Below are 53,767 nucleotides of genomic sequence, written 5' to 3'. Positions count from 1 at the left end.
TCACCTCTCCTCAATCTTATAAAAAGCATTGTGCTTGCCGTAATCGACAGTAAATACATTGCCTTTTTGCCACATGCGATAATAAGGACTGGCAAATTTATCTCTGTCTTTGATGTGGACCTTAATTGAGTCATAGGCTGCTTTTAGAGTCTTATAGTCACCTACAACTTCAGCGATTTTGCCGTTAATTTCCCAAGATAATCTAAAACTCATTATTCCACGCTTTCTAGTAATTCTGGGTTTTCGTGTATGTTACCGATAACTTCGCAGTCCTCGTTTCTTAACCACAAATCTGATCCGCGTCGTCTATTGTCAATTCGCCACATCCCTCCTCTAAATTGACGTACTTCAAAAAGTTCAAAATCGCTAGCAATTGTGTATTGTAATTTTACAATATCCCCATCAAAAATCTTAACGCCGTTTTTATCAAATAGGCCTGTGGATTGCATTAACACAGCTTCCTCGAAAGGGATATATCTACGGACATATTTTCTATAAAATGGGTATATTTTATCGTTAACATAATCTATTGCTTCTACTGTGCTCATAGCTTGTTTTTCTTTATCCCACACTCTAAATTTTGGTTTCATTCTTCCATCTCTCTCATAAAATATTCTGTCACTCGCTTATCATTAGCTAACTCTAGTTTTCTGATAAACTGCATCGCTTCTCTTTTTGTTGCAAACTCATGCTCTGTAAACAGGTTTTTGTCATAAACCATGTAAGTGGCTGTAATACCTTTGTTGTAAACTCTCGCAACGTGTTTTTTAGTAGTAGTCATGTGTCTCCAATCCATCAAGATAGCCTTGATTGACATAGTATGAGCCAATCAAAATAGCATCCGCTTCATCATCTTTTACTGTTTTTCCGAAATATTCGAGAGCTTTTTCTTTCGATTGTGCTTTCATCGCTTTTTTTGAGCGATCCTTATAACTAAATTTCCAGTGCTTGCGCCACGTCGATACATTAACAAACACGACGTTATCAGCTATCAAGCGTCCTAAGATGATACCAGTTACAATACCGATTTTAAGCATGGATTGCTGGTTAGGTCCCATAACCGAGTTTTTTTCGACTGCGATTGTACTAAAGTGGCAATCGTATTTTTTTAGTGCTCGTGACTGGATCAACCTTAATTGGCTAGCCATATATCGACCACGTTCAAAATAAGAGTCACTTTTGTGTTTTAAGACACCGCTCTGGATAAAGTCTGAGCCTTTAAATAAGGCCCAACCTGTTCCAGAAGTTGAAATGTCTAGCGATAATACCAAATTACTCATTCAAGAACCCCACGAATACCAAGGGTTTCAAAGATATTCCTCTTATTATCTTCGATAAACGAGAATACTTTTATGATTTCATCTGTGTCTTTCTTATGCTCTTTAGCAAAATATGAAGATGTTAGATTGATTTTAGTTTTTGGTTTAGCTTCGAGCACAAGGTCGTAAGCTGTTTCGAATAGTTCTCCATCTTCATCTAGTGACGGCTCATCGTCAATCTTTTTGAAATCACTAATAAAATCCCATTGCATAGTCAAACCACCAGAGATGGCAAAGATTCGGTTTACTCTATCTAAAATTAGCGCTGTTCCTGTTCCTGTAATTTTGATTTGTTCCATATTTTTCACCTTTTTTAAAATCCACACTCGCCCTAAAATTGTGTGTGAGCATTGGCAAGGACGAGTGTAGCAATTCTTCATATCATCAATCCTGTTAATTTGACGATATTTCAACTTTCCTTTCTCGCTCGGAAAATTTAAACTTGCAAAGGCCGAGCTTCACTTTGCAATAGGTTGTTAAAAAATCTCTACTCTTACAGACAGTTGGTTCTGTCTGCAATACTCGCATTTTCCGCAAGGCTTAGGTTTTTCTAGGCCTTTTTTGACGTCATCTAGTCGCTTGATGTTTTGAGCCAAGTTGTCTAACTCAGTTTGCATAGCATCTATATTTTGGATTCTGATGGCTCTTGTATCTGGTGGCGTTTCCTTGGTTACCGCGTAAATAATCGGCTCGAACGGTTTATTATACTTAGCTTCTAGCATGGTTTTGTAAGCAGCCATCTGCAAGATGTATCCGTAAGCCTCAAACCATCTGACACGCTCTTCTCCATTCCAGATTGTGTCGTCAATCGGCCCTTTTGTTGTTTTGATGTCTACAAAATAGCCACATTCAACATTCAGGCAGTCGATTTTACCCTTGAATTCAACCTCGCCAAGAAATCCTGTGATTGATGCCTCCTTTTCTCCTTGGTAGATAGCCATAAAGTTACTATCGCTTTTAAGTGCTTCAATCATCTGCTCAGCAACTAAGTAATCCTTTTTTAATTGACCTTTTGTTGCTCCTCTTGTCGAAATCATTTCAGAGCCGTTTTGGGCTTTGAATTCTTCGTGAGCTTCTTTACTCTCAAAGTAAGAGTGGACATAGTTCCCGACGAGCAGCGCAGTGTTATCTCTGGTATCTGTCCAATCACCTCGTAATTCAGCAAGCGCCCTTGCTTCGCACTCTTTAAAGCGCTTGTACTGACTAATAGACCAGTACCTGATAGCCGATTCCTTGCCATAGTATTCCTTTCCAAGTAAGTCGAGTTCCGCCATTACATTAAATCTCCAAGGTTATCAAAGAGGTTGCCTTCGCTAGCTAATACTTCGCCAGTTTCTTCATCAAAATCGGGGATTTCATCAGCCGGATAAGACGTATCTTCTAAAACCGTCTTATTTTCGTCTGTGAGCGTTTTTTCTTCTTCGTCATGTAAATCTTCGGTTACGTCTTTTAAATTGTTAGGAGTATCCTTATTTTCGTTCTGGTGACCAATTAGGTCGTCTAGACTGTTTGTTTCTTGCGGGGTGACATCTTTAACTTGTCTGTCGTTGTCATATTCGTTTTCTGTGGTACGGTTTACTGCATCTACAAACAAATCGTTGTCATCACTCGTATTAAAAAATTGCTTAGCTGCCCGATTAATAACTGTCCGTTTTGCCATTTCTTGCGGGAAGTTCTTTTGTACGTTACCGTTTTTTGACTGTGCCCAAGATTTATCAATTTCTTTTTTTGTCATGACTGTCAAAATCTTTTCACCGTCTTCTTTTTCGATGATGCAATAAGCCCCGACAATTTCGTTGTCCGCATTCATCCAATCAGTATCATGACTAACAAATACCTTACGACCGTTTTCATTTTTGATTTTAAAGTCGTCACCTTTGTAAATCACTTCTGCATAAATGTCTTTTACTTCAGGAAGTTGCTTAACAACTTTCATAGTGCCAAAGTACGAACGCGTCAACTTGACAGTGTTCCCATAAGGCACAAAGTAACATTGATTCTTGGCCGGGCTTAGACCTTGCGTTACCATATCAAAAAGTGCATTGTAGATGCTATCCTGGTCTTTATTCAATAGACCCCCATTTTTCAAAGCGTGGTACGCTGAGCTAAGCGCATTGCTTACGCTGTATTTTGGCGCAATCATCAGTCCGTCAGAATCTTTCATTTGATTGATTCGTGTCGCAACGTTTGATGTCACTTGTCTTTGGGTTAATTCATTCGCCATCTCTATTCACCTCCAAAAACCTGCTCAAACATTCCGTTTACCATACTTTTAACTTTTTGCTCTTTTGTTAACTCTGGAACATCCTCACCATCAATAAATTTTAGGTCATAAGATGCTTCGACAACTACAACATCACATCCAAACGTTTCGGCTAAGTTATCAATTTCGTCTTTTTGCATGTTGTAACATTCTTCTGGTAGAAATGATGCCGCCTGAATGATATTTGTAAACTCCGCATTATAAGCAAGCACTGCATCTCTATTTTTAAAACTCTTTAAAAAACTTCCGTCTTTAGTTTTTCTTAGCACTACAATTTTTTCTTTGATGTTCATATCATTTCCTCTTTCTGTGTCTTAACTGCCAATTTTCGGCATTTAATCTTCTGTTTTCGTTTGCTAACTGGACAACCCTATTTTGTAACTTGTCTATCTCTTGTCCTAGCAAAGCTTGGACCTCAAAGTAGTTACTCTCCCAGTCTTCGCTAAATTTAAAATCATCGAACTTGCTCATACAATCCCTCAATGGCCGCATGTATGTCTGTTTGACATGCGCCAAGATAGGTAAAACCCGCTGCCAAAAAGATTTCTTGCGTAGTTAATATTCCACCGAGTTCATCAACTGCCTGATCAAGGTATATGCTGAACGTTTCAAGTTCTTGTTTAGCTCTTAATTTTGCTTTTTCCGCTTGTTCTGGTGTCATATTTCCTCCTAAATCGCATATTTCTTGCGCAATTGCCGCAATAGTGTCACGTACTGTGATTTATCAACTAGCCCAAAATCAAGTAGCTTCTCACGCTCTTGATGGCTTGCTCGGTACCAGATAAGCGTCTCTCTATATTGCTTTGTCATGTCAATTACCTCTCGCGATAAATTTTCATAGCTTCTATCGTTGGAATGCCAAGGCCAAATGCGTATAAATTGATAGGGTTTAATACAGGCTTAACACCGTTTACCTCTTTTCCTTTTTGGCAATACTCGACAAATTTGTTAAAGGTCTCTATGCTAGCTTGTTTACCATACATTTTTTTAAGCAGGACATTAAACCCGCTAAAAATCTCCTGATCCATCCAATACCTCGCTTGGTTTTACTTTTAAATCATCGTACGTCGGATCTCGATATTCTGGATTGGACCAGCTAGGGACGTTGGAATTCGTTACACTCCGTTGTTTTTTACTATCTTCAAACCGTTGCAACCTGTCTCTGACCTTTTCTACTGTCGTATCTCCAGATTTATACCAATCAACTAAAATTTTGTTGATATACTTCCAGCTGATTTTGTTGTTTTCTACCGCTTCTCTTAAGGCAAGGTTGACAACTTCAATTGGCATGTTATCTTCGTGAATCCACTTTTGAATATCTTCGATTTCAAATGGGGACACCATTCGTCCAAAAGTTAACTGGAAATTTTCAAAAAGCTTTTTTTCGTCCATAGCTCCTCCTGCTGTTGATGATGATGCTTATTGTCTGTTAGTATTTATTGTTATTTAGTATTTATTTATAAGTTAGTATTTATTAGTTGGCTAATTTGTTGATTAGCAAATTGCACATTAGCAAATTAGGTATTAGCAATTTTTTCTAGTTCTAAGTCTTGTTCTGCCTTCAAAGCATTGAACGCCTCGTCGCTTATTTTTCTGTCAGAACAGAATCTATAGGTTTCGGTACCATATCGCCCGCCAAATGATTTTCTATAAGTTCTGATATACTTGGCATTCTCTAACGCTTTCAACTGGCTTCTGATTGCAGATTCGCTATCCTTACAACGTCTAGCGAGTTCTTCAGGATAGACTCTCCATTCGTCTGCATTACTCAAAATGGTTAGCAGCAGTCCTTTTTCCTTATTGAAAAGTTCTTTGTCCTGAATAAATTCATTGCTAACAGCTGTGTAACTACCTGTTAATGTCTTGAAAAATGTACTGCATTAGCTGACAACCCCTCCTCTTGCACGCTTCTCACTCCATCCTTTGCTGTTTTTTAAAGCTACTTCCCTAAATATTTTCCGCTTATTCTCTGGCGAATTGTGTTTTTTAATGACTTCGTGTTGAATCCTAGTGATGATTGCTAAGATGATAGTTGATGTAAGTAGTAAAATCTCTAATTTGTTCATTTTGCACTCCCCAGCGCTTATTGTTTCATTAAGTGTTTAATGTCGTTAATATCAGCAAGACAGTACATTTTGTCTTTGCCGTTTTTAAAAGATTTAAGCCCATAGCTTTCCATGCGTTTTATAGTTTGCCATGAGTAGCCGTATTCAGTGACGAGCGTTGTTTGATTGACCCACTGATTCGCTAAATCTTTTTCCTGTATGAGTTTCTTAAACTCATCAAAAAGCTCTTCTGCTATCTGCTTTTTTAGTAAATCGTAAGTAAGTTGTGATTGCATAGATTTATCACCCCTTTCGTGGTATAATCTAAGTAAATAGTATTCTTTAGAGTCCGATTCCCGTCGGACTTTTTTGGCATTCTCCTACCGTGATATAATAAAGCTATCATTACAGAAAGGAGGATGAGTTATGAACTGGAATCAAATCATCGTGACTTTTTTAACTGCCTGTGTGCCTGCTTTGATTGCTTATTTAACCAGTTATTTTCAAACTAAGGCTAAGTTAAGAGAATTAAAAGTCCAACACGAACATGAAATTGAACTGTTAAAGCTTCAACAAGCTAACAAGCAAGACGATTTACAAAATAAATTGATGTTTGACGCTCTGGCCCAAATTAATCTTGCTGAAACTATGAAAGAACCTGTTCAGCAAATGATGGCAAGTCAGCTAAAACAAGCTTTCGAACAGCAGCGCAAAAATTAACTATCCTGACCGATATCTTCTTCTGAGGGTGTCGGTATTTGTTTGGCAATAATCTCAATGGCAATTTTTATGCCAGTTAAGAAACCTTTTCCATAGTCAGAGCCTAAAAATTCTAAGATATTTTCAGTAATCAATCGTTTGAGGTTTTCTTCCATATTTTCTCCCTTCGTTAAATCAGTTCCATTTCGGGAACATCTGTGTCAAAAAAAATTGTTATTTTTTCTATCGGTAATCCCAGAACCAAAGTAATTCGAGCTAATTCGTCAGCACCGATGGAAATAATGCCATTCTCACGTTTTGCATATGGCGTGCGGGTTTTCCAACCCAATCGATGTGCCATTTCATCTTGTGTCATGCCATTTGCAATGCGCTCGGCTTTCAATCGTTTCAGATTAATTGTCATTCTGTAACCTCCTTTACATTTTTTGTTCCCGTTTTGGAACGATTTTATTATAACTCTTGTTGTTCCAAACTGTCAACCCTTTTTACAAAAAAATATCGGAAAAAATATTTTTTGTGTTTCCGTTGTATATTTTTGGGAACGGTGTTATAATTAAAATAACAAATTAAAGGATAGACAAATATGAGAACTAATGACGAAATTATCTCACTTATTCAAGAAAAAGTAGATGAAAAGGGAATCTCGATGAGCGAGCTAGCTAGACGTGTTGGCATTGCAAAGTCAACTATGTCGAGGTACTTTAACAAAACTAGGGAATTTCCGCTTAATAGAGCCAATGACTTTTCTAGAGTATTAAACATCACTCCTGAATTTCTTTTAGGAATTCAAAAAGAAGCTGTTAAGGAAACTCCTGAAATCGTTTCTATCTACAACCAACTAGAACAACCTAGACAAGAAAAAGTCCTCAGCTTCGCTAACGAACAATTAGAAGAACAAAGTAAAGTTGTTTCTATGTTCGATAAAAAGCTTGAAGAAGAGGATTATATCAATGATTATGTCGAGGGTCTTGTTGCGGCAGGTAACGGTACTTTTCAAGAAGACAACCTACATATGGAAGTTAGATTGCGTGCTAGTGATGTTCCTGAAGAATATGATACTATTGCAAAAGTAGCCGGTGATTCAATGGAACCACTTATTCAAGACAACGATTTGCTATTCATCAAGGTATCTAGCCAAGTCGATATGAATAATATAGGGATATTCCAAGTCAATGGTAAAAACTTTGTAAAAAAACTCAAGCGTGATTATGATGGCGCTTGGTACTTGCAAAGTTTAAATAAAAGCTATGAGGAAATCTATCTTTCAAAGGATAACGACATCCGCACAATCGGTGAAGTTGTGGATATTTATAGGGAATATTAAAGGAGACTGTTATGGAAAAAGTCATATTCCAAGATAACTTTATCTTAATGGGAACAAATTATCATGAAAAAGAAGCTAATAAAGTTATGGCTGAAATTGGTAAGAAATCACCATACTGGGATAAGGATAAAGATTTTATTTCTGACTACATAAAATCAAACTTCAAGGATATCTACAAGTATTACGGGGTCTCAACAAAAGATGTAGAGATTGTCAGAGAACCTCTTAATCGTCACGATCCAAATGCCATAAAAGTCATGGTAAACAAAACTTTTGTTGGCTACTTTCCAGCAGACTTAGCTAAACGATTAACCCCTTATGTAAAAAAATCTAGTCATTACCAAATGGAAGCAACGCTTACTGGTCGTGGTGGACAATACAAAACACTCAAAAACGATTTAAAAACCGTGGTTACTAAAAAGAAAGATATAACTTATAAGTTACGATTGACTATTTTAAAAGTAGATAGAGTATCAAAAAGTAAAAATGCTGGATTATTAGAGTCGATAGCATCTTGGTTTCTCAACTAACAAAAAGCCCCACGCTCAAATTTGGCGAGGAGAGCGTGAGGCAATATGCAATCAATAAGAAGTAAGCTTTAAATAGCTCATTTTCTTATACTCTGAATTATATCACACAAAGGAGGTGATGCCAATATCCTATCTCAAAATCAGCACTCCCTAGCGCGAAGAGAGAGGAAAAAACAATGATTGAAAAATACACTAAAAAAGATGGCACAACTGCCTATCGTTTAAGAGCATATCTCGGGGTTGATCCCATGACTGGTAAACAAGTCAGGACAACTAGACAAGGTTTTAAAACAGAAAGAGAAGCTAAAAGAACAGAGTTAAAACTTATCGATGATTTTCAGCGTCAAGGCGCTTGGAAAAGTAATGATAAAACTACATTTAATGATGTAGCCAAACTGTGGTTTGAGCAGTACCAAAATACAGTCAAACCGTCAACATTTCTGGTTAACCAAAACTACTATAAAACAATTTTAAAGCCACATTTAGGACAACTGCAAATGACAAAGATAACTGTCATGATTTGTCAAAAATTTGTGAATTGCCTGTCTCGATATAGCGGTTATACGCTTTATCTAAGTTTAGCAAACAGAATTTTTAAATTTGCTGTCAACTTAGGTATTATTGAGAATAACCCTATGAGCAAGACATTGAGATCAAAGTGTACTTACAAAAACGTGGATACACTCACTAAAAAATATTACACAAAAGAGGAATTGAATACTTTCTTGAAGATTGTGGAAGCCGAAGAAAGTCTAGAGATGCGTCTGATTTATAGATTGCTGAGTTATGGCGGTTTTAGAATTGGTGAATTAATGGCTTTAAAAGATACCGACTTTGATTTTCGTAACAATATTATCAGCATTACAAAAACCATTGCTTATACAAAAGAAGGATGGGCTGTACAATCTCCTAAAACCAAAAAAAGCAATCGCACTATATCAATGGACGCTGAGACCATGTCGTTAGCCAAATTATATATTAAGCAAAGTATCAAACCTTTATACGGATCGTTTAAATTGTTTAATTTTGCTTGCGACACTGTGAGAAAAAGACTGGACAGATTTATATTGAAGCATGGATTAAAAAGGATTACTCCCCACGGGTTTAGGCATACCCACGCTTCGTTGTTGTTTGAGGCTGGGATTCCCGCTAAGATTGCACAAGAACGGTTAGGTCACGCTAAAATAGCAATCACGATGGATTTATATACTCACTTGTCCAAAAAATCAAAGGATAATGTTGCTGATAAATTGGCTGAACTTGTCGCTATTTAACACAAACGTAGCGGAAAACGTAGTAAGCCAGGTTTTAGACTTTAAAAAAGCCTTGATATCAATGGTTCTGAGAGGTAACCTTATATTATAACAGAAATTTCTGAGAACTAGTTGCCCCAAACTTTGCGAATTTTGGTATAATAGATAAGTATTGAGAATTTTTCAGAAAAACCTTGAGAAGGCTTTTATTATCAAGGTTTGATGCAACTCTCTACTCAGCTAATCATGAAAAAGGAGGGCTTGTCATGAAACAAATGTTTCTTTCATCGGCAATTGAATTCAAAGAAATAGAAACATTCGAGCCAGGGGCTTGGATTAAATTGGTCAACCCTTCCCAGGAAGAATCAATGGAAATTGCCGATCACTTTAACATTGATATTTCTGACTTGCGCGCCCCTTTGGACGTGGAAGAAACCTCACGTATTGCTGTAGAAGACGATTACACCTTGATTATCGTTGACGTTCCAATCTATGAAGAACGGAACAACAAGAGCTATTACATTACCATGCCTTTGGGCATTATTGTCACGGAAAATGCCGTTATCACAACCTGTCTGCATGACCTGACCCTTTTCGACCATTTTCATAATCGTCGGGTCAAGAACTTTTATACCTTCATGAAGACACGTTTTGTGTTTCAAATGTTGTATCGCAATGCCGAGCTCTTTCTAACCGCCTTGAGAACCATTGATCGTCAAAGCGAACGTTTGGAAGCTCAGCTTGAAGCAGCTACCCGAAACGAAGAACTCATCGACATGATGGAACTTGAAAAATCCATCGTCTATTTAAAGGCTTCCTTGAAATTCAACGAACGTATTGTTAAAAAATTATCCAGTTCAACCAGCTCCCTCAAAAAATACATTGAGGACGAGGATTTGCTAGAGGATACCCTCATCGAAACCCAACAGGCGATTGAAATGGCGGGTATTTATGAAAACGTCTTGAATGCCATGACCGAAACCACTGCTTCCATCATCAACAACAACCAGAACACCATTATGAAAACCTTGGCCTTAATGACTATGGCACTAGATATTCCAACTGTTATCTTCTCTGCTTACGGTATGAACTTCCAGAACAACTGGTTACCATTAAATGGCTTAGAACACGCTTTTTGGTATATCACCTTGATTGCCATGCTGCTAAGTTCCTGCGTTGTGATTTACTTTATTAGAAAAAAATGGTTCTGAGCCTGCTAACCTACAAGCCAATGCTACCAAGTACCTCATCACCCAAGCTCACTTGCCATCTAACCGATATTACTGACTGAGCTTAACCGCCTTATAAAAGAAGGGATTCCTATGGATTTACAACAACTGACTAAGAAAAACCAAGAATTTATCCACATTGCCACCAATAAACTCATTCAAGATGGCAAGTCTGATGAAGATATTAAACTGATTCTCGAAGAAGCCATTCCAACTATTCTCGAAAACCAGAAAAAAGGAGTCACCGCTCGAAATCTATTAGGCACTCCGACCGCTTGGGCAGCTTCCTTTAGCCAAGACCCTAACCAAAAACAAACTGCAGAAACTGACAAAAACACCAACCCTTGGTTGATGTGGCTCGATACCTCTTTATTGTTTATTGGGGTGGTTGCTCTGCTAAATGGCATTATGACCTTCTTCAACACAAACGCTACAGTTACAGGATTGATGTCGTTATTAGCACTAGGTTTTGGTGGAGGAGCGTCCATGTACGCTACCTATTATTTTATCTATCGCCATCTCGGGAAAGACAAGAGCCTTCGTCCAAGTTGGTTCAAAATCATTGCAGCCCTATCGCTAGCTATGTTAGTTTGGATTGCCTTGTACTCTGCAACTGCCTTTTTACCAACTTTCCTGAACCCACAGTTACCTCCTCTTGCCTTACTCATTATTGGTGGAGCTGCTTTAGCATTGCGCTATTACCTCCAACGCAAATACAATATTCAAAACGCAATGACACCCGTCAACAAATGATGTCATACTCATCCTTGCTTAGTTAGCAAGGATTTTTGTTTACATCTTATCACTATCGACTCTACCTAAAAACGAAATAAAACAGTCCTTTCTTTAGCGCTATGATTTTTTAATTAAGTCCCACAAAAACTAGTTCCACCAGATCGTTTTTCATTTTCAGACAAAGCCCAACCAGTACCTTTGACACTTATTTGTTACAGTCTCTGAGACGACGACAGTCTTCTACAGGCTTAAACTATTTTCAGCTGACTAAAAAACAGCCCAAAATAGACTGCTCAAAACCTAGACAAACTCTGTTTTTAGAAGCCACAATGAAAATAATTTAATGATCATGATGTCAACTAACACTTAAAGCGCTTATGTTATTGGATTTCAGGAGCTGTTCTTTTTTAGAAGAGAAAAAAAAGATTGAAGAAAATTGTCCTAACTGGACTTTTTCTTCAATCTGCAGCCCGAAATAGACTGCTTGTTTAGTCTTCGTTTACGTAAGGCATAAGTGCCATAACGCGAGCACGTTTGATTGCTGTTGTTACTTTACGTTGGTTTTTAGCTGAAGTTCCTGTTACACGACGAGGAAGAATTTTCCCACGTTCTGAAACGAAACGGCTAAGAAGCTCAGTATCTTTGTAATCAACATATTCAATTTTGTTAGCTGCGATGAAGTCAACTTTTTTACGGCGTTTGAATCCGCCACGACGTTGTTGAGCCATGTGTTTTCTCCTTTATATTTTTCAAGATATAAATTCGCCAGAGGTCACAGTAGGAAAGCTTACCCTAAAACCATCAGCAAATCCATTTAATTCAATGTATTCGTTCAACCCATTCTGACTAGAATGGAAGATCGTCATCTGAAATATCCATCGGGTTTGAATTACCAAATGGACTGTCATCTCTTCCAAAGTTAGGTGTTTGTTGTGCAGGTGCTGAGTAACTGTTTGATGATGGGGCATTGTTGTTAAAACCACCATTAAATGATCCAGTTGAGCCACCTTCACGTGTAGCACGACTTTCCAACATTTGGAAATTATCTGCAACAACTTCTGTCACATAGACACGTTGCCCTTGTTGGTTTTCGTAATTACGGGTCTGAATACGACCTGTAATTCCGATTAAGGCACCTTTTTTAGCCCAGTTTGCTAAGTTTTCAGCTGGCTGACGCCAGATAACACAGCTAATGAAATCTGCCTCGCGCTCACCATTTTGGCTTTTAAAGTTACGGTTAACAGCAAGTGTGAAGGTAGCCACAGCTACTTGACTTGGCGTGTAACGAAGTTCTGCATCCTTGGTCATGCGACCAACTAGTACTACATTGTTAATCATAAACTACCCTCTTAGTTGGAATTAAGCGTCAAGTTTAACGATCATGTGACGAAGAATGTCACCATTGATTTTTGAAAGACGGTCAAACTCGTTAAGAGCTACTGCGTCAGTCGCTTCAAGGTTAACGATGTGGTAAAGTCCTTCACGGAAATCGTTGATTTCGTATGCAAGACGACGTTTTTCCCAATCTTTTGATTCAACAACAGTCGCACCGTTGTCAGTCAAGATAGAATCAAAGCGTGCTACCAAAGCGTTTTTAGCTTCTTCTTCAATGTTTGGACGAATAATATAAAGAATTTCGTATTTAGCCATTGATGTTTTCCTCCTTTTGGTCTAATGACTCGCTACCCTTGTAACGAGTAAGTGAGGGATGCTCACAGATTACTAGTATACCTGAAACTGACTTTAAAATCAAGGAAAATTTATTTTTTCGTGCAAAAAAGATACCCACTGCACACCATGGGTATCTTATGATTATTTTTTTAGTGATAATCTCCCTTCTACAATCATTTCATAAGGAGTTGTATGAATCGTTCCTCTAAAGAGGAGATATAATTTTGATGTTTAATGCGCAATCTCCTTTCTATTAATTAAATGAAATGGTTTTTAAAAGGATGTCTTGTTCTTGATTTTCGTTCTTATGTTTGGTTTTTGTTTTCTAGTTATTTACGACTTTTACATTGGATTCACTCCTTAACCTATTTTCTGCAATAGGCTAAAATGTCTCCGTTTTTGTATCTTGCGATGTGCATAAGACCTCCCTATTTTGAAATGCAGTATTCCCTGAGTGACAATAATAACACATTAAAATAAGTACATCTTTCACACTGAGTGACAATAACAATATCAAGGATGACTAGTGACAAGTTAACTAGTCTCCATTTTTATAGCGTCCTTTATTGAATCTTAGCATGACATAGGTCCTTTCAATATTGGAGATTTTTCAAACTTATACTGTTTAGAGCGCTCCTTTGGCCAAATCGGAAATCTCGATAAGTTTTAGCATGTGATCACATTATCAATTCATTGTAAAATCGGTTTTGCCTACCGTTTGTTGGAGTTCTTAGTCTCCATTTTTATACCGTGCGACATGTCCGTTCATCATAAGAATACCTCCTATAATTAGTTGCCACTTGTCATCCTTCTTTATAGTTCTATTATAATGTAAGCGTTTGCTGAAGTCAAATTTTTAGTCTTTCCTTTTACTATTTTGAAACTAAAAGATAGGTTCATTTTGCTATTAATTATCCAAAAATGTGCTCATCAATTAAAAAAGACTTAGCACTTAATCAACAGCTAAATCCTAGTAGGAAAACTATGGTAAGGGGCACAGCCTTGCTGCTATTTTTGTTTAAACACCTAAGAAATATGTGAAGAAAGAAAAGGAGATAAACAATTTTATCCAGAGAGCAAAGTATAAGATAAAGGCGAGGATAAAAAGATTGAGTTTTCTAAAAAGAATAGCAATGAAGGCACAAAGAACACCCAAACTTGGGAAAACTTTTGTCATAATGAGCCACTCTAACTGAAGCCCGTCCAAAGAAGCATCAAAGGGATAAAGATAATTAAGAAACAGAACCAGAATCATAAAAGCAAAAAATAACCATGAATACTGATCGATAAAATTCTTCATCTTTATGAACATACACCCCCTTGCTTAAAGCTTATCCATACCTCTTTATTAACATCATTTGGTTTATATTGCTGTTTAAATGAGATAATCCTAATCTTATTATAATCCATTGATTCTTATTTTGCAAACCATTGAGAACATTTTCCCTTATTTTTTTGAAAGCCTATGTTACAATAACAACATGATTAATTTAAAGGACTACGGTATTGACATGTGGGACGACAAAACTATTGCTTCTTTTCGTCGTACCCTCTTGAACTGGTATGATCAGGAAAAGCGCGACCTGCCTTGGCGCCGCACTAAAAACCCTTATCATATTTGGGTTTCAGAAATTATGCTTCAACAAACCCAAGTGGTAACAGTCATCCCTTATTATGAACGCTTTTTAAAATGGTTTCCAACTATCGACAAATTAGCTAAAGCAGATGAAGAACGCTTGCTCAAAGCTTGGGAAGGATTAGGCTATTACTCGCGCGTACGTAACATGCAAAAAGCTGCTCAGCAAATCATGGTTGATTTTGATGGGGTCTTTCCGTCTTCTCACCAGGACATTTCTAAGTTAAAGGGAATTGGCCCTTACACTGCTGGAGCGATTGCTAGTATCGCCTTTGACCTGCCTGAACCTGCCGTTGACGGTAATGTTATGCGGGTTATGGCTCGTCTATTTGAAGTTAATTATGATATTGGTGATCCTAAGAACCGAAAAATTTTTCAAGCATTGATGGAAGTATTAATTGATCCTGACCGACCTGGGGATTTCAATCAGGCCTTGATGGATTTGGGGACAGATATCGAATCCGCTAAAAATCCTAGACCAGATGAGTCTCCTATTCGTTTTTTCTGCGCTGCTTATTTGCATGGCACCTATGACAAGTACCCCATCAAGGAACCCAAAAAGAAACCTCGCCCTATTGAGGTTCAAGCTTTTGTCATTGAAAATACCGAAGGGGCTTTGCTGCTAGAGAAAAATACCCAGGGGCGCTTACTTGGTGGTTTTTGGTCATTTCCAATTATGGAAACCAGCTTTATCAGCCAGCAGTTAGATCTTTTTGAAGACAAGGCTCAAGTCCTAGAAAGAGTGTCACAAATCAGTGAGTTCGAGAAAAGTTATGCACTCAAGCCCAAATGGACAGAGCGTGTCTTTCCTATGGTCAAACACACCTTTAGCCATCAAAAATGGACTATTGCTTTAACAGAAGGCCTTATTGCCCAACAACAGCTACCTAAAGAAAAAGAATTAGCTTGGGTCAAGCTAGAAGATATGACTAATTACCCTATGGCAACACCACAAAAGAAAATGCTAGATGCCTATTTAAAAGGAAAAGGGAGTGGTTATTCCAGTTAAAAACTATCGGCGAGCCCTTCCTTTTTAGCTTTTGTTCATCAAAAATAAAAAAGAACTGAAAAGTCAGAGTTAGGACTGCCCTTTCAGTTCTTTATTTTTAACTTAATTCAGCAACAATAGCTTTAATTTGGTCTTTGGTATGAACGCCTGCTACTTGCTTCACCACTTCACCATCTTTTTTAAAGAGCAGGGTTGGGATAGACATAATCCCAAATTGTTGCGCAGTATTAGGATTTTCATCCACATCCAATTTCACAATTTTAAGCTCATCTTCATCCAACTCCTGGGCTAATTGATCAAGAATTGGGGCTTGCATCAAACAAGGACCACACCAAGTTGCCCAAAAGTCAACCAAAACTAATCCTTCCTTTGTTTCTGATTCAAAGGTTGCATCTGTTACGATATGTGCCATACGTGTTTCTCCGTTCTTCTAGTTTATAAGTTTATTTTAGGGGAAATAAGGCTAGAATGCAAGAATCTGCTACGAATCAACTCTTTTTTAATTTAAAAAGTAATTAGTCTCCTTATTTTTTATCATTTTTCTTTAGAAAATGCTAAGCGTAGTCCATTTAAGACAAGGCTGCTTACTTTTGTTATAATGACACTAGTTAGTATTTCAATAAGCAAAGGAGCAAACGATGGAAAAGTATGATCTTATTGTGATCGGATTCGGTAAGGCAGGAAAAACGTTAGCAGGCAAGATGGCAGCACTTGGAAAACGAGTAGCCTTAATTGAGCAAAATGAGCGTATGTATGGCGGTACCTGCATTAATATTGGCTGTATTCCGACCAAATCCTTAATTATGGCCGCTGAAAGTAATTCGACTTTCGAGCAAGCAATGGAGCATAAGGATACCGTTGTTAGTCGGCTTCGTCAGAAAAACGCTAAAGCCCTAACAAGTTCTGGTGCGGTCCTTTATAATGGTAAAGGCAGTTTTTTATCCAATAAAAGGGTTCAGGTTGAGGCAGGCAACGACCGTATTGTATTAGAAGGTGAGACCATTGTCATCAATACAGGTGCGGTATCCAATCAATTCCCTATTCCTGGTTTAGCTGATAGTCGTCATGTGGTGGACAGCACCGCTATTCTTTCCCTTAAAGAACAGCCCAAGAGGTTAGCTATTATCGGTGGGGGCAATATTGGCTTAGAATTTGCCAGTCTTTATGCGAAACTTGGTAGTCAAGTCGTCGTCTATGAAGCTGCCCCAGCCATTTTAGGACGGTATGAGCCCACCGTGGCGCAACTGGCAAAAAGTTATCTTGAAGAAGATGGTGTCACCTTCCACCTCTCTGCATCCGTTGAAGAAATTAGCAATGATGAGGCTGGTCAAGTTCTTGTTAAAGCTAATGGAGAAACCAAGGCCTTTGATGTATTGCTCTATGCTATGGGACGCAAGCCCGCTACCGAAAAACTTGGGTTAGAACATACAGATATTGACATAACAGAGCGGGGAGCTATTAAGGTTAACGACTACTGTCAAACAAGTGTTGACGGGGTTTATGCTGTGGGTGACGTGACTGGCGGTCCTCAATTTACCTATACATCTCTTGATGATTTCCGAATTGTCTTTGGGCAACTGACAGGAAGCAGTACCTACAACCATCAAGAACGCGGATTTCTGCCAACAACGACCTTTATCGAACCGCCGTTATCTCAAATCGGCTTGACTGAACAAGAAGTCCAAGAAAAAGGACTTCCTTACAAGGCCAATGAACTCTTGGTAGCTAATATGCCGCGGGCTCATGTCAATAACGATCTTCGAGGAATCTTTAAAGTCCTTATTAATACAGACACCAAAGAGATTCTAGGAGCCACCTTACTAGGGGCACAATCCCAAGAATACATCAATCTTATCAAGATGGCTATGGACAACCATATCCCTTATACTTACTTGAAAAATCAGATTTTCACTCATCCATCAATGGCAGAAAATCTTAATGATGTCTTTAACATCTAACTCACTACACCTCACGATGTCATAAGAAAAACAAGTTTGTCTTTGCTGAGAATATCAGTCGGGACAAACTTGTTTTTGATGGAGTATGTTAAAAATAGTATTAACCTAAATTGGCAATAGTACACCCTGATCCACCTGCATTTTGTGGAGCATAGCCAAAGCTTTTGACATGCTTGTTTCGTCTGAGGTATTTGGTAACGGCTTCACGAATCACACCAGTCCCAATACCGTGAATAATATCTACTTGGCTCATATTGTTTAATAGTGCTTGATCGATAAAGCTGTCAAGTTCTTGCATAGCCTCCTCATAACGTTTCCCACGCAAATCCAGACGAGCACGTGGTCCAGTGCCGGCAGTCGCTTTTTTAACCACCTTGACTGGCTTTTTCTTAGGCTTTTGTGCTTCTTCAACAACCTTAACAAGGCTGAATTCGTCTTCACTGAGAGTCATTTTAATGAGACCGATTTGGGATTCCCATCTCTTGTCCTTGAGTTCTTTAACCAAGGTTCCGCGTTGCCCGTAGGCCGTTACAATAATGTCATCTCCTACACGAGGAGCTCGTAATTGTTTGGCTTTTTTCAAAACCTTGTTTTGCGCTAAATCTCTTTCTGGGACGAGTTGTTTGAGTTGTCCCTTGGCTTCAATAACTTCATGAGGTTTGAGCGCAGCCTTATCATGCAATCGGCTTAGGATACTGTCACTTTCTGCCAAGGCCATATCAACAATTTCCCGAGCTTCAAGCCTTGCTTTTTCAATTTCCTTGTCTTTGGCCTGTGAAAAATCATGGTACAGCTTTTTAACCGCACGGTTGAATTTGAGGTTGTCTTGCTCTACTTCTTTGATGTGGTCCAGACGCTTACGACTTTCCAAGGTTTGTTTTTCCAGCTGTTCAATAATGCGGTTGACATCACTATCAGTATCTGTCATGCTTTGAGCTTCATTGACGATGTGTTCTGCTAAACCAAGTCGTCTAGCAATTTCAAAAGCGTTTGATCGGCCAGGTACCCCTTGCATAAAGCGGTAAGTTGGTTTTAAGCTGATGCTGTCAAACTCCATGCTGGCATTTTCCACGTAGGGTGTTTCAATACCATAAGCCTTTAATTCTGGATAATGCGTGGTTGCCATGGTTTTAATATTGGTCAAACGTAATTGTTCCAGAATGGCCATAGCTAAACTAGCCCCTTCTTGGGGATCCGTGCCTGCCCCCAATTCGTCAAAGAGCACCAAACTTTCTGTGTCAGCCTGATTCAAAATAGCCACAATATGCGTCATGTGACTGGAGAAGGTTGACAAGCTCTGCTCAATCGACTGCTCATCTCCGATGTCCGCAAAAATACCATTAAAAACAGCCACCTTGGAACCTTTGTCAGCCAAAATAGGAAGTCCAGATTGTGCCATTAACTGTGCTAAACCAAGTGTTTTCAACATAATGGTCTTCCCACCTGTATTAGGACCTGTAATGACAATAACAGCTAAGTCTTTAGAAAAATGCAAATCGTTGGCAACAGGATTTTGCAAAAGAGGGTGGCGCACATTTAACAACTGTAAACTTTTGTCATCTGAAATGGTTGGAACCGTTGCCTTTTTGTCTTGCAGATAAAGGTACTTAGCCCGAACAAAATCCAAATGCCCCAACAACCAAGCATTATTTGCAAGAGCCCGACTGTGAGGACGAAGCATGTCTGATAATTCTTGAAGGACACGCGCCACCTCATAGCGCTCAGCTGCCTGCAACTGTGTCAATTCTTCATTCAGCTGCACAAGGGCTCTTGGTTCAATATAGACTGTATTACCAGAAGCTGACATATCGTGAACCACTCCAGCCACCTTATTACGAAAAGTGTTTTTGACAGGTAAGACGCTGCGTCCATTTCGACTAGCAATCAAACTTTCTGACAAATAGTCAGCCTGTTTTTTGAGGATCTCCTGTAACACTTGACGACTGGCATGCTCTTTATCTGAAATACTGCGGCGAATCTTTTCTAATTCTGGGCTAGCAAAACTTTCCACAAAACCGCTATCATTAATCGCCTGAAGGCCGCCTTGGAGGTTAGGAAAGAGCTCTAACTTCTCAAATAAAAGCTTTAGAGCCCTGAGTTCAACATTTTCTAACTCAGTGTAAAAACGGCTAGCTTCAGCTGATACCTGCAGCAATTTTTTGACCGCCAACAATTCAGTAATGTTTAAATCGGCTTCTAATTCCAGACGTCGCATGCTAACCGAAATATCTGATAGGCTTCCTAAAGCAAAGCTATGCTGCTCCACAAAAATAGCAGCCATCTCCTCGATCTCTAAGAAAGAATGTTTGATTTTGTCATGATTGGTTAAGGGCTCCAGTTGGTCCAACTCACGGCTACCTTGCTCTGTTTGCAAGTAAGTCCGAAAGTGTTCCTTAACCTTGTCAAAGTCTAACTGTTCTAAAATCTTTTTATCCATAACAGTATTATACCTAAAATTGCTTAAAATGGGGTAAGAAAGTCATCTTCTAACAGCTGGCTTATCCAGCTCAGCCATTCTGCCAAACCCCTAGCCCTAGCCCAACAAAAAAAGAACCTGTGGGCTATCCCCTTACAGATTCTATTCGGTCATAATGAGCAACTTTCTTTTAGACGATTGCTTGAACCCAAAGTTTGTGAATAACCGTCGTAAACGGAGGAAGCTGTTCAATCAGTAAACGACTGAGCGAACTAGCATGCAAGTGATTTTGAATAAAGGGCATAGGTACCGTTGCCAAAATAGATAACACCATACTCATAAAAAGAAGAGATACCAAAAGAGCACCCCCCCCACTGATAACCTTTGTCCACTGGTTGTCAAAATAATCAATAGGGAAAAGGTGAACCAAAACCCCAATGAGACGAATCAAGGCATAGGTCACTAAAAAGAGAGCAAAAAAGGCAATACCTGCATAATAAACCTTGCTGAGGTCAAATATATCAACCCCTTTAAAGAAGAAAGTCGTAGCCCCTTCGGCTGGATTAGAATAAGGCACCCAGAGGGTAATCTTGTGGGCCAATCCTACATAGAAATGGTGAGCCACAAGCAGCGAAAACAAGGCGCCAAGGGTATAAAAAGATTGCAGAATAATGCCTCTATTGTAACCAATATAGACATTCCAAACCAAAACAAGCATAATCAGTAATGATAACATGGCTAAACCTCATTCACATCTACTTGATTAGCCTTTTCTTGAAGGCCTGCTAAGGCTTTTTGGCGTAGTTCTAAGATTTCAGCCTCAATTTTTTCAATTTCAATTTCTCGACTTAACTGTGTGGATAAGGTATTAATGGCCATTAAAATAGCGACCGTCTCATCATCTGCTTCTGGCAGGTGTTCTCTGATGGTTTCATATTTTTCCTTAGCCACACGTTCCACTTCCTCCATAAAAAGGTTGTCTTTGTCCGTGGTCAATGTTAGTGTTTTTTCACCAAAGGTGAATTTGTAACGATTAATACTTTTCATAGGGTCACCTCTTTAGCATTATACCGTAAAATCAGGCATTCGTAAAATGTTGATAAGGCTTTTTGATAAAGCAAGACCACCATTTCACCCAAAAAATAAACTTGTAAATTAACCATAGTTAATGTTTTTATGTTAAAATAATCTCTATGAACACCTTAGTTTTGAAAATAGATGCTCAGTTGAGCCAGACTTTGAAAGCGCAGCTAGGTGCTGACCAGATCAGCAATAAAAATCCCTATGTGGCTTTTGCTGCCAAAAAAAATGGGGTTACCGTCCTCTTATACACGTCGGGCAAATTAGTCTTGCAAGGTTCGTCAGCTGATGCTCTGGCTCAGGAACTTGGTTTGCCAATAGCTGATTCAAGCCCTGAAAAACCAACCTCGGAGCAAAACATACCCATGATTGGTAGTGATGAGGTTGGCAACGGCTCTTACTTTGGGGGTATTGCCGTAGTGGCCAGTTTTGTTCGTCCTGAAGATCATGCTTTTTTGAAGAAGCTTGGTGTTGATGATTCCAAAACCTTAACAGATCAAACCATTCGGAAAATTGCACCTCTTTTAGAAGAAAAGATACCGCACAAATCTCTTCTTTTATCTCCTAAAAAATACAACGATAGGGTTGGGAAAGGCAAGGCTTATAATGCCGTTTCTGTTAAGGTAGCCCTCCATAATCAGGCCATCTTTTTACTTCTACAAACAGGTGTAAGCCCTGAAAAGATTGTTATTGATGCTTTTACCAGTCAAACCAACTACGAAAAACACCTTCAGAAGGAAAAAAATCATTTTTCCAATCCCCTAACCTTTCAAGAAAAGGCCGAAAGTCTCTATTTGGCGGTGGCTGTTAGCTCTATTATCGCTAGGAACCTTTTTTTAGAAAATCTTGATCAGCTCAGTCAAGAATTGGGTTATCGCCTACCTAGTGGGGCTGGTCAAGCCTCCGATAAGGTGGCTAGTCAACTCTTAGCTGCTTACGGCATGTCTAGCCTAGCATACAGTGCCAAACTCCATTTTGCCAATACTCAAAAAGCCCAAGCGCTTCTCACTAAACAGAAATAAAAGGAATCACATGAAACAGTTTATTAAAGAATGGGGACCCTTTACCCTTTTTCTAATCCTCTTTGGTTTATCTCGTCTCTTTTTATGGCAGGCTGTCAAAGTTGATGGGCATTCTATGGATCCAACCTTAGCCCATGGGGAACGCCTCATTGTTTTTAATCAAGCCCATATTGATCGCTTTGATATTGTTGTTGCCCGTGAAGAAGAAAATGGTCAGAAAAAAGAGATTGTCAAACGAGTTGTTGGTCTCCCTGGTGACACCATTGCTTACAGTGACGATACCCTCTTTATTAACGGTAAAAAAACAGACGAGCCTTACTTAGTCACTTATCTAAAACAGTTTAAAAAAGATAAACTCCAAAAGACCTATGCCTACAATAACCTCTTCCAACAATTAGCAGAGACTTCCGATGCCTTTACCACTAATGCAGAAGGGCAAACACGCTTTGAAATTAGTGTGCCAAAGGGAGAATACCTCCTACTTGGGGACGACCGTATTGTTTCACGCGATAGCCGCGAAGTTGGTAGTTTTAAAAAAGATAAACTTATTGGCGAAGTCAAAGCTCGCTTTTGGCCACTCAATAAATTAACCATTTTTAAGTAAAGAACAAACCTGCCTTCGAGCAGGTTTTCGACTATTCTTGCATAGACAGAAAGGTCCGTTATGGAATACTTTTTCACAGGTACTGTTGACCGTATTATCTTTGAAAACCAAGCTAATTTTTTCAAAATTCTTCTCCTTACAATCGAGGATACTGACAGTGATGTGGATGATATAGACATCATTATCACTGGAACCATGGCTGACATTGTGGAAGGGGAAGATTATACCTTTTGGGGAGAATTAACCCAGCATCCTAAGTATGGTCAACAAGTCAAGCTGAGCCGTTATCAAAAAATGAAACCCAATTCCTCTGGTTTAGTGACTTATTTTTCTAGTGACCATTTCAAGGGGATTGGGAAAAAAACAGCTGAAAAGATTATTGCTCTCTATGGCAATAACACCATTGACCATATTTTAGAAGACCCCAGTAAACTGGAAAGCATTTCTAGCCTGTCCAAGGTCAACCGCCAAGCCTTTGTAGCCAAACTCAAATTAAATTATGGTACCGAACAAATTATTGCTGGCTTAGCAGAGTTAGGCTTAAGCAACCGTTTTGCCTTTCAAGCCTTTGACCAATACAAGGAAGAAGCCATTGAGCTGATTAAGGAAAATCCTTACCGGCTAGTCGAAGACCTTCAAGGTTTTGGGTTTAAAATGGCTGATGCCCTAGCTGAAAACTTAGGAATTGAAAGCGACTCTCCTAAACGTTTTCGGGCAGCTCTTTTGCATTGTCTCTTGGAAGAATCAATCAACCAAGGAGATACTTACGTTCAAGCACGCCAATTACTATCTGTTACCATTAATCTCTTAGAAGATGCCCGTCAAGTAGAATGTCAGCCAGCTGCTGTTGCCCAACAATTAACCTCCTTGATTGAAGAGGGCAATATTAAAAATATTGACACCAAGCTTTTTGATACCAGCCTTTACTTTGCTGAGGAAGGAATTGCCAAAAATATCAGAAGACTTTTAGACCAACCTCTGGACAGTCACCTTAACTCTGAGGCTATCCAGAAAGAAATTCAAGCCCTTCAAGATAAATTCGGCATCACCTATGATCAAGTCCAACAAGAAGCTCTTGAGAAGGCTTTGACCAGCAAAGTATTTCTACTAACAGGGGGACCAGGTACTGGAAAAACCACTGTTATTCGAGGAATCTTGCAAGCCTATGCCAAGCTTCACCAGCTTGACCTTGACAAAAAAGATCTTCCTATTTTATTAGCAGCCCCAACAGGACGAGCAGCTCGGCGGATGAATGAGCTGACCGGACTTCCTAGTGCTACTATCCATAGACACCTCGGTTTAACTGGCGATAGTGACTATCAAACCATAGAAGACTATTTGGATTGTGATTTGCTGATTGTGGATGAATTCTCCATGGTTGATACTTGGCTTGCCAATCAACTGCTATCTGCTGTCAGCTCGACCACTCAGGTCATTATTGTGGGCGATAGTGACCAGCTGCCTTCTGTCGGCCCTGGGCAAGTGTTGGCAGATCTTTTAAAGGTCAAAAATCTCCCACAAATTGCCCTAAGGAAAATCTTTCGCCAATCTCAAGAATCAACCATTGTAGCGTTGGCAGATCAGATGCGTCGTGGTATTTTAGCTCCAGATTTTAGAGAAAAAAAGGCTGATCGTTCTTATTTTGAAGCACAAGCAGCCTTTATCCCTGACATGATTCAAAAAATTGTGCTTTCTGCTATCAAAAGCGGTATTCCTGCTGAAGAAATTCAAATTTTAGCCCCTATGTATAAAGGACAGGCTGGCATCAATCATCTCAATCAACTAATGCAAGATCTCCTCAATCCCTTAGAAGAGCAGACAGAATTTCTGTTCAACGACACCCGCTTCCGTAAGAGGGATAAGGTTTTGCACTTGGTCAATGATGCTCAACTCAATGTCTTTAATGGCGATATTGGTTATATCACTGACTTGATTCCAGCCAAATACACTGAATCCAAGCAGGACGAATTAGTTATAGCATTTGACGGCAGCGAAGTAACTTATCCTCGAAATGAATGGCTTAAATTAACCCTTGCCTATGCCATGAGCATTCATAAGTCGCAAGGTAGTGAATTTCAGGTTGTTATTTTGCCAATCACCCGTCAAAGTGGACGACTGCTGCAACGCAATCTTATTTACACAGCTATCACACGTTCCAAAAGCAAACTCATTATGCTAGGAGAATTGGCCGCTTTTGATTATGCCATTCACAATGAGGGCATCAAGCGACAAACTTATTTGGTGGAACGCTTCCAAGAGCAAGAACCTGAAGAAAAAACTCAGACCAACCAAACACAAGCTGACCTCGAAAAATCTGCAAATCACTTAAATGGTCAAGTAATCAGTCGTTCAAAAGCACATTCAACCAAGGCTAGCCTAACCAAGCAACAGCAGCCCCTTTGTGTCTTAACTCCTGATAATTTTCTTACCATTGATCCGATGATAGGGATTACAGAAGACGACATCTGCCACTTTTTTCAGAAAAATCCCTAAGAAAGCGTACTTTTGAGTAACTTCTATGGTATAATGTTTTTGTATTAGCACATTATGCTATTTTAAATTAAGGACTTTAGGAGGGTTATATGATTTCCTACGAAAAAGTGCGCCAAGCACTCAAAACATCTACTGTGGCTATCATTATTCTGAATGCTATCGGTATTATCTTGTCACTCATTGGTTTTGCTGGAATTTTCTTCTTACAAAACCAATTGAAGAATGAAGAATTCCGCGCCCAATTAACAACTGAACAATTAGCCCAGCTACAAAGTAGCATGACACCATTTATGATTTTCCTATCTGTCTTAAATGTGCTTGCTATTATTGCCATTATCATCTTTTGTGCTCAAAACTTATCCAAACTAAAACAAGGATTAACTGTTAGCTATGTCCCTTATATCTTAGGGCTTATCCTTGTCGTTATTAGCTTAGTTAGCCAATTTTCAACGGCCTTCTCCGTTATTGCACTTGTCCTTACCCTTGCACAAGCTGCTCTTTATGGCTTTGCTTTTTACAAAGCTAAAACCCTTAACGAAAAAGATAATGATACAGACCAAGACCAAACTATACTGTAGCAGACTAATAGATCCAAAAGCTGATTAGGGAACTCCCTAGTCAGCTTCTTTTTTCTCCTAAATGAGGGGAACGAAAATAACACTCTTCCTCCTATAAATCCAAAGAAATGTCTGCCACCTTATCCTCCAAATTGGTCATGGTCACTCCCAACAAACGAATGCCGACAGGATTTTCGATTAAGCTATCAAAAATATCAGCAGCAACTTGTTCAATTTGCGCAGCCTCCCTTGTCAATTCTGTTAGGGTTACTCGCTTAGTCAAAGTAGTAAAATCGGCATAACGCACTTTGAGCACAACTGTTTTACCTAATTTTTTGTGCTCTTGTAAGAGAGCTGCCACACGCTTAGCATTCTTACTGATTTCTGCCTTGATGTCTGTTTCTTGATAAAGGAGCTTGGCGTACGTCCTCTCACTGCCAATTGACTTGCGTATCCGATCAGGCTTGACGGGAGAATGGCTGATGCCCCTAGCTTTTCGATAGAGGTCAAAACCAAAACGTCCAAAATGGTCAATCAAGGTCATTTCAGGAACTGCTAACAAATCCTGTCCTGTATAAATCCCCATGTCATGCAGTTTTTCAACCGACTTTTTACCAACCCCATGAAACTTTTCAATGGGGAGTTTAGCTAAGAACGAAAGGGCATCTTGGGGCAAGACTAGGGTGAGACCACGTGGTTTTTCAAAATCACTTGCCAATTTAGCTAAAAATTTGTTATAGGACACACCTGCTGAACAGGTCAAGCCCACTTCCTGCCAAATATCGTGTTGAATCAGCTTGGCTATTTTAACAGCAGATTTGATGTCTAGCTTATTATCTGTGACATCCAGATAAGCCTCATCAATAGACATAGGCTCTACCAAATCAGTATAACGCCTAAAAATACGACGAATCTGGTGACCTACTGATCGATACTTATCGTAATTTCCTGAAATGAAAATGGCTTTGGGACAACGCTCATAAGCTTCCTTAGAGCTCATGGCCGAATGAATGCCATATTTTCTCGCTTCATAATTACAGGTGGAAACAACTCCTCGCCCTCCCGTTTCTCTTGGATCTTTCCCAATCACAACGGGCTTTCCTCTTAAGATAGGGTTGTCCCTTTCTTCCACTGCAGCAAAAAAGGCATCCATATCAATATGGATGATTTTTCGTGAGGTGTCATTAATTAGTGGAAAAATAAGCATAAGTCCCTCCCCTCTCTATTATACCTTTTAGGCGTTCTAAAGCCAAAAGAATGCGTTCTAATACAGTTTGTGACTGTTTCAACAATCTGTATTATAAAAGAATCTTAACTTTGTCAAGAATTTTGCTTGGGAAAACGTTTCCTATGTGTTAAACTTAGAATTGTAAATGTAACAGATCGCTTTGTTACTAGAATTTAAGGAGACATTTATGGCAACTGTTAAAACTAACTCAGATGTTTTCGAAAAAGCTTGGGAAGGCTTTAAGGGAACTGACTGGAAAGAAAAAGCAAGTGTATCACGTTTCGTCCAAGCTAACTACACTCCATATGATGGCGACGAATCTTTCTTAGCTGGAGTTACTGAACGTTCACTTCACATCAAAAAAGTTATCGAGGAAACAAAAGCCCACTATGAAGCTACTCGTTTCCCATATGACACTCGCCCAACATCAATTGCTGGTATCCCTGCTGGATATATTGACAAAGACCAAGAATTGATTGTCGGTATCCAAAACGATGAGTTGTTTAAATTGAACTTCATGCCAAAAGGTGGTATCCGCATGGCGGAAACAACGCTGAAAGAAAATGGTTATGAACCAGACCCAGCAGTACATGAAATCTTCACTAAATATGTAACAACTGTTAACGACGGTATCTTCCGTGCTTACACCTCAAACATCCGTCGTGCCCGCCACGCTCATACTGTAACTGGTCTTCCAGATGCTTACTCACGTGGACGTATCATCGGTGTTTACGCACGTCTTGCCCTTTACGGTGCAGACTACTTGATGCAAGAAAAAGTCAACGACTGGAATGCTATCACTGAAATCGATGAAGAATCAATCCGTCTTCGCGAAGAAGTTAACCTCCAATACCAAGCCCTTGGTGAAGTAGTTAAACTCGGTGACCTTTATGGTGTTGATGTTCGTCGTCCAGCAGAAAACGTTAAAGAAGCTATCCAATGGGTGAACATTGCTTTCATGGCTGTATGTCGTGTCATCAACGGTGCTGCAACATCACTTGGACGTGTGCCAATCGTTCTTGACATCTTTGCTGAACGTGACCTTGCTCGTGGTACCTTTACAGAATCAGAAATCCAAGAATTCGTAGATGACTTCGTGCTTAAACTTCGTACGGTGAAATTTGGACGTACTAAAGCTTACGACGCCCTTTACTCAGGTGACCCAACATTCATCACAACTTCTATGGCTGGTATGGGTAACGATGGCCGTCACCGTGTAACTAAGATGGACTACCGTTTCTTGAACACGCTTGATAATATCGGTAACTCTCCAGAACCAAACTTGACTGTTCTTTGGACTGATAAATTGCCAGAAGCATTCCGTCGCTACTGTATGAAAATGAGCCACAAACACTCTTCTATCCAATACGAAGGTGTCACAACAATGGCTAAAGAAGGTTACGGCGAAATGTCATGTATTTCATGCTGTGTGTCACCACTTGACCCAGAAAATGAAGAACAACGTCATAACATCCAATACTTCGGTGCTCGTGTAAACGTGCTTAAAGCCCTTCTTACTGGACTTAACGGTGGTTACGATGATGTTCACAAAGACTACAAAGTATTTAACGTTGTTGAGCCAATCACATCAGAAATTCTTGAGTACGACGAAGTTATGGCTAACTTTGAAAAATCTCTTGACTGGTTGACAGATACTTACGTAGATGCCCTTAACATCATTCATTACATGACTGATAAATACAACTACGAAGCTGTTCAAATGGCCTTCTTGCCAACACACCAACGTGCGAACATGGGATTCGGTATCTGTGGTTTCGCTAATACGGTTGATACCTTGTCAGCTATTAAGTACGCAACCGTTAAAACTATCCGCGACGAAAATGGTTACATCTATGACTACGAAGTTATCGGTGACTTCCCTCGTTACGGTGAAGACGATGACCGTGTAGATGACATTGCGAAGTGGTTGATGGAAGCTTACCACACTCGTCTTGCAAGCCACAAACTTTACAAGAACGCTGAGGCTTCAGTATCACTTCTTACCATCACATCAAACGTTGCTTACTCTAAACAGACTGGTAACTCTCCAGTTCACCGCGGCGTATTCTTGAACGAAGATGGAACAGTTAACACTAGCCAAGTAGAATTCTTCTCACCAGGTGCTAACCCATCCAACAAAGCAAAAGGTGGCTGGTTGCAAAACCTTAACTCACTTGCTAAACTTGAATTCTCACACGCTAACGATGGTATCTCATTGACTACTCAAGTATCACCTCGTGCTCTTGGTAAAACATTTGACGAACAAGTTGACAACTTGGTAACAGTTCTTGATGGTTACTTTGAAAATGGTGGTCAACACGTTAACTTGAACGTTATGGACCTTAACGATGTTTATGACAAAATCATGAACGGCGAAGACGTTATCGTGCGTATCTCTGGTTACTGTGTCAACACTAAATACCTTACACCAGAACAAAAAACTGAATTAACGCAACGTGTCTTCCACGAAGTGCTTTCAATGGACGATGCTGCTGAAGCAATCTCAAAAAAATAATAAGACTAACCTAGATATGATTAATCACTATATCTAGTCACTTTAAGGAAGTGGGAGAACCTATCTGATGTCAATAGCATCAAAGGGTTGTCCTACTTCTTTTTTTAACTTATAATAACCTTATGATTATCAAACAAACACGAAATACCCTAACTGATACTTATTTGGACGCTGTGAAAATCAGACGTCAAGTCTTTATTGCCGAACAAGGGGTTCCTGCCCAGCTTGAGATTGACCGCGACGAGGCCTACTGCCTCCATTTTGTTCTTTATGATGACAAGGGAAAGCCTTGTGCCACTTGCCGACTGCTGCCTGATCCCAACCATAAAACCGTTACCTTACAACGCATGGCCGTTCTCAAAGGCTACCGTGGTCAAACCTTAGGGCAACAGTTAATGACCTATGTCCTCAAGTATGCCAAACAACAAGAAATTGAGCGTGTCACTCTCCATGCTCAGCTCACTGCCAAAACCTTCTATGCCAAGTTAGGATTCCAAGAAGAGGGAGAGATTTTTGACGAAGCAGGGATTGAGCATATTACCATGACCCAAAAACTAGCCTAGTAAAACTTGAGAGAGAAGATCAAAAAGCCCTATTATTGACTTAAAGCACAATAGTAGGGCTTTTAACGGAAGGGATTGAGACATTATTGTCTTTGATAAAGGTGATCAGAAATGATTGCAGAGCCTTTGACTGGCATCAGAAGGGGCAGCCTTTCGTCGGAATGGTATCCTTTATCAACGGCTTTTAGGTTATCAAAAAGCTGTTCAAGAGTATGATTTAAACATTCATCTCTTGAGCAAAGAGATTTCGTTTGAGGGAGGAGTACTTTTAGGAAAAGCTATTGCACAGTATAACCCCAAACAGATTACTGCTATTTTTTCTACTGCTGATGAAATGTTTGTTGGTGTTCAAAAGGTATCGAAACCTCTGGTCAACAAGTTCCTTCTGATTTTTCACGAATTGCTTTGATAATTTACCGTTCATGTCTTATACGAGGCCTAAACTGACCACCGTCCATCAGGAAACAACACAGAAAGTTCAACTATCCTTAATGTCTGGTAAACCTATTGAAACCAAACAAGCCCTTCTTCTCCAATTTATGAAAAGAGAATCTGTCCTTGACAGAAGAAAAACACCCTAAGCATCCGATTTCTGAAACGCTAAACGAAAAACGAAGCCTACACTTACTACCGTGTGAGCTTCGTTTTTATAGTGTTCCTTCATAAACTGATAAGTAACCTAAGGCATACATTACATCACTTATCTTTTTTCAAGTCGTCAATGATAGCGTCTCGAATGAAGCGACGTTCCTTAATCCAGAGAGGACGGTTGTCCTTGTCATAGGTCCGATTTGTCAAAAAAATAGCTGCTGTTTGCTCTTGCTTATTGAGCATGATAAAGGGACCTGTATAACCTGTATGGCTAATCCAATCCCCATCTAGGCTCCATCCTAGCGAACGTGGAGTTGGTTCTTGACTATAATTAGCCCATAAGCCATCTGAAAAGGCATCCTCTAAGTGATGGTTAATAAACCGCTTCAAATCTGTCACCGTTGAAAACAAGCCTGCTGAGCCTGCATGCCTTCCCAAGACCTTAGCCTTGGGATCATGAACCCGTCCATCTCTTATTCCTTTGAAGGTAGGCACTGCTTCTGGTCGTGGCCCAAAGGAAGTTTCTGTCATGCCAAAGGGCTCAAAGACCTGTTCTTGAAAAAGCTGATCCAGGGACTTGCCACAATATTCCTCTAACATGAAACCGAGCAGCAGAAAATTAACATCGGTGTAATGAAAGGTCCTATCGTCCTTGAGAGCCAAGTGATTTAATGACGCTTTTAGTTCCTGCGCATTGAGTTGGTCACGATTAGGGATATAAGGATCCAAGCCACTGGTATGGGTCAATAATTGACGAATCGTCACTCCTTCATGAACCATATCAGGGTAGTAAGTTTTTAACGGAAGATCCAGCTCTAGGGCTCCGCTATTCACCAAAAACAGACAGACCGTGGCAACCCCAACAACTTTTGACACACTGGCCAAATCATAAACCAAGCCTTCTTTGACAGCCTGATGACCATCTGTTGTCCCAAAGTAATAGTCTTGCCATTGACCAGACTGAAAAAGGGCTAGACTAGCCCCTCTGTACAATCCTTTTTGGATATGGTCTTCAATTTGTTTCAGGAGGCCAAGGGTCATTTCGTAAACCAAATTTCTATCTGACTTGGGTCAGAAATCACTAAAACCTTATGCTTTTTATCTGCATAAACCGCATGACCTGCCTCTTCCAAATGCATTTTTAAAGCTGGCATGTCATAATCCGCTGGTACTTGGAATTCTAAAATTTCCAGATCCCAGACAATATGAGGATCTATGGTTAAGTCAGGACCCTCTTCCTGAATAAAATCCATAGCTACTGGTAAGTGCTCACCAAATAAGCCATGGTAAAACCGTTTGGACTGTTCTTCACTTGGAACGTTTAACACGATAATGTCAAAGCTAAATTGACTCAATCCCTTAAAGGCCATATCTTTTTCAAACGATGGTAACTCAGCCCCTTCAAGACTTTTGATGTCATCTTCAGCATGCAATAAAAAGCGATCTCCTTCTGGTGAGACAGTTTCAAAGGCATACCCATTTTGCCCTTTAAAAAGGGTATCATAATGTGCACCATGGGCCAATAACTGCTCAATCTCCTTAGGTTGATTCGTTTTCATCACAATCGTATTGACCTTTTTAGGACCTTCCACGGCACGTGTTCTAACTGAAGGAGATTCTTCAATTACAAATTGTTCTTGTCCTGGTCCCCAAGATGAAAAAATTGCAATCGCATTTTCCTCTGACACCAAACGGAGCCCTAGATTTTTTTGATAGAAAGCGATATTGAGATCACGATTATTGACACGTAATACTGGGGTCTTAAAGACAATATTTTCAAATAAAGCCATCATTTCCTCCTAATCCTCTGCTATTATAGACAAAATTCTGCTTTTTGACAAGAAATTATGTGCTCCTTACCTAAAGTGTCAGGGATAACTAACCATTGACCTCCCAATGAGAGCCTAACCTATCAATACTAATACGTCAACAGCTGATCACGAAGCCTCCAAATACTTGACCCTATATTTGACATTGACCTCACCTTTAGACGAAAAGAACTTGATTGACGACAGGGCATTTTTTTTGTAAACTAGTCTCTATGAATGAAATGATTATCCTCAGACTGATACAAGCTTTGCTGGTCTTGGCAATGCTTTTTATTTTCCTAACCTTGGTTTGGCACCTCAAAACTCAAAAAATTAATCCTTTCAAACGTTTTTGGACAGGTTTTTGGATTGGTTTGGTGACCGATGCTCTTGATACTCTTGGTATCGGGTCATTTGCCACAACGACAACTTGTTTTAAATTGACCAAGTTAGTCACTGATGACAGAAAGTTACCCGGAACCATGACTGTTGGTCATGTCCTACCAGTCCTTATTCAGTCACTCTGCTCTATTTTTGTGGTGAAAGTTGAAGTGCTGACCTTAGTAACCATGGCTGCGGCAGCCTTTATTGGAGCCTATTTTGGCACTAAAATTACCAAAAACTGGCATACCCCAACTGTACAACGTATTCTTGGCTGCCTCTTGATTGTGGCAGCTATCATTATGATTTTCCGAATGGTCTTTCACCCAGGAGACAACCTCTCTGATGCTATTCACGGACTTCATGGCATTTGGCTTTTTGTCGGAATCGCCTTTAACTTTACAGTTGGTGTCTTGATGACCATGGGTCTTGGAAATTATGCCCCTGAACTCATTTTCTTCTCGCTGATGGGGCTTAGCCCAACAGTGGCAATGCCTGTTATGATGCTCGATGCCGCTATGATTATGACAGCTTCTAGCAATCAATTTATCAAAGCTAATCGAGTCAGCTGGGAGGGGTTTGCCGGTATTGTTCTTGGTGGGATTATCGGTGTCTTACTAGCTGTTTTCTTCCTAACCAATTTGGATATTAATAGCTTAAAACTTTTAGTAGTTCTTATTGTCATCTTTACAGGCGGCATGTTAATCAAGTCGTCACTTAATCCCTCTATTGCTAAGAAGCAACACCATTAACAAGTCTTATTGTCGTGAAGGCTCTTAAAAACCATTTCTAAGAGCCTTTTGTTTTGCCATTAATCGCTTACAAAAAAGGGGCACACCTCTTTTCAGAACGTAGACAAACTTTATTTTTAAGAAGGTGTCGATGAAAATGATTTAATGATCACGACTTCAACCAACTCTTGAAATGCCTATTTTATCGTATTTCAGGAGTTTTTCTTTTTTAGAAGAGCAAAAAAGATTGAAGAAAAATTGTCCTAAATGAACTTTCTCTTCAATCTGAAAGAGACTTACATCTCTTTTTCTTATTATTTGATATAAAGGAATTTGAATAGAGCAATAGCAACAATTGCAGCAACAATCGGTGCGATAACAGGAACCCATGAGTACCACCATTTTGAATCGCCTTTGGCTTGCCCAAGGACTGATTTTGGTAAGAAATGGTGAACCAAGCGAGGACCAAGGTCACGGGCTGGGTTAAGAGCTGGTCCAGTAGGACCTCCTAGTGAAGCAACCAATGTCATTACCAAGAAACCAACAGCAATGTGAGCTACAGCAAGGCTACCTGTAATGTATGGGGCAACTTGTTGAGTTGCAACAGCCTTATCATAACCAGCTTCAATCAATTTACCTACTAATTCTGCACCAAAGAAGTTCTTTGTGAGAGCAAGGGCACCAAAGAAAAGAACAAATGACCCTGCAAATTCATTGGCAAAACCATTGATGAGCGATGCTTTTTGACTTGCTTTTGTACCGTCATCAAGCGCAGAAATGGTTGAGAAGGAACCCAAGACTGGATTTGGATTTTCTGTTTTTCTAAAGTAAGGGCCGTAAACACCAACAACAACAAGTTGACCAAAGATTGCTCCAAGCAGTTGTGCTACAATGTATTGTGCAACATGTGCCCATGGGAATAAGCCTGAAACAGCAAGACCCAAAGTAAAGGCAGGATTGATGTGGTTTCCTGAAACATTACCAAACATTAAAGCAGGCATCATCACCGCAAAACCATAACCCAAGGCAATGATAACCCAACCTGAGTTATTACCCTTTGTTCCTTTTAAGTCAACGTTTGCAACGGCACCATTCCCCAAGATAATAAGCAAGGCAGTCGCAAGAAATTCTGTGATATACTTCACAGTCCATGTAACATCCATGTGTCTTTAGTTCCTCCATTTTATGATATTGTTTAGACAAGTACCATTCTATCAAGTATAATAGATAATGTAAAGCTAGTTCGCCTAATTAAAACGTTTACTTTCAAGAAAGGATTTGACACAAACATGAAATACAATCAGTTTTCTTACATCCCTACTTCCACAGAAAAAGCTTTGGAAGAGCTCCATTCTTTAGGATTTGAATTGAGCATAGAAAAAAGTCCGAAAGACAATATGGAAGTTTTTCTGCGTAGGCTATTTTTTCATTTTAAAAACACGGATTACCCTATCAGTCAGTTAATTGCCAGTGACTCTGTGGACCTTCTTTCTTTTTTGGAGTCCAAGGCTCCTCTAACCAGAGATGTTTTTGAATTGATTGTCTTGCAACTTCTTGGTTTTATCCCAAACGTGGATTTCACATCAGCCAAGGACTTTGTCAAAAGGATTGCTTTTCCGATTAACTTCGATAGCAAAAATATCATCAATCCTTTGCACCACTTGCTAGCCACCCGTATGAAATCTGGTATGACCCTAATTGACCATTTGGTCAGCCAAGGGCTTTTACCAATGGATAATCACTACCACTATTTTAACGGTAAATCTCTGGCTACGTTTGATACAAATGACTTGATTCGGGAAGTCGTCTATGTCGAAACCCCTGTTGATACTGATGAAGATGGCAAACTGGACTTAATCAAAGTCAATATTATTCGTCCCAAAACCAGCCAAACGTTACCAACAGTGATGACTGCCAGCCCTTACCATGAAGGGGTTAACGAAGTTGCTAATGACAAGCGACTTTACAAGATGGAAGCCGACTTAACTGTCAAGGAACCCCACACCATTTCTATTTCACGCGTTGACTTCATGCCCTTTAAAACAAAACCAGCTGAAGTGCCCGTTACAGAAAGTCAAGAAAGCTTCAGTTACATTAGTTCTTATACCCTCAATGACTACTTCCTAGCCCGTGGGTTTGCCAATATCTATGTTTCTGGTATTGGAACCGCTGGATCTGCAGGTTTTATGACCAGCGGTGACTACAATCAAATTGCTAGCTTTAAAGCTGTGATTGACTGGTTGAATAGCAGAGCAAATGGCTTTACCAGCCACAAGCGTGAGGCCCAAGTCAAGGCCGATTGGTCAAATGGACTCGTTGCTACTACTGGAAAATCTTATCTCGGTACCATGTCAACGGGGCTTGCAACCACAGGTGTTGATGGTTTAGCTGTTATTATTGCTGAAGCAGCCATCTCTTCTTGGTATGACTATTACCGTGAAAATGGTTTGGTCTGCAGCCCCGGTGGTTACCCTGGCGAAGACTTGGACGTTCTGACTGAACTAACCTACTCCCGTAACTTACGAGCTGGTGACTACCTCTATCACAATAGCTATTATGAAATTTTATTACGAAACCAAACACGAGCCCTTAAACGTGAATCTGGAGACTATAACCAGTTTTGGCATGACCGCAATTACGTGCAAGAGGCAAAGCATATCAATTGTGAGGTGGTTTACACCCACGGACTCCAAGATTGGAATGTCAAACCAAGGCAAGTATATAATATTTTCAACCACCTGCCTGAAACCGTTGGCAAACACCTGTTCCTACACCAAGGGCAACACGTTTATATGCACAATTGGCAGTCTATTGATTTCCGTGAAAGCATGAATGCCCTCCTCTGTCAAAAAATGTTGGGAATTGATAACGGCTTCCAATTGGAAAAAATCATTTGGCAAGATAACCAAAAGGAACAAAGTTGGCAAGTGCTAGAGCAATTTGGTAGCTCACATCAGCAACAATTCCCACTTGGCAAAGACCTTGTTCTCATTGACAATCACTATTGTGAAGAAGACTTTACCCGTTTTGGGAAATCGTTTCAAACCTTCAAAAAAGCATTGTTTGACGCCAAGACCAACCAAGCCCATGTTGACATCATTTTAGAAGAAGACTTGCCAATCAACGGCGAAATCATCTTGCAACTCAAACTGAAATCAAGTGAAAATAAGGGTATTCTCTCAGCCCAAATCTTAGACTATGGTAAGAAAAAACGGTTTACAGATCTACCAGAAAATTTAGAGCTTACTAGTATTGATAACGGTCAAAACTTCTCTCGGGAAGCTCTCAAAGAATTGCCTTTTAAAGACAGTCCTTACCGTGTCATTACCAAAGGTGTGATGAACTTGCAAAACCGCAACGACTTGCTGACTGTTGAAATTATTCCTAATGATGATTGGATGACAGTCAATTTCCATCTACACCCAAGCATCTACCATTTGGAAAAAGGTGATACTCTGAGAATCCTCCTGTACACTACTGATTTTGAACACACCATTCGTGATAACAGCAATTACGCGCTGACCATAGACCTTAGCCAATCACAACTAATTGTCCCAGTTGAAGCAAATTAGATCGTCAAAAAAGCTAGCAAAGGTACTTTGCTAGCTTTTTTAACATCTTCTTTATCAAATCACTTTGACGTCACTGAGCTTACTGGCTGACTTTTTTACCAGCTTCTTTTCCTGAATGAAGGCTGTAAATAGCATCAATGTGAATCACACCAGCTGCCTTTGGCACTCCCATTTTACCTTCGGCCCAGGTTTTTGCTTCTTCAAAAAGAGGCCCATTGTCAACCATTTCTGCATGACCACAAAAACGGTAGCCCCTCAAACAATCACGGTTCACATAAGCCACTTCGATCTTGCCGTTAGCTTCGATATTAGCTTGGGTCTGACCACCTGTATTTTCATTAAAAATAAGGGTCTGATCATCCAACAGACGCATGGAGCGCTTGGGACCAATATTAGGATTGCCCTCATTATCTACTGTTGCAACCACTGCCAATTGGCTGGCAATCATCTCTTTCATTTCTTCTGTAAACATATTATAACTCCTTTTTTAAAATAGTTTAGTCAATGGACTATGCTTTGATTATAACATGAAAAAGGAAGGAAAAACAAAAATAAGTAAGTTAGCCTAATTTTTTGTTTATGCTCACCTAATAACAACTGGAGATAGCTCAGTTAAAAAAGTTACCAATGGTAACTTTTTTCTCTCTCCCTTAATTCATAAAATCCGAATCAATCCCTAAAAAAATATCATCAACAGAAATCGTCAATGCTTCTGCGATACCTTTTAACTTTTCATATTTAGCCCGTCTTAATTTTTGAATATCTTTTTCATATCTAGCGATGGTTCGAACAGAAATACCTGTTAGCGTTGATAATTCTTGTTGGGTCATTCTTTGGGCCACTCTTAATTCTTTTAAGGTTGATTTTGTCACGGTTTTCCCTCCACACTAAAATAAGATTAGTTACTTATGATACGTTTATTATAAACTTCGGTTTTTATGAAGTCAAGTTTTTAAGAGGATTTTACGGCTTCTTTTGATAAATCTTTTGCTTTACCCTCTTTTATGGTATCATATTTTATATAAGGAAAAGGAGAACAGTATGTCCGCAAAGAAAACTTTTTTTGCAAGTAATTTAAAATATCTTAGATTAAAAAAGAATATGGAACAATTAGAACTTGCTAATCTCTTGGGACGAAAAAGTTCTTCCTCAATTAGTGAATGGGAAAAGGGTAAATACACTCCCAAATCAGGACTCCTAAGTGATATTGCTGCTATTTTTGATGTGAGTTTGACCGATTTAATGGAAGAAGATTTAACCTTGGAAGGCAGGGGCGTTCCTTACCATTTGCCCCAGCGCGACCTGGTCATGATTTCAGAACGCTTATCCGAAAACAACTACAATAAATGGCTGAATTTTGCCCAAGATCTCTTGCAACAACAAGACAAGGAAGACAAGGAACCTGACAGTCATTAAAAGGACCAGTTGACAAGTCTTCTTTTTTCCGGCTATTTCATCTTTTACTGCTATAAACAAACTAGGACTCTTTTAGCCGTAGCTAATCGGTTCCTAGTTTTTTGTCTTTGAAAAGGGAAAAGATCACGAATATTTTTTCATCATCAGCTAAATAAATCACTTGTGCCATCTATTTCTCTCCAATCGTCACTATATGAGCAGGATATTTTCTACCTCCATAATAGACTAGGCAAAAAAGGAAGTTAAACCTTAGCCCATGGCTGTTTATCTTCCTACAAACAAAAGAGCTGCTTGTCGTCAATGTAGCCTCAGAGAATCCTCCCTTAAACTAACTAGATTCTCCTAGATTAATCTAGGAGCTCTTTTACTTCTTTTTATGATAAACTCAAAACAACTAGTAGGTCATTCCCAAACTCTTCCCGATATCGGCCTTACAAAGAAATCAAGAGAAAAAAACCATTTTGTTCTCCCTGTCATAAAAAAGTTGACTAGGAAAAATAAAATGGTTTAGAATGCTTTAATTGAAAGCTAGGTTGGTAAAAGAACTGAGAAAGAGCTGCCCTTTCCAACTTGACTGTCAACAACAATATCTCCTCCTAATTGATGAGCTAATTGCTGGGCAATATAAAGGCCCAAGCCATGCCCACCCGTTTTCATATTGCGAGACTGTTCAACACGATATAGACGTTTGAAAATCAAAGGCAAATCCTCTTTCTTAATGCCTTTCCCTTGATCACTAACAACAATACGTACAGCATCTTCTTGTCGATAGGCTTTAATGGTCAAAGCCGTATTAGCCTCCGAATATTTAATAGCATTGCTGACAAGATTCAACATAATCCGAGATAAGGCATCGTACTGGCTATTTATCTTCAGCACTTCTGGTGCCACATCAATATGAACTGCACGATTTTCCCGCTCAACTGTTAATTGAAACTCTGATAAAATGTCAATCAATAACTTTTCAAGATAGATAACTTGATGATGTTGCTTGTTTTCTTGCCTTTGGTCATTTAAACTAACCACCTGCAATTCTTCCACTAATTGGTTTAAACGATTCGTCTGCCTTGAAATGGTATTTAAATAATGGCGCTCTTCTTTCTTAGGAATGACACCATCTAAAATACCTTCTACCGTTGCCTGAATTGAGGTCAAAGGCGTTTTAATATCATGTGATAATTGGGCAATCATCATGGATTTCTCACGCTCACTCTCATTTAACGACTCAAAACTAGCCTCTAACTCTGATGACATGTGATTAAAGGTACCCTCTAGATCTTTAAATTCCACAGGCGATGTGATGAGTTGGTCACTGTCAAAATTTTTCTGAGAGATAGCTTGCATCTTTTGTTTTAATTTTTTGAGAGACGAAAAGACACTGCTCAAAAGAATCATATTAACAATACCACCTGCCATTGAGGCAATCAAAGCGATTAATAAAATGTAGAAAATATCCTTGGTTGTAATAAACATTTGGTTTAAACCGACAACAAGGCCTGCAATAGTAATCAGCATAGACACCAAATAACCGATAACAATGTATGTTCTTAATCTCATTTTACCCCTCTAACTTGTAACCAAGTCCCCAAACCGTTTTAATGGTGGGTGTTTGATCTGTACTATATTTTGCCAAGTCATTGCGCAGGGAATGAATATGAACATTTAAAGTATTGGTATCGTCCAAATATTCCTCTTCCCACACGCGCTCATAAAGTTCTGTTTTTGAAAAGACATGGTTCAAATGATTGGCCAAAATCCACAACAAATCAAAGGCCTTATTAGTCAAATTAAGGTCTTGATTAGCAACAGTCACCACACGTGTACTGTGATCCATCACCAAATCCCCAATCACCAAGCGTTCGGATTGAGTCGCCTTGCCATAAATCCGATTGAGAATATTTTTAACCCGTAACACCAATTCACGAGGGCTAAAAGGCTTGGAAATAAAATCATCTGCCCCCAAACTCAGAGAATAAATCTTATCAGGTTCAGAAATTTTGGCAGTGATGAACAAAAAAGGTTGAGCAGGTTTTTCAAGCAAGACTTCCCCGATAAAATCATAGCCATCCATATTGGGCATCATGATGTCACTGATAATCAGATCATACTGATCCTTACGAAAAACCGCCAAGGCTTGAGCACCATCACTTGCAACGGTCACATCATACCCAGCCTGTTGCAAATAGCGTTTGTTAATATCAGTAATTTCTAATTCATCATCCACTAATAATATCTTGTAAGTCATGCTTTCTCCTTGGTTAAAAAATGAGTGTTATACCTTCTCAAGTATAACACTAACTCTTGTTTGCGCCAAATATCTCTTTAAATTAATAAAGTAACCATGGCTCTATATAGGGGACAACTTAATAATCTTTTGGATAAGTCACTGTGGAATTTTGATTGAGAATGCCTTTGAGCGAACCACCAATGTAGTCTGGCAAGTCAAGCTTTTGTGCACGTTCGTAAATTTCTTCGTCCGTTAAACGTTGTGCTACCTGAGGAGCTTTTGGTTCTCCTCCCACCAAGCCATCTTTGTCCTCTGGATAAGTCACTGTGGAATTTTGATTGAGAATACCTTTGAGCGAACCACCAATGTAGTCTGGCAAGTCAAGCTTTTGCGCACGTTCGTAAATTTCTTCGTCCGTTAAGGGTTGAGCTGCCTGAGGAGCTTTTGTTTCTCTTCCCACCAAGCCATCTTGATCCTCTGGATAAGTCACTGTGGAATTTTGATTGAGAATGCCTTTGAGCGAACCACCAATGTAGTCTGGCAAGTCAAGCTTTTGCGCACGTTCGTAAATTTCTTCGTCTGTTAAACGTTGTGCTGCCTGAGGAGCTTTTGTTTCTCCTCCCACCAAGCCATCTTTGTCCTCTGGATAAGTCACTGTGGAATTTTGATTGAGAATACCTTTGAGCGAACCACCAATGTAGTCTGGCAAGTCAAGCTTTTGCGCACGTTCGTAAATTTCTTCGTCCGTTAAGGGTTGAGCTGAAACATTTGCTGCTGAACCCAGAGCTAAGAAAGCCCCTCCCAAAACCATAACTGAAACTAAACCACGTTTCAAAGAGTTAAAAGCTAAAGTTGTATCAGTTTGTTTTCCTGTCATTGTTTTGATCATAACGATTACCTCTTTCTTTTTTGTTGTTTTATTTTATGAACTAAGTATAGCAAGAAGAGTTAAAATAAATGTAAGCAAATTATAAAATAATCCTTAAGTCATTCTTAGGAAAACATAAAACCACTACCTTTTTGAAATAGTTATCTCTTTGCAACTCAATTTACCCTTTTCTCAACTCGTATCTCTGATTCTCATTTTGAAGTCTGACCTTATATGCTATAATAGGTAAGTAATAAAACTTAGGAGAACGTAATCTTATGATGAACATGCAAAACATGATGAAGCAAGCGCAAAAGCTTCAGAAACAAATGGAACAAAAACAAGCAGATTTAGCTGCTATGCAATTTACTGGAAAATCAGCCCAAGACCTTGTCACTGCTACCTTTACAGGTGATAAAACATTGGTTGGTATTGACTTCAAAGAAGCTGTTGTGGATCCTGAAGATGTGGAAACCCTTCAAGACATGACCACACAAGCCATTAATGATGCTCTCACGCAAATTGATGAAGCAACTAAGAAAACATTAGGCGCTTTTGCTGGTAAATTACCATTCTAACAAACAAAACCTAGCTTGAGAACAATTTCAAGCTAGGTTTTTATGAATTAGTGCTTGTCTCTTGAGAGAGTGTCCTCTTTTGCCAGTTCCAAGCAATACGATTTTTGGTGACAATGGGGACAGGTTAGCTTTCTGGTTCGTGGTGTATGACCTGCAAGGGCAAATTCTGTACATTTTGCTTCAAATGTTTGATGACAGGAAGGACAAAGATAACAGATATTTTGGTAGTACCAGTATAAGGTTCCTAGTAAGGCTAAAAGGAATACTGGGATTAAGACATATTTCCAGATTGTCAATTGGAGAAGATAAGCTCCACCCACAAAAAGCAGAGTTTCTACTGTCAAACAGACAATTAAAGTAATAAAGCGTTTTTTCCAAGCTTTTTGATTTTTCATGCTAAGCGAAATGTCCATCAGAAAATCTAGTGACTGGGCATCTTGTTTTCTAAGCCTGTCAAGTATCTTGACAGCTATGTCAACGTGTTGCTCTTTTGCGGCCAATTCTTCCTTGGCAGTCGCAATATGATCAACCAGAAGCAATTCCAGCACCTGAGTTGCATTTTCCTCTGCTAAGACTTTGCGAATCTGCTCAATGGAAAATTCCAAATCACGCAGAAAACAGATAATGCGTAATTGGTCTAAATCAGAATCCGTATAGAGTCGCCGTCCACCTTCTGTCAATTCTGTCGGAGTCAAAATCCCACGTTGGTCATAGTATTGGACGGTTCGAATAGAAACTCCAGCTAAGTTGGCCAATTCTCCAGTCGAATAGAATTGAGACATTTCCACACCTTCTTTCTATCATTTAGTGATCAAAAGCGACTCGTGTGCACCCGATTCCCTCTTGATATACCCCTATCCTATCAAATGACCTAGCGTTACAAGCAAGCGGTAACCCTAGGGGATTTTTTTCTTTTTTAGAAATAGCAGAGCCTTTAGTCAAAAAATCCCCCTAAAGCTACGAAAGGATTATCTGTGGTTACCTCCTCTTGCTGACTGAGATATGCTTTGTTCGTATCTGTTTCTAAAAAAGCTTCATAAATACCTGCTGTCATTCTAGCATCTTCTAAGCTATTATGACCTCGACCCTTAATGCCTAAAAAGGTTGCCACTGTTTGCAGACGCAGGTTAGCAATACCATTTAAGTCTGCACTACGTCTGTCGTAAGCTTCATCAAAGAGATCAATCTGGTATTGGTCCCTTAAATCCAAGCCGTTTTCAGCTAGTATTGGCAGGTCAGATTTTTGGGCATTATAACCAATCAACGGTAACTCTCCGACAAAATCTTTGAAAGCAGCCATAACCTCTTTTACTTTTGGTGCCGCAGCAATCTTGTCAGATGTGATTCCTGTTAGGCCATTGATAAAGCTCTGTAAGGGGACATCTGTGTAAACGTAGGTGTCAAAGCTGTCAACTTCTTCATGGTTGTTATATTTGACTGCTGATACTTGAATGATATGACTAACGTCATTGACGGTGTTAAATTCTAAATCAAAGGCAATATAAGTGTCTAGGTGTTTCATGTTTTCCTCCAAAAAAGACCCTTATAGGGCCTTGCTAATTATTTAGCAAACAAGCGGGTGAAAAAGCCTTTTTTAGGGCCAACTTCAGCTTGAACCTCTTCGACTTGCAAACGTGCTTGATTGGCTTGTGCTTTAGCTTCTTCCAATTCTAATTTTAGGGTTTCTTTGTCAGCCATCGCTTTAGCAGTTAGTTGTTGCTGCTGATCCAATTGTTTATCCTTTTCAGCAATTTGCACATCTTTGACACGCATTTGCTCATCTTTTGAGGCTAGTTGGGCATCTTTGGCTTTGAGTTGTTCATATAAACGCGTGATTTCGGTATTTTTCTCATCCACCAAAATCTCTAGCAGTTCCCGTTGCTTGGTTTCTTCGCTGATAGGCTCATCATCAAAAATCGTTTTTTTGTAGATTTCTTCCAACTTAATAAGGCCACTACGTTTAACCACAGTGACACCCTTGTCATTTTTATCAAGATCTTCTTCGGGTAAAGACTTGACACGATTATTGACCGCCTGACGGCTCACTCCCAAAATGTCAGCTAGTTCACTAACTGTCTTTTCAATTGCCATATTTTCCTCTTTATTACTATCACTGAATATTCTTACTAAAAATAGTAACATAATAGGAGTATTCTGTCAATTTAGCCTAGTTTACATTACTATTAAATCGCCTGTCTTTATGCTAAAATAAGGACATGACACAATACGATACGATTATTATTGGAGGGGGGCCAGCTGGTATGATGGCTGCTATCTCCAGCAGTTATTATGGTTACAAAACTCTCTTGATTGAAAAAAACCGCCGCTTAGGCAAAAAATTAGCGGGAACCGGTGGTGGACGCTGTAATGTGACCAATAGTGGTAGCCTTGATGACCTTATGGCAGGCATTCCTGGAAATGGCCGCTTTTTATATAGTGTTTTTTCTCAGTTTGACAACCATGACATCATTGCCTTTTTCGAGGAAAACGGCGTCAAACTCAAAGAAGAAGACCATGGCCGGATGTTCCCTACCACAGATAAATCTAGGACAATCATTGATGCTCTGGAGCAAAAAATCAAGGCTCTTGGAGGACAAATCCTAACCAACACTGAAGTGGTCTCCGTTAAAAAACAAGATGACCTCTTCTACCTCAAATCTGCAGACCAGACTTTTAGCTGTCATAAATTAATCGTGACCACAGGAGGCAAATCCTATCCCTCAACAGGTTCAACAGGTTTTGGACATGATATTGCAAGGCATTTTAAATTGACAGTGACTGATTTAGAAGCTGCTGAGAGTCCTCTGTTAACTGATTTTCCTCACAAAGTCTTGCAGGGCATTTCCCTAGACGATGTTACGCTTAGTTATGGCAAACACGTCATCACACATGACTTGCTCTTCACTCACTTTGGCCTTTCAGGACCTGCAGCCCTTCGTCTTTCTTCTTTTGTGAAAGGTGGCGAAATCGCAGAGCTGGATTTTTTGCCAAAAATCTCAATCCAAGAATTGTCAGCTTATCTGAGTGATCAGCGTGATAAAAACATCAAAAATGCTCTTAAAGGCCTACTGCCTGAACGGGTGGCTGACTTTTTATCAGAAGGTTATCCCGAAAAGGTCAAACAACTCTCTCCAAAACAAGAGAAGGCATTGCTTGACAAACTCAAACACCTCCAGATACCCATTACCGGAAAAATGTCTTTGGCTAAATCTTTTGTGACCAAAGGAGGCGTGGATTTAAAAGAAATCAATCCTAAAACCTTGGAAAGCAAGAAAGTTCCTGGCCTGTATTTTGCTGGAGAAGTCTTAGATATTAATGCTCACACCGGAGGGTTTAATATCACTTCTGCCCTATGCTCCGGCTGGGTAGCAGGGAGTCTGCATTATGACTAAAAATAAGAAGCTTAAGATTATCTCTTAGGCTTTTTTGGTCACAATCACTATCAGGATTTTGCAACAACTCATAACCAGTTCATTTTTTTCCTTGCATTTCTTATGAAATATTGTATAATGGACTTATGTTTTCTTAACCGGTTCATTACTAGTTAAGAAAATCCAGAGTGCTGATAGGAACTCTGGGATTATTAATATTATAGAAGGAGAAAGCAATGGCAAAGAAATCAAAAATTGCTAAATACCAAAAGCAGCTCCAACTGATTGAACAGTACGCTGACCTCCGTCGCGAACTTAAAGCCAATGGTGACTATGAAGCACTGCGCAAATTGCCTCGTGATTCAAACCCAAACCGCTTGAAAAACCGTGACATGATTGATGGCCGTCCACACGCTTACATGCGTAAGTTTGGTGTAAGCCGTATCAATTTCCGCAACCTAGCGCACAAAGGTCAACTACCAGGAATCACTAAAGCTAGCTGGTAAGCTTACTTCACCTAAAGCAAACGATTATTTTGCAGGTAATTGTTTGACATATTAGTAATCATAGAAGCCAATTACTTATCATCATGACAATCCGGTATGCCAAGATACCGGGTTGTTTTTTTATGTCAATATAGAACGGCTATCACAAGGGGACTTTTGTCACACGGATTAGTTAATCATAAGATTGTTTATGTTTCAATGAGATTCTATGAAGTAATGGTCGCGCTATTTTAGTGTTAACACAGAAAAAGCCTACCCCTAGATAGAGCAGACTATTTTTCTATTTAAACTTAAAATACCTTTAGAACTAATTTTTATGGAACTGGTCAAAAGCTAGGCTAGGCTTAGCATTCAAGTCCAAACTAGCAAAGTGTTGCTTGTCGTATTCAACAGCAGCCGCTAGGGCAATCATGCCAGCATTATCCCCACAAAGCCGTAATGGCGGAATGACCACATCAATGTCAGTGATTTCCTCTGCTAAACGTTCACGCAAGCCCTGATTAGCGGCAACACCTCCTGCTACGACTAACATCTTAGCAGGGTATTGAGCCAAAGCTTTTTTGGTCTTAGCTAGCAAGATATCAAGAACTGCGGCTTGAAAAGAAGCGCACAAATCTTCTAAAACCAATTCTTCTCCCTTTTGCTCCGCATTGTGATGAAGGTTAATAAAAGCTGATTTAAGCCCAGAAAAGGAAAATTCCAAATGGTCTTCTTTAATCATGGCACGCGGGAAGTTATAGGTATCTTGCCCCTTATGAGCCAGTTGGTCAATGTCACGACCAGCAGGATAGGTCAATCCCATGACACGACCAACCTTATCATAAGCTTCCCCAACAGCATCATCACGTGTTTCACCGACAATGTGGTAGGCACCTGGCTCAGTGACATAAACCAATTCGGTGTGGCCTCCTGATACCAATAAGGCTAACAAAGGATAAACCAAGGGTTTTTGTTCACGCGCAGCCATGAGATGCCCTGCCATATGATTGACTGGAATCAAGGGGAGGTCATTAGCCCAGGCAAAGGCTTTGGCTGCCGCTAAACCGACTAGGAGTGCTCCAACTAGTCCAGGTCCATAGGTCACGGCAACTGCTGAAAGGTCAGATGCTTGAATGCCAGCTTCTGTCAAGGCATCCTCAAAACAGGTGGTAATCACTTCTACATGATGCCTACTAGCCACTTCTGGCACAACGCCACCAAAACGTTTATGGCTCTCAACCTGACTTGCAATGATGTTACTCAATAAAATGTTATCGTTTTTTAAAATAGCAACGCTGGTCTCGTCACAAGAACTCTCGACTGCTAAAATATACCTATCTATCATGTTTTCCTTCCCGTTTCATCACCAAGGCCGCCTCAGTAGGATTATGGTAATAAGCCTGCCTTTTGCCGACAAGTTCAAAACCAAACTTCCGATACAAGCCTTGAGCTTTACGATTTGATTCTCTTACTTCTAAAAAAATATCCCCAACCAAGTCATCCAAATGTGCCATCAATTGGGAGGCAAGACCTTGACCTTGATGGCTGGGTAAGACTGCAATATTAGTAATCTCTGTCTCCCCAATTAGATTTTGGATGGCCAAAAAGCCCACTAAATCACCTTGCTCGTAAATCATAAAATAGTCGGTCTGCTCTTGCCGCATATCTGCCAATACTTGCTCCCAAGTCCAAGGAGACCTTTCATAAGTTATTTCAAGAAGCTGATGGACAGCTTTTGCTTGTTCTTCAAGTGTTCTCATCTTAGACTCGCTTAATGTATTGGCTGTCATCACTGGCTCGATGGTTTTTCAACCAGTTTTCTTCAGCCTCTACTCGCTTGAGGTAATGAGGAACAAAGGCATCGACGTTTTCTGGTGCCAATCCTTGTCCTAAAAGACCACACTCATAGGCTGAAGGGAGCGTTGGCATGATTCTTGCTCGAGGAAACCTTGCTAGGATTTGCTCAGCAAAGGGAGTTGTCTCTCCAACGAAAGTGAGACTAGTCTCTCTTTCTAATTGATTCAAAATAACCTCTAAAGCAGCATGACCTTCTGGCAGAACCAATTCCCCTTGACGGTAATAACCTACATAAGCATTTTGGCGTCTGGCATCAATCAAGGGCACCACCAAACTATCAGGATACTGCTTGCAGGCACTTGCTGCCAAGGCATACAAACTGGAAACGCCCACTAGGTCAATCCCTAAACTGTAAGCCAGCATTTTAGCAGTCGCAACTGCCACTCGTAACCCCGTATAAGATCCAGGTCCTTTCGCTACTACAATTCGTTCCAAATCCTTGGGCTTAAGGCCAGCAGAAGTCATCAAAAAATCAATAGCAGGCATGAGGCTAATGCTATGATTTTTCTTGATATTAAGTGTCATATCCGCCAAAAGCAATTCATTCTCTAGGATGGCAAGGGAAAGGGTTTTATTTGAGGTATCAAATGCAAGTATTTTCATGTTTTGTCTTTCTAGTGCAATTTCTCTTTTCAATTATAACACAAATTAAGAGCCAGCAACAAAAAGGCATTCTTAGCAAGACTCAAACAGAGGAATAATTTCATCGAAACTTTTTACTAAAGAGCGACTTTATGGTATAATTTTAGTAATTGCACAGAATCAGGAATTAATCTACTACACAATAATGACAACATATAAAACCGTCAAAACGACACCTACTTAGCGTTTTGACCTATTTATTATTGTTTGGATAATTGATTCATAACGAAAGGACTAATAACAAAATGATTTATAAAGTTTTCTATCAAGAAACAAAAGACCAGAGCCCACGTCGCGAGAATACCAAAGCACTTTACCTTGAGATTGATGCTGCTGACGAACTTGACGGCCGTATCAAAGCACGCAAACTCGTTGAAGAACATACTGATTACAATGTCGAATTTATCGAGTTACTTTCTGACAAACACCTTGATTACGAAAAAGAAACTGGTGTTTTTGAATTAACGGAGTTTTAAAATGACAAATATCAGTTTAAAACCTAATGAAGTTGGGGTTTTTGCCATTGGTGGACTTGGGGAAATCGGAAAAAACACCTACGGTATTGAATACAAAGATGAGATTATCATCGTTGATGCTGGTATCAAATTCCCAGAAGATGACTTATTGGGAATTGACTACGTTATTCCAGACTATTCCTACATTGTTGATAATTTAGATCGTGTCAAAGCCCTCGTGATTACACACGGCCATGAGGACCACATTGGTGGGATTCCATTCCTACTCAAACAGGCTAATATCCCTGTCTATGCAGGGCCTTTAGCGCTCGCTCTTATTCGCGGCAAATTGGAAGAACATGGTCTCTGGCGTGATGCTACTGTCCATGAAATCAATCATAACACTGAGCTAACCTTCAAAAACATGAGGGTGACCTTCTTTAGGACGACTCACTCCATTCCAGAACCTCTTGGTATTGTGATTCATACCCCACAAGGAAAAATCATCTGTACAGGGGACTTTAAGTTCGACTTTACCCCAGTAGGAGACCCAGCTGACTTGCACCGTATGGCTGCGCTTGGTGAGGAAGGCGTTCTTTGCTTACTATCAGATTCAACTAATGCTGAGATACCAACCTTTACCAATTCTGAAAAAGTGGTTGGCCAATCCATTTTAAAAATCATCGAAGGCATTCATGGACGCATTATTTTCGCTTCCTTTGCTTCAAATATCTACCGCTTGCAACAAGCTGCTGAAGCTGCTGTTAAAACCGGACGTAAAATTGCTGTTTTCGGACGGTCAATGGAAAAAGCAATCGTTAACGGGATTGAACTTGGCTACATCAAGGTTCCAAAAGATACCTTTATTGAAGCAAATGAGCTAAAAAACTACCATGCCAATGAAGTATTGATCATGTGTACCGGTAGTCAAGGAGAATCAATGGCAGCGCTTGCTCGTATCGCCAACGGAACCCATCGCCAAGTTAGCTTGCAACCAGGCGATACCGTTATCTTCTCATCTAGCCCAATCCCAGGAAACACCACAAGTGTCAACAAACTGATCAACACCATCCAAGAAGCTGGCGTTGACGTTATCCACGGAAAAGTAAATAATATCCACACTTCAGGGCATGGTGGTCAGCAAGAACAAAAACTTATGTTGTCCTTGATTAAGCCAAAATATTTCATGCCTGTTCATGGGGAATACCGCATGCAAAAAGTCCACGCAGGCCTTGCTATGGACACTGGCATTCCAAAGGAAAATATCTTTATCATGGAAAACGGTGATGTCCTTGCCTTGACAAGTAACAGTGCCCGTATTGCAGGTCATTTCAATGCCCAAGATATTTATGTAGATGGAAATGGTATTGGTGATATTGGTACAGCTGTCTTGAGAGACCGTCGTGATTTGTCAGAAGATGGAGTTGTTCTAGCTGTTGCTACTGTTGATTTTGAGACTCAAATGATTCTCGCTGGACCAGATATTCTGAGCCGAGGTTTCATTTACATGCGTGAGTCAGGCGACTTGATTCGCGAAAGCCAGCGTGTCTTGTTCAATGCTATCCGTATTGCCTTGAAAAACAAGGATGCCAGCATCCAATCAGTCAACGGTGCCATTGTCAACGCTCTTCGTCCCTTCTTGTATGAAAAGACCGAACGTGAGCCTATTATCATTCCGATGGTCTTGACACCTGACAAAGACTAATCTCTTAACACGAGTTTACAGGCTCGTGTTTTTTTGTTCTCCTTCTCAACAAGCTAGGCTCAACCCCTCATTTGTTAAACAAAATCGAAATATTTTTCCCATCAAAAAAAAGATTGACTACAAAACCAAATGCAAGGTTTTCAGCAATCCTTTTTCTAATGTATCAATTATTCTATCACTACTTAACGATAGTCACGTCGATAATGGTCAGCTTCTTCTTGGGTAGCTAAAACAAAATGCCCTGGGGTAATTTCGTGCATTTGGCGCTCCTGACCGTCCAATTCTTGACTAGGGTCGTAAACATCAGCCACACGTTGCCGTTCTTTGTCAGGATCTGGCTCAGGAATAGCCGAAAGCAGACACTGGGTGTAGGGGTGAATGGGATGATTGTAAACATCATCTGATGTCCCAATCTCCAACATTTTGCCCCAATGCATGACGCCAATACGGTCAGAAATGTATTTAACCATGGACAAGTCATGAGCAATAAAGAGATAGGTCAAGCCACGTTTGTGCTGAAGTTTTTGCATCAAATTAACCACCTGTGCCTGAATGGACACATCGAGAGCTGAGATAGGTTCATCAGCAATGATAAATTTAGGTTTAACCGCCAAAGCGCGGGCAATCCCAATCCGCTGACGTTGCCCTCCTGAAAATTCATGCGGGTAACGGGTTAAATGGTCCTTATTCAATCCAACCAAGTCAAGGAGTTCTTGCACCCGCTCTTCTCGCTCTGCTTTTGAAGTTGTCAGGCCATGAATATCTAGCCCTTCTGCCACAATATCTCTAATTTTCATACGACCATTGAGACTGGCCTGAGGGTCTTGGAAAATCATTTGGGCATCCTTACGGAAGGTCCGCAAGTCTTTCCCTTTCAGGTGAGAAACAGTTTCACCATTAAAAATGATTTCTCCTTCACTAATATCATAAAGTTTCAGAATCGCACGGCCAACTGTTGTTTTCCCTGACCCTGATTCCCCCACCAGTCCAAAGACTTCGCCTTCATAAATATCAAAACTAACGTTATCAATAGCCTTAACTTCGTTTTTCTTGCCTTTATTGAAAGTTAGGGAGACATTTTTTAAGGCTACTAATTTTTTTCGATTGTCATTCATTTAGCTTGTCTCCCTTCGCGTTTTTGCCACTTAGCCCAGCGTTTTTGAATTTGAGCTGGGGGAGTTACTTTTGGTGCTCGCTCGTCTAATAACCAAGTTGCAGCGTAATGGGTCTCACTGACCTTAAACATGGGGGGAGCCTCCACATGATCAATATCCAAGGCAAATGCATTGCGGGCTGCAAAAGCATCCCCCTTAGGAGGATTGAGCAAGTCAGGGGGCGTTCCTGGAATAGATGCTAAACTCCCTGAAGCAATATCTGTCGTTGGCATGGAGTTGAGTAATCCCCAAGTGTAAGGATGTTGTGGGTTATAAAAGACTTCGTCAACTGTTCCATATTCAACGATTTTTCCAGCATACATCACCGCTACACGGTCAGCCATTCCTGCTACAACACCGAGATCATGGGTAATAAAAATAATAGACGATTGGGTTTGCTTTTGAATCTCTTTCATTAACCTTAAAATCTGTGCCTGAATGGTCACATCAAGAGCTGTGGTCGGCTCATCAGCAATGAGAATTTCAGGATTAGCCGCAAGAGCAATGGCAATCACAGCCCGTTGACGCATCCCTCCTGACCACTGATGTGGGTAATCATTGACATGCTCTTTGGCATTTGGAATACCTACCTGACGCATCAATTCAAGAGCACGGTTTAAGGCTTCTTGCTTATTAATCTTTTCGTGGATTAAAATCGTTTCAGCAATCTGCATTCCGATTTTCATCGTTGGATCGAGACTGGTCATTGGATCTTGGAAAATCATGGCAATTTCTTTACCACGCACCTTAACCCATTCTTCTTCCTTAAGGGCATTGAGTTTTTTTCCTTTAAAATCAATCTCCCCAGAAAGGTTAGCATTTTTAGCATTTAAGCCCATCAAGGTCCTAGTGGTCACTGATTTTCCTGATCCAGATTCCCCAACAATCGCAAGCGTTTCTCCTTTTTTGAGGTCAAAACTAATATCTCGAATAGCTTTCACATCCCCTGCATAGGTTTTGAAATCAACGTGGAGGTTTTTAACACTTAAAATGGTTTCGTTTGTCATTTGTTCTCCTCCTATTCGTTACTTGATTTTGGATCAAAGGCATCGCGTAGCCCATCTCCTAAAAGAATAAATGCCAAGGAAATAAAAACTAAAGCAAGAGCTGGAAGCAAGACTTGATAAGGGTAATATTGCAAGTTTTCCTGAGCATCGGTAATCAAAGAGCCAAGTGAAGCAGTCGGTGGTTTGACACCGAGGTTGATGGCAGACAAGACTGATTCATACATAATGGCACTTGGTACTGTCATCATGATTTGCACAATGATAATTCCTGAAATATTTGGCAAAACATGTTTAAAGGCAATTTTGACATTGCTTTCGCCTAATGCCCGAGAGGCTAACACAAAGTCGCGTTCACGGTAAGATAAGGTCAAATTACGCACCTGCCTAGCCATAGAGGTCCAACCCACAATCGCAATCGAAATAATAATTGAGGTTACTCCATTTCCAAGCAAGAGTCCCAACATGGTTACAATAACCAAGTTAGGAATAGAGGAAATAATCTCAATAATCCGTTGCATAAGCGTATCCACCTTACCTCCAGTAAATCCAGAGACTAACCCGTAAGTGACCCCGATAATAAGGTCAATTAAGGTTGCGACGATAGCAATCAAAAGCGAAATCCGAATACCCACCGTAATGCGTTTACCAAGACTACGTCCCAGATTATCCGTTCCTAATAGAAATGTTTCCCCTTCTGGGACACCTTGGTCAGCATAAGCATCATTGGCCTCCGTATTTCCAGCATAGGT

Annotated in this window: 65 protein-coding genes (1 of these 65 running past the window's edge); 22 read left to right on the top strand and 43 right to left on the bottom strand. The window is 39.9% G+C overall.

Going from position 1 to position 53,767, the window contains the following annotated elements; genetic code table 11:
• From EL097_RS04680 to EL097_RS04610, 15 genes are all read right to left on the bottom strand, one after another.
• Window positions 1-213: a hypothetical protein gene (locus tag EL097_RS04680; protein ID WP_017771076.1), complete on the bottom strand. Its 213-nt coding sequence runs from the start codon at window positions 211-213 to the stop codon at window positions 1-3.
• The gene (locus EL097_RS04675) at window positions 213-590 is read right to left on the bottom strand and encodes a YopX family protein (RefSeq protein WP_129544951.1); all 378 of its coding nucleotides are present in this window, start codon (window positions 588-590) and stop codon (window positions 213-215) included. The genes EL097_RS04680 and EL097_RS04675 overlap by 1 nt, the downstream gene beginning before the upstream one ends.
• The gene (locus EL097_RS04670) at window positions 587-781 is read right to left on the bottom strand and encodes a hypothetical protein (RefSeq protein ID WP_129544950.1); all 195 of its coding nucleotides are present in this window, start codon (window positions 779-781) and stop codon (window positions 587-589) included. Before EL097_RS04670 ends, EL097_RS04675 begins: the two co-directional genes overlap by 4 nt.
• On the bottom strand, window positions 768-1,280 hold the full coding sequence (locus EL097_RS04665) for a RuvC family protein (protein ID WP_129544949.1): 513 nt from the start codon (window positions 1,278-1,280) through the stop codon (window positions 768-770). The genes EL097_RS04670 and EL097_RS04665 overlap by 14 nt, the downstream gene beginning before the upstream one ends.
• Complete coding sequence (locus EL097_RS04660; protein WP_000435056.1) at window positions 1,277-1,618, bottom strand: hypothetical protein; 342 nt, start codon at window positions 1,616-1,618, stop codon at window positions 1,277-1,279. Before EL097_RS04660 ends, EL097_RS04665 begins: the two co-directional genes overlap by 4 nt.
• 177 nt (window positions 1,619-1,795) lie before the next feature.
• A complete protein-coding gene (locus tag EL097_RS04655; protein ID WP_129544948.1) occupies window positions 1,796-2,593 on the bottom strand; it encodes a PD-(D/E)XK nuclease-like domain-containing protein in 798 nt (265 codons plus the stop codon).
• The gene (locus EL097_RS04650) at window positions 2,593-3,543 is read right to left on the bottom strand and encodes a recombinase RecT (RefSeq protein ID WP_129544947.1); all 951 of its coding nucleotides are present in this window, start codon (window positions 3,541-3,543) and stop codon (window positions 2,593-2,595) included. The genes EL097_RS04655 and EL097_RS04650 overlap by 1 nt, the downstream gene beginning before the upstream one ends.
• Window positions 3,544-3,545: 2 nt before the next feature.
• Complete coding sequence (locus EL097_RS04645; protein WP_129544946.1) at window positions 3,546-3,875, bottom strand: hypothetical protein; 330 nt, start codon at window positions 3,873-3,875, stop codon at window positions 3,546-3,548.
• Between the two features lie 161 nt (window positions 3,876-4,036).
• Entirely contained in the window at window positions 4,037-4,243 is a 207-nt protein-coding gene (locus EL097_RS04640) for a hypothetical protein (RefSeq protein ID WP_129544945.1), read from the bottom strand.
• 8 nt (window positions 4,244-4,251) lie between these two features.
• Window positions 4,252-4,392 carry a hypothetical protein gene (locus tag EL097_RS04635; protein ID WP_129544944.1) on the bottom strand — a complete coding sequence of 47 codons (141 nt, stop codon included), beginning with the start codon at window positions 4,390-4,392 and terminating at the stop codon, window positions 4,252-4,254.
• A 5-nt stretch (window positions 4,393-4,397) separates the two neighbouring features.
• Window positions 4,398-4,610, bottom strand: coding sequence for a hypothetical protein (locus EL097_RS04630; protein ID WP_129544943.1), 213 nt, complete (start codon window positions 4,608-4,610; stop codon window positions 4,398-4,400).
• Window positions 4,591-4,974, bottom strand: coding sequence for a DnaD domain-containing protein (locus tag EL097_RS04625; RefSeq protein WP_129544942.1), 384 nt, complete (start codon window positions 4,972-4,974; stop codon window positions 4,591-4,593). The genes EL097_RS04630 and EL097_RS04625 overlap by 20 nt, the downstream gene beginning before the upstream one ends.
• A 125-nt stretch (window positions 4,975-5,099) precedes the next feature.
• Entirely contained in the window at window positions 5,100-5,369 is a 270-nt protein-coding gene (locus EL097_RS10870; RefSeq protein ID WP_331852325.1) for a transcriptional regulator, read from the bottom strand.
• A 93-nt stretch (window positions 5,370-5,462) separates the two neighbouring features.
• On the bottom strand, window positions 5,463-5,648 hold the full coding sequence (locus tag EL097_RS04615; RefSeq protein ID WP_129544941.1) for a hypothetical protein: 186 nt from the start codon (window positions 5,646-5,648) through the stop codon (window positions 5,463-5,465).
• A 17-nt stretch (window positions 5,649-5,665) separates the two neighbouring features.
• Window positions 5,666-5,923, bottom strand: coding sequence for a hypothetical protein (locus EL097_RS04610; RefSeq protein WP_126427277.1), 258 nt, complete (start codon window positions 5,921-5,923; stop codon window positions 5,666-5,668).
• Window positions 5,924-6,053: 130 nt separating this feature from the next.
• On the opposite strand from EL097_RS04610, the gene EL097_RS10590 reads away from it, so the two are divergent.
• The gene (locus tag EL097_RS10590; protein WP_158529172.1) at window positions 6,054-6,347 is read left to right on the top strand and encodes a hypothetical protein; all 294 of its coding nucleotides are present in this window, start codon (window positions 6,054-6,056) and stop codon (window positions 6,345-6,347) included.
• Here the strand turns inward: EL097_RS10590 and EL097_RS10585 are convergent.
• Both EL097_RS10585 and EL097_RS04605 read right to left on the bottom strand, forming a co-directional pair.
• Window positions 6,344-6,502 carry a hypothetical protein gene (locus EL097_RS10585; protein WP_164993787.1) on the bottom strand — a complete coding sequence of 53 codons (159 nt, stop codon included), beginning with the start codon at window positions 6,500-6,502 and terminating at the stop codon, window positions 6,344-6,346. The genes EL097_RS10590 and EL097_RS10585 overlap by 4 nt on opposite strands.
• 14 nt (window positions 6,503-6,516) lie before the next feature.
• Window positions 6,517-6,750 (bottom strand): helix-turn-helix domain-containing protein, encoded by a 234-nt coding sequence (locus tag EL097_RS04605; RefSeq protein WP_050317061.1) that lies wholly within the window; start codon window positions 6,748-6,750, stop codon window positions 6,517-6,519.
• Between the two features lie 180 nt (window positions 6,751-6,930).
• On the opposite strand from EL097_RS04605, the gene EL097_RS04600 reads away from it, so the two are divergent.
• The 5 genes from EL097_RS04600 to EL097_RS04580 all read left to right on the top strand — a co-directional run bounded on the left by EL097_RS04600 (window position 6,931) and on the right by EL097_RS04580 (window position 11,436).
• Window positions 6,931-7,671: an XRE family transcriptional regulator gene (locus tag EL097_RS04600; RefSeq protein ID WP_129544940.1), complete on the top strand. Its 741-nt coding sequence runs from the start codon at window positions 6,931-6,933 to the stop codon at window positions 7,669-7,671.
• 11 nt (window positions 7,672-7,682) lie between these two features.
• Window positions 7,683-8,201: an HIRAN domain-containing protein gene (locus EL097_RS04595; protein WP_115245911.1), complete on the top strand. Its 519-nt coding sequence runs from the start codon at window positions 7,683-7,685 to the stop codon at window positions 8,199-8,201.
• 176 nt (window positions 8,202-8,377) lie between these two features.
• Window positions 8,378-9,475: a site-specific integrase gene (locus tag EL097_RS04590; protein WP_129544939.1), complete on the top strand. Its 1,098-nt coding sequence runs from the start codon at window positions 8,378-8,380 to the stop codon at window positions 9,473-9,475.
• A gap of 245 nt (window positions 9,476-9,720) precedes the next feature.
• A complete protein-coding gene (locus tag EL097_RS04585; RefSeq protein WP_003045175.1) occupies window positions 9,721-10,665 on the top strand; it encodes a magnesium transporter CorA family protein in 945 nt (314 codons plus the stop codon).
• A gap of 111 nt (window positions 10,666-10,776) precedes the next feature.
• Window positions 10,777-11,436: a DUF1129 domain-containing protein gene (locus tag EL097_RS04580; RefSeq protein ID WP_003045177.1), complete on the top strand. Its 660-nt coding sequence runs from the start codon at window positions 10,777-10,779 to the stop codon at window positions 11,434-11,436.
• A gap of 470 nt (window positions 11,437-11,906) precedes the next feature.
• Here EL097_RS04580 and rpsR read toward each other — a convergent pair whose 3' ends face one another.
• From rpsR to EL097_RS11115, 4 genes are all read right to left on the bottom strand, one after another.
• The gene (gene rpsR, locus EL097_RS04575; protein ID WP_002983142.1) at window positions 11,907-12,146 is read right to left on the bottom strand and encodes a 30S ribosomal protein S18; all 240 of its coding nucleotides are present in this window, start codon (window positions 12,144-12,146) and stop codon (window positions 11,907-11,909) included.
• A gap of 118 nt (window positions 12,147-12,264) precedes the next feature.
• Window positions 12,265-12,756, bottom strand: coding sequence for a single-stranded DNA-binding protein (locus EL097_RS04570; RefSeq protein ID WP_003045179.1), 492 nt, complete (start codon window positions 12,754-12,756; stop codon window positions 12,265-12,267).
• Between the two features lie 21 nt (window positions 12,757-12,777).
• The gene (rpsF, locus tag EL097_RS04565; RefSeq protein ID WP_003045181.1) at window positions 12,778-13,068 is read right to left on the bottom strand and encodes a 30S ribosomal protein S6; all 291 of its coding nucleotides are present in this window, start codon (window positions 13,066-13,068) and stop codon (window positions 12,778-12,780) included.
• 1,039 nt (window positions 13,069-14,107) lie between these two features.
• The gene (locus tag EL097_RS11115; RefSeq protein WP_003045183.1) at window positions 14,108-14,401 is read right to left on the bottom strand and encodes a hypothetical protein; all 294 of its coding nucleotides are present in this window, start codon (window positions 14,399-14,401) and stop codon (window positions 14,108-14,110) included.
• 169 nt (window positions 14,402-14,570) lie between these two features.
• On the opposite strand from EL097_RS11115, the gene mutY reads away from it, so the two are divergent.
• Complete coding sequence (gene mutY / locus EL097_RS04555) at window positions 14,571-15,734, top strand: A/G-specific adenine glycosylase (protein ID WP_003045185.1); 1,164 nt, start codon at window positions 14,571-14,573, stop codon at window positions 15,732-15,734.
• A 97-nt stretch (window positions 15,735-15,831) separates the two neighbouring features.
• Here the strand turns inward: mutY and trxA are convergent, their stop codons facing one another.
• Window positions 15,832-16,146, bottom strand: a complete 315-nt coding sequence (trxA, locus tag EL097_RS04550) for a thioredoxin (RefSeq protein WP_003045187.1) — start codon at window positions 16,144-16,146, stop codon at window positions 15,832-15,834.
• A 226-nt stretch (window positions 16,147-16,372) separates the two neighbouring features.
• On the opposite strand from trxA, the gene EL097_RS04545 reads away from it, so the two are divergent.
• On the top strand, window positions 16,373-17,692 hold the full coding sequence (locus EL097_RS04545) for an FAD-containing oxidoreductase (RefSeq protein WP_003045190.1): 1,320 nt from the start codon (window positions 16,373-16,375) through the stop codon (window positions 17,690-17,692).
• 100 nt (window positions 17,693-17,792) lie between these two features.
• Here the strand turns inward: EL097_RS04545 and EL097_RS04540 are convergent, their stop codons facing one another.
• From EL097_RS04540 to EL097_RS04530, 3 genes are all read right to left on the bottom strand, one after another.
• Window positions 17,793-20,129, bottom strand: coding sequence for an endonuclease MutS2 (locus EL097_RS04540; protein WP_003045192.1), 2,337 nt, complete (start codon window positions 20,127-20,129; stop codon window positions 17,793-17,795).
• Between the two features lie 169 nt (window positions 20,130-20,298).
• Entirely contained in the window at window positions 20,299-20,844 is a 546-nt protein-coding gene (locus EL097_RS04535) for a CvpA family protein (RefSeq protein WP_003045194.1), read from the bottom strand.
• Window positions 20,845-20,846: 2 nt separating this feature from the next.
• Entirely contained in the window at window positions 20,847-21,155 is a 309-nt protein-coding gene (locus tag EL097_RS04530; protein ID WP_003045196.1) for a hypothetical protein, read from the bottom strand.
• 146 nt (window positions 21,156-21,301) lie between these two features.
• On the opposite strand from EL097_RS04530, the gene rnhC reads away from it, so the two are divergent.
• The 4 genes from rnhC (at window position 21,302) to EL097_RS04510 (ending at window position 25,885) form a co-directional block, all read left to right on the top strand.
• Window positions 21,302-22,210 (top strand): ribonuclease HIII, encoded by a 909-nt coding sequence (gene rnhC, locus EL097_RS04525; RefSeq protein ID WP_003045200.1) that lies wholly within the window; start codon window positions 21,302-21,304, stop codon window positions 22,208-22,210.
• Window positions 22,211-22,220: 10 nt separating this feature from the next.
• Window positions 22,221-22,814: a signal peptidase I gene (gene lepB / locus EL097_RS04520; RefSeq protein WP_003045201.1), complete on the top strand. Its 594-nt coding sequence runs from the start codon at window positions 22,221-22,223 to the stop codon at window positions 22,812-22,814.
• A gap of 60 nt (window positions 22,815-22,874) precedes the next feature.
• Window positions 22,875-25,307: an SF1B family DNA helicase RecD2 gene (gene recD2, locus EL097_RS04515; RefSeq protein WP_129544938.1), complete on the top strand. Its 2,433-nt coding sequence runs from the start codon at window positions 22,875-22,877 to the stop codon at window positions 25,305-25,307.
• A gap of 89 nt (window positions 25,308-25,396) precedes the next feature.
• A complete protein-coding gene (locus tag EL097_RS04510; protein ID WP_003045206.1) occupies window positions 25,397-25,885 on the top strand; it encodes a hypothetical protein in 489 nt (162 codons plus the stop codon).
• Between the two features lie 91 nt (window positions 25,886-25,976).
• Here the strand turns inward: EL097_RS04510 and dinB are convergent, their stop codons facing one another.
• On the bottom strand, window positions 25,977-27,071 hold the full coding sequence (dinB, locus tag EL097_RS04505; protein WP_003045208.1) for a DNA polymerase IV: 1,095 nt from the start codon (window positions 27,069-27,071) through the stop codon (window positions 25,977-25,979).
• A 208-nt stretch (window positions 27,072-27,279) separates the two neighbouring features.
• Here dinB and pflB point away from each other — a divergent pair, with 208 nt between their 5' ends.
• Both pflB and EL097_RS04495 read left to right on the top strand, forming a co-directional pair.
• Complete coding sequence (pflB, locus tag EL097_RS04500) at window positions 27,280-29,607, top strand: formate C-acetyltransferase (RefSeq protein WP_003045209.1); 2,328 nt, start codon at window positions 27,280-27,282, stop codon at window positions 29,605-29,607.
• Between the two features lie 122 nt (window positions 29,608-29,729).
• Window positions 29,730-30,170 (top strand): GNAT family N-acetyltransferase, encoded by a 441-nt coding sequence (locus EL097_RS04495; RefSeq protein WP_003045211.1) that lies wholly within the window; start codon window positions 29,730-29,732, stop codon window positions 30,168-30,170.
• Between the two features lie 696 nt (window positions 30,171-30,866).
• Here the strand turns inward: EL097_RS04495 and EL097_RS04485 are convergent.
• Together EL097_RS04485 and EL097_RS04480 are read right to left on the bottom strand one after the other, a co-directional pair.
• On the bottom strand, window positions 30,867-31,802 hold the full coding sequence (locus EL097_RS04485; RefSeq protein WP_003045214.1) for a serine hydrolase domain-containing protein: 936 nt from the start codon (window positions 31,800-31,802) through the stop codon (window positions 30,867-30,869).
• Window positions 31,799-32,551, bottom strand: coding sequence for a CppA N-terminal domain-containing protein (locus EL097_RS04480; protein WP_003045216.1), 753 nt, complete (start codon window positions 32,549-32,551; stop codon window positions 31,799-31,801). Before EL097_RS04480 ends, EL097_RS04485 begins: the two co-directional genes overlap by 4 nt.
• A 251-nt stretch (window positions 32,552-32,802) precedes the next feature.
• On the opposite strand from EL097_RS04480, the gene EL097_RS04475 reads away from it, so the two are divergent.
• A complete protein-coding gene (locus tag EL097_RS04475; RefSeq protein WP_129544937.1) occupies window positions 32,803-33,702 on the top strand; it encodes a sulfite exporter TauE/SafE family protein in 900 nt (299 codons plus the stop codon).
• A gap of 293 nt (window positions 33,703-33,995) precedes the next feature.
• On the opposite strand, the gene gla is transcribed toward EL097_RS04475, so the two are convergent.
• Window positions 33,996-34,844, bottom strand: a complete 849-nt coding sequence (gene gla, locus EL097_RS04470) for an aquaglyceroporin Gla (protein ID WP_003045219.1) — start codon at window positions 34,842-34,844, stop codon at window positions 33,996-33,998.
• Window positions 34,845-34,970: 126 nt separating this feature from the next.
• Here gla and EL097_RS04465 point away from each other — a divergent pair, with 126 nt between their 5' ends.
• Entirely contained in the window at window positions 34,971-37,253 is a 2,283-nt protein-coding gene (locus EL097_RS04465; RefSeq protein WP_129544936.1) for a Xaa-Pro dipeptidyl-peptidase, read from the top strand.
• Between the two features lie 79 nt (window positions 37,254-37,332).
• On the opposite strand, the gene EL097_RS04460 is transcribed toward EL097_RS04465, so the two are convergent.
• Both EL097_RS04460 and EL097_RS04455 read right to left on the bottom strand, forming a co-directional pair.
• Window positions 37,333-37,725: a pyridoxamine 5'-phosphate oxidase family protein gene (locus tag EL097_RS04460; protein ID WP_003045223.1), complete on the bottom strand. Its 393-nt coding sequence runs from the start codon at window positions 37,723-37,725 to the stop codon at window positions 37,333-37,335.
• 178 nt (window positions 37,726-37,903) lie between these two features.
• Window positions 37,904-38,125, bottom strand: coding sequence for a helix-turn-helix domain-containing protein (locus EL097_RS04455; protein WP_003045225.1), 222 nt, complete (start codon window positions 38,123-38,125; stop codon window positions 37,904-37,906).
• 169 nt (window positions 38,126-38,294) lie between these two features.
• On the opposite strand from EL097_RS04455, the gene EL097_RS04450 reads away from it, so the two are divergent.
• Complete coding sequence (locus tag EL097_RS04450) at window positions 38,295-38,669, top strand: helix-turn-helix domain-containing protein (protein ID WP_003045226.1); 375 nt, start codon at window positions 38,295-38,297, stop codon at window positions 38,667-38,669.
• Between the two features lie 528 nt (window positions 38,670-39,197).
• Here the strand turns inward: EL097_RS04450 and EL097_RS04445 are convergent.
• The 3 genes from EL097_RS04445 to EL097_RS04435 all read right to left on the bottom strand — a co-directional run bounded on the left by EL097_RS04445 (window position 39,198) and on the right by EL097_RS04435 (window position 41,785).
• Complete coding sequence (locus EL097_RS04445; RefSeq protein WP_003045229.1) at window positions 39,198-40,226, bottom strand: sensor histidine kinase; 1,029 nt, start codon at window positions 40,224-40,226, stop codon at window positions 39,198-39,200.
• A gap of 1 nt (window position 40,227) precedes the next feature.
• Window positions 40,228-40,914: a response regulator transcription factor gene (locus EL097_RS04440; RefSeq protein WP_003045231.1), complete on the bottom strand. Its 687-nt coding sequence runs from the start codon at window positions 40,912-40,914 to the stop codon at window positions 40,228-40,230.
• A gap of 118 nt (window positions 40,915-41,032) precedes the next feature.
• A complete protein-coding gene (locus EL097_RS04435) occupies window positions 41,033-41,785 on the bottom strand; it encodes a hypothetical protein (RefSeq protein WP_003045233.1) in 753 nt (250 codons plus the stop codon).
• 257 nt (window positions 41,786-42,042) lie between these two features.
• Here EL097_RS04435 and EL097_RS04430 point away from each other — a divergent pair, with 257 nt between their 5' ends.
• Window positions 42,043-42,342: a YbaB/EbfC family nucleoid-associated protein gene (locus tag EL097_RS04430; RefSeq protein WP_003045236.1), complete on the top strand. Its 300-nt coding sequence runs from the start codon at window positions 42,043-42,045 to the stop codon at window positions 42,340-42,342.
• Between the two features lie 47 nt (window positions 42,343-42,389).
• On the opposite strand, the gene EL097_RS04425 is transcribed toward EL097_RS04430, so the two are convergent.
• The 3 genes from EL097_RS04425 to EL097_RS04415 all read right to left on the bottom strand — a co-directional run bounded on the left by EL097_RS04425 (window position 42,390) and on the right by EL097_RS04415 (window position 44,433).
• Window positions 42,390-43,124: a MerR family transcriptional regulator gene (locus EL097_RS04425; RefSeq protein ID WP_003045238.1), complete on the bottom strand. Its 735-nt coding sequence runs from the start codon at window positions 43,122-43,124 to the stop codon at window positions 42,390-42,392.
• Window positions 43,125-43,276: 152 nt separating this feature from the next.
• The gene (locus EL097_RS04420; protein WP_003045241.1) at window positions 43,277-43,864 is read right to left on the bottom strand and encodes a 3'-5' exonuclease; all 588 of its coding nucleotides are present in this window, start codon (window positions 43,862-43,864) and stop codon (window positions 43,277-43,279) included.
• A gap of 38 nt (window positions 43,865-43,902) precedes the next feature.
• Window positions 43,903-44,433: a DUF536 domain-containing protein gene (locus EL097_RS04415; protein WP_003045243.1), complete on the bottom strand. Its 531-nt coding sequence runs from the start codon at window positions 44,431-44,433 to the stop codon at window positions 43,903-43,905.
• 125 nt (window positions 44,434-44,558) lie between these two features.
• On the opposite strand from EL097_RS04415, the gene EL097_RS04410 reads away from it, so the two are divergent.
• A complete protein-coding gene (locus EL097_RS04410; RefSeq protein WP_003045245.1) occupies window positions 44,559-45,734 on the top strand; it encodes a BaiN/RdsA family NAD(P)/FAD-dependent oxidoreductase in 1,176 nt (391 codons plus the stop codon).
• A 215-nt stretch (window positions 45,735-45,949) separates the two neighbouring features.
• Window positions 45,950-46,219, top strand: coding sequence for a 30S ribosomal protein S14 (rpsN, locus tag EL097_RS04405; protein WP_003045247.1), 270 nt, complete (start codon window positions 45,950-45,952; stop codon window positions 46,217-46,219).
• A gap of 307 nt (window positions 46,220-46,526) precedes the next feature.
• On the opposite strand, the gene tsaD is transcribed toward rpsN, so the two are convergent.
• Genes tsaD through tsaB form a run of 3 tightly spaced genes read right to left on the bottom strand, consistent with a single transcriptional unit; the run spans window position 46,527 to window position 48,658 of the window.
• Window positions 46,527-47,543, bottom strand: coding sequence for a tRNA (adenosine(37)-N6)-threonylcarbamoyltransferase complex transferase subunit TsaD (tsaD, locus tag EL097_RS04400; RefSeq protein WP_003045249.1), 1,017 nt, complete (start codon window positions 47,541-47,543; stop codon window positions 46,527-46,529).
• Complete coding sequence (gene rimI / locus EL097_RS04395) at window positions 47,533-47,958, bottom strand: ribosomal protein S18-alanine N-acetyltransferase (RefSeq protein ID WP_003045251.1); 426 nt, start codon at window positions 47,956-47,958, stop codon at window positions 47,533-47,535. The genes tsaD and rimI overlap by 11 nt, the downstream gene beginning before the upstream one ends.
• Window position 47,959: 1 nt before the next feature.
• Window positions 47,960-48,658: a tRNA (adenosine(37)-N6)-threonylcarbamoyltransferase complex dimerization subunit type 1 TsaB gene (tsaB, locus tag EL097_RS04390; protein WP_003045253.1), complete on the bottom strand. Its 699-nt coding sequence runs from the start codon at window positions 48,656-48,658 to the stop codon at window positions 47,960-47,962.
• Between the two features lie 284 nt (window positions 48,659-48,942).
• Here tsaB and EL097_RS04385 point away from each other — a divergent pair, with 284 nt between their 5' ends.
• Complete coding sequence (locus EL097_RS04385) at window positions 48,943-49,173, top strand: DNA-dependent RNA polymerase subunit epsilon (protein WP_003045256.1); 231 nt, start codon at window positions 48,943-48,945, stop codon at window positions 49,171-49,173.
• 1 nt (window position 49,174) lies between these two features.
• Window positions 49,175-50,857: a ribonuclease J1 gene (rnjA, locus tag EL097_RS04380; RefSeq protein WP_003045259.1), complete on the top strand. Its 1,683-nt coding sequence runs from the start codon at window positions 49,175-49,177 to the stop codon at window positions 50,855-50,857.
• 182 nt (window positions 50,858-51,039) lie between these two features.
• On the opposite strand, the gene EL097_RS04375 is transcribed toward rnjA, so the two are convergent.
• The 3 genes in view from EL097_RS04375 to EL097_RS04365 are tightly spaced (at most 11 nt apart) and all read right to left on the bottom strand, a layout consistent with a single transcriptional unit that may run on beyond the window.
• Window positions 51,040-51,972, bottom strand: a complete 933-nt coding sequence (locus tag EL097_RS04375) for an ABC transporter ATP-binding protein (protein WP_003045261.1) — start codon at window positions 51,970-51,972, stop codon at window positions 51,040-51,042.
• Window positions 51,969-53,018 carry an ABC transporter ATP-binding protein gene (locus EL097_RS04370; RefSeq protein WP_003045263.1) on the bottom strand — a complete coding sequence of 350 codons (1,050 nt, stop codon included), beginning with the start codon at window positions 53,016-53,018 and terminating at the stop codon, window positions 51,969-51,971. The genes EL097_RS04375 and EL097_RS04370 overlap by 4 nt, the downstream gene beginning before the upstream one ends.
• A gap of 11 nt (window positions 53,019-53,029) precedes the next feature.
• Window positions 53,030-53,767 carry the 3' portion of an ABC transporter permease gene (locus EL097_RS04365; RefSeq protein WP_003045264.1) on the bottom strand. Its footprint extends 294 nt past the window's final position, so only the last 738 of its 1,032 coding nucleotides appear in the window; the start codon falls outside the window, past its right edge; its stop codon occupies window positions 53,030-53,032.

This window comes from Streptococcus canis (genome assembly GCF_900636575.1).
Lineage (GTDB): Bacteria > Bacillota > Bacilli > Lactobacillales > Streptococcaceae > Streptococcus > Streptococcus canis.
This window is presented reverse-complemented; position numbering and strand designations above follow the sequence as displayed.

What these genes read in the sequence shown, in the direction of transcription:
- EL097_RS04680 (WP_017771076.1), bottom strand. Translation starts at nt 213, where the DNA reads ATGAGTTTTAGATTATCTTGGGAAATTAACGGCAAAATCGCTGAAGTT.
- EL097_RS04675 (WP_129544951.1), bottom strand. Translation starts at nt 590, where the DNA reads ATGAAACCAAAATTTAGAGTGTGGGATAAAGAAAAACAAGCTATGAGC.
- EL097_RS04670 (WP_129544950.1), bottom strand. Translation starts at nt 781, where the DNA reads ATGACTACTACTAAAAAACACGTTGCGAGAGTTTACAACAAAGGTATT.
- EL097_RS04665 (WP_129544949.1), bottom strand. Translation starts at nt 1,280, where the DNA reads ATGAGTAATTTGGTATTATCGCTAGACATTTCAACTTCTGGAACAGGT.
- EL097_RS04660 (WP_000435056.1), bottom strand. Translation starts at nt 1,618, where the DNA reads ATGGAACAAATCAAAATTACAGGAACAGGAACAGCGCTAATTTTAGAT.
- EL097_RS04655 (WP_129544948.1), bottom strand. Translation starts at nt 2,593, where the DNA reads ATGGCGGAACTCGACTTACTTGGAAAGGAATACTATGGCAAGGAATCG.
- EL097_RS04650 (WP_129544947.1), bottom strand. Translation starts at nt 3,543, where the DNA reads ATGGCGAATGAATTAACCCAAAGACAAGTGACATCAAACGTTGCGACA.
- EL097_RS04645 (WP_129544946.1), bottom strand. Translation starts at nt 3,875, where the DNA reads ATGAACATCAAAGAAAAAATTGTAGTGCTAAGAAAAACTAAAGACGGA.
- EL097_RS04640 (WP_129544945.1), bottom strand. Translation starts at nt 4,243, where the DNA reads ATGACACCAGAACAAGCGGAAAAAGCAAAATTAAGAGCTAAACAAGAA.
- EL097_RS04635 (WP_129544944.1), bottom strand. Translation starts at nt 4,392, where the DNA reads ATGACAAAGCAATATAGAGAGACGCTTATCTGGTACCGAGCAAGCCAT.
- EL097_RS04630 (WP_129544943.1), bottom strand. Translation starts at nt 4,610, where the DNA reads ATGGATCAGGAGATTTTTAGCGGGTTTAATGTCCTGCTTAAAAAAATG.
- EL097_RS04625 (WP_129544942.1), bottom strand. Translation starts at nt 4,974, where the DNA reads ATGGACGAAAAAAAGCTTTTTGAAAATTTCCAGTTAACTTTTGGACGA.
- EL097_RS04615 (WP_129544941.1), bottom strand. Translation starts at nt 5,648, where the DNA reads ATGAACAAATTAGAGATTTTACTACTTACATCAACTATCATCTTAGCA.
- EL097_RS04610 (WP_126427277.1), bottom strand. Translation starts at nt 5,923, where the DNA reads ATGCAATCACAACTTACTTACGATTTACTAAAAAAGCAGATAGCAGAA.
- EL097_RS10590 (WP_158529172.1), top strand. Translation starts at nt 6,054, where the DNA reads ATGAACTGGAATCAAATCATCGTGACTTTTTTAACTGCCTGTGTGCCT.
- EL097_RS10585 (WP_164993787.1), bottom strand. Translation starts at nt 6,502, where the DNA reads ATGGAAGAAAACCTCAAACGATTGATTACTGAAAATATCTTAGAATTT.
- EL097_RS04605 (WP_050317061.1), bottom strand. Translation starts at nt 6,750, where the DNA reads ATGACAATTAATCTGAAACGATTGAAAGCCGAGCGCATTGCAAATGGC.
- EL097_RS04600 (WP_129544940.1), top strand. Translation starts at nt 6,931, where the DNA reads ATGAGAACTAATGACGAAATTATCTCACTTATTCAAGAAAAAGTAGAT.
- EL097_RS04595 (WP_115245911.1), top strand. Translation starts at nt 7,683, where the DNA reads ATGGAAAAAGTCATATTCCAAGATAACTTTATCTTAATGGGAACAAAT.
- EL097_RS04590 (WP_129544939.1), top strand. Translation starts at nt 8,378, where the DNA reads ATGATTGAAAAATACACTAAAAAAGATGGCACAACTGCCTATCGTTTA.
- EL097_RS04585 (WP_003045175.1), top strand. Translation starts at nt 9,721, where the DNA reads ATGAAACAAATGTTTCTTTCATCGGCAATTGAATTCAAAGAAATAGAA.
- EL097_RS04580 (WP_003045177.1), top strand. Translation starts at nt 10,777, where the DNA reads ATGGATTTACAACAACTGACTAAGAAAAACCAAGAATTTATCCACATT.
- rpsR (WP_002983142.1), bottom strand. Translation starts at nt 12,146, where the DNA reads ATGGCTCAACAACGTCGTGGCGGATTCAAACGCCGTAAAAAAGTTGAC.
- EL097_RS04570 (WP_003045179.1), bottom strand. Translation starts at nt 12,756, where the DNA reads ATGATTAACAATGTAGTACTAGTTGGTCGCATGACCAAGGATGCAGAA.
- rpsF (WP_003045181.1), bottom strand. Translation starts at nt 13,068, where the DNA reads ATGGCTAAATACGAAATTCTTTATATTATTCGTCCAAACATTGAAGAA.
- EL097_RS11115 (WP_003045183.1), bottom strand. Translation starts at nt 14,401, where the DNA reads ATGTTCATAAAGATGAAGAATTTTATCGATCAGTATTCATGGTTATTT.
- mutY (WP_003045185.1), top strand. Translation starts at nt 14,571, where the DNA reads ATGATTAATTTAAAGGACTACGGTATTGACATGTGGGACGACAAAACT.
- trxA (WP_003045187.1), bottom strand. Translation starts at nt 16,146, where the DNA reads ATGGCACATATCGTAACAGATGCAACCTTTGAATCAGAAACAAAGGAA.
- EL097_RS04545 (WP_003045190.1), top strand. Translation starts at nt 16,373, where the DNA reads ATGGAAAAGTATGATCTTATTGTGATCGGATTCGGTAAGGCAGGAAAA.
- EL097_RS04540 (WP_003045192.1), bottom strand. Translation starts at nt 20,129, where the DNA reads ATGGATAAAAAGATTTTAGAACAGTTAGACTTTGACAAGGTTAAGGAA.
- EL097_RS04535 (WP_003045194.1), bottom strand. Translation starts at nt 20,844, where the DNA reads ATGTTATCATTACTGATTATGCTTGTTTTGGTTTGGAATGTCTATATT.
- EL097_RS04530 (WP_003045196.1), bottom strand. Translation starts at nt 21,155, where the DNA reads ATGAAAAGTATTAATCGTTACAAATTCACCTTTGGTGAAAAAACACTA.
- rnhC (WP_003045200.1), top strand. Translation starts at nt 21,302, where the DNA reads ATGAACACCTTAGTTTTGAAAATAGATGCTCAGTTGAGCCAGACTTTG.
- lepB (WP_003045201.1), top strand. Translation starts at nt 22,221, where the DNA reads ATGAAACAGTTTATTAAAGAATGGGGACCCTTTACCCTTTTTCTAATC.
- recD2 (WP_129544938.1), top strand. Translation starts at nt 22,875, where the DNA reads ATGGAATACTTTTTCACAGGTACTGTTGACCGTATTATCTTTGAAAAC.
- EL097_RS04510 (WP_003045206.1), top strand. Translation starts at nt 25,397, where the DNA reads ATGATTTCCTACGAAAAAGTGCGCCAAGCACTCAAAACATCTACTGTG.
- dinB (WP_003045208.1), bottom strand. Translation starts at nt 27,071, where the DNA reads ATGCTTATTTTTCCACTAATTAATGACACCTCACGAAAAATCATCCAT.
- pflB (WP_003045209.1), top strand. Translation starts at nt 27,280, where the DNA reads ATGGCAACTGTTAAAACTAACTCAGATGTTTTCGAAAAAGCTTGGGAA.
- EL097_RS04495 (WP_003045211.1), top strand. Translation starts at nt 29,730, where the DNA reads ATGATTATCAAACAAACACGAAATACCCTAACTGATACTTATTTGGAC.
- EL097_RS04485 (WP_003045214.1), bottom strand. Translation starts at nt 31,802, where the DNA reads ATGACCCTTGGCCTCCTGAAACAAATTGAAGACCATATCCAAAAAGGA.
- EL097_RS04480 (WP_003045216.1), bottom strand. Translation starts at nt 32,551, where the DNA reads ATGGCTTTATTTGAAAATATTGTCTTTAAGACCCCAGTATTACGTGTC.
- EL097_RS04475 (WP_129544937.1), top strand. Translation starts at nt 32,803, where the DNA reads ATGAATGAAATGATTATCCTCAGACTGATACAAGCTTTGCTGGTCTTG.
- gla (WP_003045219.1), bottom strand. Translation starts at nt 34,844, where the DNA reads ATGGATGTTACATGGACTGTGAAGTATATCACAGAATTTCTTGCGACT.
- EL097_RS04465 (WP_129544936.1), top strand. Translation starts at nt 34,971, where the DNA reads ATGAAATACAATCAGTTTTCTTACATCCCTACTTCCACAGAAAAAGCT.
- EL097_RS04460 (WP_003045223.1), bottom strand. Translation starts at nt 37,725, where the DNA reads ATGTTTACAGAAGAAATGAAAGAGATGATTGCCAGCCAATTGGCAGTG.
- EL097_RS04450 (WP_003045226.1), top strand. Translation starts at nt 38,295, where the DNA reads ATGTCCGCAAAGAAAACTTTTTTTGCAAGTAATTTAAAATATCTTAGA.
- EL097_RS04445 (WP_003045229.1), bottom strand. Translation starts at nt 40,226, where the DNA reads ATGAGATTAAGAACATACATTGTTATCGGTTATTTGGTGTCTATGCTG.
- EL097_RS04440 (WP_003045231.1), bottom strand. Translation starts at nt 40,914, where the DNA reads ATGACTTACAAGATATTATTAGTGGATGATGAATTAGAAATTACTGAT.
- EL097_RS04435 (WP_003045233.1), bottom strand. Translation starts at nt 41,785, where the DNA reads ATGATCAAAACAATGACAGGAAAACAAACTGATACAACTTTAGCTTTT.
- EL097_RS04430 (WP_003045236.1), top strand. Translation starts at nt 42,043, where the DNA reads ATGATGAACATGCAAAACATGATGAAGCAAGCGCAAAAGCTTCAGAAA.
- EL097_RS04425 (WP_003045238.1), bottom strand. Translation starts at nt 43,124, where the DNA reads ATGTCTCAATTCTATTCGACTGGAGAATTGGCCAACTTAGCTGGAGTT.
- EL097_RS04420 (WP_003045241.1), bottom strand. Translation starts at nt 43,864, where the DNA reads ATGAAACACCTAGACACTTATATTGCCTTTGATTTAGAATTTAACACC.
- EL097_RS04415 (WP_003045243.1), bottom strand. Translation starts at nt 44,433, where the DNA reads ATGGCAATTGAAAAGACAGTTAGTGAACTAGCTGACATTTTGGGAGTG.
- EL097_RS04410 (WP_003045245.1), top strand. Translation starts at nt 44,559, where the DNA reads ATGACACAATACGATACGATTATTATTGGAGGGGGGCCAGCTGGTATG.
- rpsN (WP_003045247.1), top strand. Translation starts at nt 45,950, where the DNA reads ATGGCAAAGAAATCAAAAATTGCTAAATACCAAAAGCAGCTCCAACTG.
- tsaD (WP_003045249.1), bottom strand. Translation starts at nt 47,543, where the DNA reads ATGATAGATAGGTATATTTTAGCAGTCGAGAGTTCTTGTGACGAGACC.
- rimI (WP_003045251.1), bottom strand. Translation starts at nt 47,958, where the DNA reads ATGAGAACACTTGAAGAACAAGCAAAAGCTGTCCATCAGCTTCTTGAA.
- tsaB (WP_003045253.1), bottom strand. Translation starts at nt 48,658, where the DNA reads ATGAAAATACTTGCATTTGATACCTCAAATAAAACCCTTTCCCTTGCC.
- EL097_RS04385 (WP_003045256.1), top strand. Translation starts at nt 48,943, where the DNA reads ATGATTTATAAAGTTTTCTATCAAGAAACAAAAGACCAGAGCCCACGT.
- rnjA (WP_003045259.1), top strand. Translation starts at nt 49,175, where the DNA reads ATGACAAATATCAGTTTAAAACCTAATGAAGTTGGGGTTTTTGCCATT.
- EL097_RS04375 (WP_003045261.1), bottom strand. Translation starts at nt 51,972, where the DNA reads ATGAATGACAATCGAAAAAAATTAGTAGCCTTAAAAAATGTCTCCCTA.
- EL097_RS04370 (WP_003045263.1), bottom strand. Translation starts at nt 53,018, where the DNA reads ATGACAAACGAAACCATTTTAAGTGTTAAAAACCTCCACGTTGATTTC.